Annotated in this window: 57 protein-coding genes and 1 tRNA gene (1 of these 58 only partly in view); 24 read left to right on the forward strand and 34 right to left on the reverse strand. The window is 34.3% G+C overall.

The window, feature by feature from the left end:
• The 8 genes from nuoF to aspS form a co-directional block, all read right to left on the reverse strand.
• A protein-coding gene (gene nuoF, locus ACEN2I_RS13855) for an NADH-quinone oxidoreductase subunit NuoF (RefSeq protein ID WP_441766690.1) crosses the window boundary here: on the reverse strand, positions 1–166 show its 5' portion. 1,205 nt of this gene lie to the left of the window's left edge; only the first 166 of its 1,371 coding nucleotides appear in the window; it begins with the start codon at positions 164–166; the stop codon falls past the left edge of the window.
• A gap of 1 nt (position 167) precedes the next feature.
• Positions 168–698, reverse strand: a complete 531-nt coding sequence (locus ACEN2I_RS13860) for a complex I 24 kDa subunit family protein (protein WP_441766691.1) — start codon at positions 696–698, stop codon at positions 168–170.
• A 79-nt stretch (positions 699–777) separates the two neighbouring features.
• Positions 778–2,016 (reverse strand): NADH-quinone oxidoreductase subunit D, encoded by a 1,239-nt coding sequence (locus tag ACEN2I_RS13865; protein WP_441766692.1) that lies wholly within the window; start codon positions 2,014–2,016, stop codon positions 778–780.
• Positions 2,017–2,106: 90 nt separating this feature from the next.
• Entirely contained in the window at positions 2,107–2,628 is a 522-nt protein-coding gene (locus ACEN2I_RS13870; protein ID WP_441766693.1) for an NADH-quinone oxidoreductase subunit C, read from the reverse strand.
• Between the two features lies 1 nt (position 2,629).
• Positions 2,630–3,178 (reverse strand): NADH-quinone oxidoreductase subunit B, encoded by a 549-nt coding sequence (locus tag ACEN2I_RS13875; RefSeq protein ID WP_441766694.1) that lies wholly within the window; start codon positions 3,176–3,178, stop codon positions 2,630–2,632.
• Between the two features lie 82 nt (positions 3,179–3,260).
• On the reverse strand, positions 3,261–3,626 hold the full coding sequence (locus ACEN2I_RS13880) for an NADH-quinone oxidoreductase subunit A (protein WP_441766695.1): 366 nt from the start codon (positions 3,624–3,626) through the stop codon (positions 3,261–3,263).
• A 241-nt stretch (positions 3,627–3,867) separates the two neighbouring features.
• A complete protein-coding gene (locus ACEN2I_RS13885) occupies positions 3,868–4,062 on the reverse strand; it encodes a cold-shock protein (protein ID WP_007137066.1) in 195 nt (64 codons plus the stop codon).
• A 315-nt stretch (positions 4,063–4,377) separates the two neighbouring features.
• A complete protein-coding gene (gene aspS, locus ACEN2I_RS13890) occupies positions 4,378–6,129 on the reverse strand; it encodes an aspartate--tRNA ligase (protein ID WP_441766696.1) in 1,752 nt (583 codons plus the stop codon).
• Between the two features lie 159 nt (positions 6,130–6,288).
• Here aspS and ACEN2I_RS13895 point away from each other — a divergent pair, with 159 nt between their 5' ends.
• Positions 6,289–7,284: a TlpA family protein disulfide reductase gene (locus tag ACEN2I_RS13895; RefSeq protein ID WP_441766697.1), complete on the forward strand. Its 996-nt coding sequence runs from the start codon at positions 6,289–6,291 to the stop codon at positions 7,282–7,284.
• Between the two features lie 208 nt (positions 7,285–7,492).
• The gene (locus ACEN2I_RS13900) at positions 7,493–7,840 is read left to right on the forward strand and encodes a toxin-antitoxin system YwqK family antitoxin (RefSeq protein WP_441766698.1); all 348 of its coding nucleotides are present in this window, start codon (positions 7,493–7,495) and stop codon (positions 7,838–7,840) included.
• Between the two features lie 72 nt (positions 7,841–7,912).
• Here ACEN2I_RS13900 and ACEN2I_RS13905 read toward each other — a convergent pair whose 3' ends face one another.
• The 8 genes from ACEN2I_RS13905 to ACEN2I_RS13940 all read right to left on the reverse strand — a co-directional run bounded on the left by ACEN2I_RS13905 (position 7,913) and on the right by ACEN2I_RS13940 (position 17,227).
• Positions 7,913–9,460 carry a PepSY-associated TM helix domain-containing protein gene (locus ACEN2I_RS13905; protein ID WP_441766699.1) on the reverse strand — a complete coding sequence of 516 codons (1,548 nt, stop codon included), beginning with the start codon at positions 9,458–9,460 and terminating at the stop codon, positions 7,913–7,915.
• Positions 9,461–9,466: 6 nt separating this feature from the next.
• Positions 9,467–9,766, reverse strand: a complete 300-nt coding sequence (locus tag ACEN2I_RS13910) for a hypothetical protein (RefSeq protein WP_441766700.1) — start codon at positions 9,764–9,766, stop codon at positions 9,467–9,469.
• 2 nt (positions 9,767–9,768) lie between these two features.
• Positions 9,769–10,101: a hypothetical protein gene (locus ACEN2I_RS13915; protein WP_441766701.1), complete on the reverse strand. Its 333-nt coding sequence runs from the start codon at positions 10,099–10,101 to the stop codon at positions 9,769–9,771.
• A 191-nt stretch (positions 10,102–10,292) separates the two neighbouring features.
• Positions 10,293–13,469 (reverse strand): efflux RND transporter permease subunit, encoded by a 3,177-nt coding sequence (locus ACEN2I_RS13920; protein WP_441766702.1) that lies wholly within the window; start codon positions 13,467–13,469, stop codon positions 10,293–10,295.
• Positions 13,470–13,573: 104 nt separating this feature from the next.
• Positions 13,574–14,641 (reverse strand): efflux RND transporter periplasmic adaptor subunit, encoded by a 1,068-nt coding sequence (locus ACEN2I_RS13925; RefSeq protein WP_441766703.1) that lies wholly within the window; start codon positions 14,639–14,641, stop codon positions 13,574–13,576.
• 8 nt (positions 14,642–14,649) lie between these two features.
• Positions 14,650–15,984, reverse strand: a complete 1,335-nt coding sequence (locus tag ACEN2I_RS13930) for a TolC family protein (RefSeq protein WP_441766704.1) — start codon at positions 15,982–15,984, stop codon at positions 14,650–14,652.
• A gap of 17 nt (positions 15,985–16,001) precedes the next feature.
• Entirely contained in the window at positions 16,002–16,601 is a 600-nt protein-coding gene (locus tag ACEN2I_RS13935) for a TetR/AcrR family transcriptional regulator (protein WP_441766705.1), read from the reverse strand.
• Positions 16,602–16,705: 104 nt separating this feature from the next.
• Entirely contained in the window at positions 16,706–17,227 is a 522-nt protein-coding gene (locus ACEN2I_RS13940; RefSeq protein WP_441766706.1) for a YceI family protein, read from the reverse strand.
• A 271-nt stretch (positions 17,228–17,498) separates the two neighbouring features.
• Between ACEN2I_RS13940 and ACEN2I_RS13945 the strand changes: the two genes are divergently transcribed.
• From ACEN2I_RS13945 to ACEN2I_RS13955, 3 genes are all read left to right on the forward strand, one after another.
• On the forward strand, positions 17,499–18,473 hold the full coding sequence (locus ACEN2I_RS13945) for a polyprenyl synthetase family protein (protein ID WP_441766707.1): 975 nt from the start codon (positions 17,499–17,501) through the stop codon (positions 18,471–18,473).
• Between the two features lie 12 nt (positions 18,474–18,485).
• Positions 18,486–19,223 (forward strand): hypothetical protein, encoded by a 738-nt coding sequence (locus tag ACEN2I_RS13950; RefSeq protein WP_441766708.1) that lies wholly within the window; start codon positions 18,486–18,488, stop codon positions 19,221–19,223.
• 115 nt (positions 19,224–19,338) lie between these two features.
• Positions 19,339–19,692, forward strand: a complete 354-nt coding sequence (locus ACEN2I_RS13955; protein WP_441766709.1) for a hypothetical protein — start codon at positions 19,339–19,341, stop codon at positions 19,690–19,692.
• Between the two features lie 12 nt (positions 19,693–19,704).
• Here the strand turns inward: ACEN2I_RS13955 and ACEN2I_RS13960 are convergent, their stop codons facing one another.
• Together ACEN2I_RS13960 and ACEN2I_RS13965 are read right to left on the reverse strand one after the other, a co-directional pair.
• Complete coding sequence (locus ACEN2I_RS13960) at positions 19,705–20,280, reverse strand: hypothetical protein (protein WP_441766710.1); 576 nt, start codon at positions 20,278–20,280, stop codon at positions 19,705–19,707.
• 54 nt (positions 20,281–20,334) lie between these two features.
• Positions 20,335–20,889, reverse strand: a complete 555-nt coding sequence (locus ACEN2I_RS13965; RefSeq protein ID WP_441766711.1) for a hypothetical protein — start codon at positions 20,887–20,889, stop codon at positions 20,335–20,337.
• 116 nt (positions 20,890–21,005) lie between these two features.
• Here ACEN2I_RS13965 and ACEN2I_RS13970 point away from each other — a divergent pair, with 116 nt between their 5' ends.
• From ACEN2I_RS13970 to odhB, 3 genes are all read left to right on the forward strand, one after another.
• Complete coding sequence (locus ACEN2I_RS13970) at positions 21,006–23,780, forward strand: 2-oxoglutarate dehydrogenase E1 component (protein WP_441766712.1); 2,775 nt, start codon at positions 21,006–21,008, stop codon at positions 23,778–23,780.
• Between the two features lie 3 nt (positions 23,781–23,783).
• Positions 23,784–24,356 carry a hypothetical protein gene (locus tag ACEN2I_RS13975; RefSeq protein ID WP_441766713.1) on the forward strand — a complete coding sequence of 191 codons (573 nt, stop codon included), beginning with the start codon at positions 23,784–23,786 and terminating at the stop codon, positions 24,354–24,356.
• Between the two features lie 82 nt (positions 24,357–24,438).
• Entirely contained in the window at positions 24,439–25,671 is a 1,233-nt protein-coding gene (gene odhB, locus ACEN2I_RS13980) for a 2-oxoglutarate dehydrogenase complex dihydrolipoyllysine-residue succinyltransferase (protein WP_441766714.1), read from the forward strand.
• Positions 25,672–26,030: 359 nt separating this feature from the next.
• Here odhB and ACEN2I_RS13985 read toward each other — a convergent pair whose 3' ends face one another.
• The 5 genes from ACEN2I_RS13985 to ACEN2I_RS14005 all read right to left on the reverse strand — a co-directional run bounded on the left by ACEN2I_RS13985 (position 26,031) and on the right by ACEN2I_RS14005 (position 32,807).
• The gene (locus ACEN2I_RS13985) at positions 26,031–26,468 is read right to left on the reverse strand and encodes a retropepsin-like aspartic protease (protein WP_441766715.1); all 438 of its coding nucleotides are present in this window, start codon (positions 26,466–26,468) and stop codon (positions 26,031–26,033) included.
• Positions 26,420–29,080 (reverse strand): CHAT domain-containing protein, encoded by a 2,661-nt coding sequence (locus tag ACEN2I_RS13990; RefSeq protein WP_441766716.1) that lies wholly within the window; start codon positions 29,078–29,080, stop codon positions 26,420–26,422. Before ACEN2I_RS13990 ends, ACEN2I_RS13985 begins: the two co-directional genes overlap by 49 nt.
• Positions 29,081–29,183: 103 nt before the next feature.
• Complete coding sequence (locus ACEN2I_RS13995; RefSeq protein ID WP_441766717.1) at positions 29,184–31,139, reverse strand: DUF7849 domain-containing protein; 1,956 nt, start codon at positions 31,137–31,139, stop codon at positions 29,184–29,186.
• 183 nt (positions 31,140–31,322) lie between these two features.
• Positions 31,323–32,306: a hypothetical protein gene (locus ACEN2I_RS14000; RefSeq protein ID WP_441766718.1), complete on the reverse strand. Its 984-nt coding sequence runs from the start codon at positions 32,304–32,306 to the stop codon at positions 31,323–31,325.
• A 201-nt stretch (positions 32,307–32,507) separates the two neighbouring features.
• Positions 32,508–32,807: a hypothetical protein gene (locus ACEN2I_RS14005; RefSeq protein WP_441766719.1), complete on the reverse strand. Its 300-nt coding sequence runs from the start codon at positions 32,805–32,807 to the stop codon at positions 32,508–32,510.
• A gap of 127 nt (positions 32,808–32,934) precedes the next feature.
• On the opposite strand from ACEN2I_RS14005, the gene ACEN2I_RS14010 reads away from it, so the two are divergent.
• The 5 genes from ACEN2I_RS14010 (at position 32,935) to ACEN2I_RS14030 (ending at position 37,450) form a co-directional block, all read left to right on the forward strand.
• The gene (locus ACEN2I_RS14010; RefSeq protein ID WP_441766720.1) at positions 32,935–33,519 is read left to right on the forward strand and encodes an RNA polymerase sigma factor; all 585 of its coding nucleotides are present in this window, start codon (positions 32,935–32,937) and stop codon (positions 33,517–33,519) included.
• Between the two features lie 2 nt (positions 33,520–33,521).
• The gene (locus ACEN2I_RS14015; protein ID WP_441766721.1) at positions 33,522–34,247 is read left to right on the forward strand and encodes a tetratricopeptide repeat protein; all 726 of its coding nucleotides are present in this window, start codon (positions 33,522–33,524) and stop codon (positions 34,245–34,247) included.
• Positions 34,248–34,443: 196 nt separating this feature from the next.
• Entirely contained in the window at positions 34,444–35,223 is a 780-nt protein-coding gene (locus ACEN2I_RS14020; protein WP_441766722.1) for a TatD family hydrolase, read from the forward strand.
• A gap of 63 nt (positions 35,224–35,286) precedes the next feature.
• A complete protein-coding gene (locus tag ACEN2I_RS14025; protein ID WP_441766723.1) occupies positions 35,287–36,423 on the forward strand; it encodes a 1-acyl-sn-glycerol-3-phosphate acyltransferase in 1,137 nt (378 codons plus the stop codon).
• Positions 36,413–37,450, forward strand: coding sequence for an asparaginase (locus ACEN2I_RS14030; RefSeq protein WP_441766724.1), 1,038 nt, complete (start codon positions 36,413–36,415; stop codon positions 37,448–37,450). The genes ACEN2I_RS14025 and ACEN2I_RS14030 overlap by 11 nt, the downstream gene beginning before the upstream one ends.
• 294 nt (positions 37,451–37,744) lie before the next feature.
• Here ACEN2I_RS14030 and ACEN2I_RS14035 read toward each other — a convergent pair whose 3' ends face one another.
• On the reverse strand, positions 37,745–38,974 hold the full coding sequence (locus ACEN2I_RS14035; protein ID WP_441766725.1) for an MFS transporter: 1,230 nt from the start codon (positions 38,972–38,974) through the stop codon (positions 37,745–37,747).
• 91 nt (positions 38,975–39,065) lie between these two features.
• Between ACEN2I_RS14035 and ACEN2I_RS14040 the strand changes: the two genes are divergently transcribed.
• The 9 genes from ACEN2I_RS14040 to ACEN2I_RS14080 all read left to right on the forward strand — a co-directional run bounded on the left by ACEN2I_RS14040 (position 39,066) and on the right by ACEN2I_RS14080 (position 46,344).
• The gene (locus tag ACEN2I_RS14040; protein ID WP_441766726.1) at positions 39,066–39,938 is read left to right on the forward strand and encodes a LysR substrate-binding domain-containing protein; all 873 of its coding nucleotides are present in this window, start codon (positions 39,066–39,068) and stop codon (positions 39,936–39,938) included.
• Between the two features lie 56 nt (positions 39,939–39,994).
• Positions 39,995–40,081 (forward strand) — tRNA-Ser (locus ACEN2I_RS14045).
• Between the two features lie 136 nt (positions 40,082–40,217).
• Complete coding sequence (locus ACEN2I_RS14050) at positions 40,218–40,580, forward strand: S-adenosylmethionine decarboxylase family protein (RefSeq protein ID WP_441766727.1); 363 nt, start codon at positions 40,218–40,220, stop codon at positions 40,578–40,580.
• Between the two features lie 3 nt (positions 40,581–40,583).
• On the forward strand, positions 40,584–41,813 hold the full coding sequence (locus ACEN2I_RS14055) for a DUF4178 domain-containing protein (protein ID WP_441766728.1): 1,230 nt from the start codon (positions 40,584–40,586) through the stop codon (positions 41,811–41,813).
• Positions 41,814–41,815: 2 nt separating this feature from the next.
• A complete protein-coding gene (locus tag ACEN2I_RS14060; protein WP_441766729.1) occupies positions 41,816–41,995 on the forward strand; it encodes a hypothetical protein in 180 nt (59 codons plus the stop codon).
• An 11-nt stretch (positions 41,996–42,006) separates the two neighbouring features.
• Complete coding sequence (locus tag ACEN2I_RS14065; protein ID WP_441766730.1) at positions 42,007–42,222, forward strand: DUF350 domain-containing protein; 216 nt, start codon at positions 42,007–42,009, stop codon at positions 42,220–42,222.
• Positions 42,215–43,735 carry a polyamine aminopropyltransferase gene (locus ACEN2I_RS14070; RefSeq protein ID WP_441766731.1) on the forward strand — a complete coding sequence of 507 codons (1,521 nt, stop codon included), beginning with the start codon at positions 42,215–42,217 and terminating at the stop codon, positions 43,733–43,735. The genes ACEN2I_RS14065 and ACEN2I_RS14070 overlap by 8 nt, the downstream gene beginning before the upstream one ends.
• Positions 43,710–45,338, forward strand: coding sequence for an FAD-dependent oxidoreductase (locus ACEN2I_RS14075; RefSeq protein WP_441766732.1), 1,629 nt, complete (start codon positions 43,710–43,712; stop codon positions 45,336–45,338). The genes ACEN2I_RS14070 and ACEN2I_RS14075 overlap by 26 nt, the downstream gene beginning before the upstream one ends.
• On the forward strand, positions 45,316–46,344 hold the full coding sequence (locus tag ACEN2I_RS14080) for a hypothetical protein (protein ID WP_441766733.1): 1,029 nt from the start codon (positions 45,316–45,318) through the stop codon (positions 46,342–46,344). Before ACEN2I_RS14075 ends, ACEN2I_RS14080 begins: the two co-directional genes overlap by 23 nt.
• A 142-nt stretch (positions 46,345–46,486) precedes the next feature.
• On the opposite strand, the gene ACEN2I_RS14085 is transcribed toward ACEN2I_RS14080, so the two are convergent.
• The 6 genes from ACEN2I_RS14085 to ACEN2I_RS14110 form a co-directional block, all read right to left on the reverse strand.
• Entirely contained in the window at positions 46,487–47,242 is a 756-nt protein-coding gene (locus tag ACEN2I_RS14085; RefSeq protein WP_441766734.1) for an SGNH/GDSL hydrolase family protein, read from the reverse strand.
• Positions 47,243–47,309: 67 nt separating this feature from the next.
• On the reverse strand, positions 47,310–48,092 hold the full coding sequence (locus tag ACEN2I_RS14090; RefSeq protein ID WP_441766747.1) for a DUF3050 domain-containing protein: 783 nt from the start codon (positions 48,090–48,092) through the stop codon (positions 47,310–47,312).
• A 90-nt stretch (positions 48,093–48,182) separates the two neighbouring features.
• The gene (locus ACEN2I_RS14095; RefSeq protein WP_441766735.1) at positions 48,183–49,361 is read right to left on the reverse strand and encodes an acyl-CoA dehydrogenase family protein; all 1,179 of its coding nucleotides are present in this window, start codon (positions 49,359–49,361) and stop codon (positions 48,183–48,185) included.
• Between the two features lie 155 nt (positions 49,362–49,516).
• Positions 49,517–50,224, reverse strand: coding sequence for a tRNA1(Val) (adenine(37)-N6)-methyltransferase (locus ACEN2I_RS14100; protein ID WP_441766736.1), 708 nt, complete (start codon positions 50,222–50,224; stop codon positions 49,517–49,519).
• A 72-nt stretch (positions 50,225–50,296) separates the two neighbouring features.
• Positions 50,297–50,821, reverse strand: coding sequence for a ribosome maturation factor RimM (rimM, locus tag ACEN2I_RS14105; protein ID WP_115844181.1), 525 nt, complete (start codon positions 50,819–50,821; stop codon positions 50,297–50,299).
• Between the two features lie 15 nt (positions 50,822–50,836).
• A complete protein-coding gene (locus tag ACEN2I_RS14110) occupies positions 50,837–51,403 on the reverse strand; it encodes a 30S ribosomal protein S16 (RefSeq protein WP_441766737.1) in 567 nt (188 codons plus the stop codon).
• Positions 51,404–51,652: 249 nt separating this feature from the next.
• Between ACEN2I_RS14110 and ACEN2I_RS14115 the strand changes: the two genes are divergently transcribed.
• Complete coding sequence (locus ACEN2I_RS14115) at positions 51,653–52,042, forward strand: DUF6252 family protein (protein ID WP_441766738.1); 390 nt, start codon at positions 51,653–51,655, stop codon at positions 52,040–52,042.
• Positions 52,043–52,176: 134 nt separating this feature from the next.
• Complete coding sequence (locus tag ACEN2I_RS14120) at positions 52,177–52,533, forward strand: RNA recognition motif domain-containing protein (protein ID WP_441766739.1); 357 nt, start codon at positions 52,177–52,179, stop codon at positions 52,531–52,533.
• 121 nt (positions 52,534–52,654) lie between these two features.
• Here ACEN2I_RS14120 and leuB read toward each other — a convergent pair whose 3' ends face one another.
• The 4 genes from leuB to leuC form a co-directional block, all read right to left on the reverse strand.
• Positions 52,655–53,710 carry a 3-isopropylmalate dehydrogenase gene (leuB, locus tag ACEN2I_RS14125; protein WP_441766740.1) on the reverse strand — a complete coding sequence of 352 codons (1,056 nt, stop codon included), beginning with the start codon at positions 53,708–53,710 and terminating at the stop codon, positions 52,655–52,657.
• Between the two features lie 73 nt (positions 53,711–53,783).
• Positions 53,784–55,307 carry an alpha-isopropylmalate synthase regulatory domain-containing protein gene (locus ACEN2I_RS14130; protein WP_441766741.1) on the reverse strand — a complete coding sequence of 508 codons (1,524 nt, stop codon included), beginning with the start codon at positions 55,305–55,307 and terminating at the stop codon, positions 53,784–53,786.
• Positions 55,308–55,433: 126 nt separating this feature from the next.
• Positions 55,434–56,030: a 3-isopropylmalate dehydratase small subunit gene (leuD, locus tag ACEN2I_RS14135; RefSeq protein ID WP_441766742.1), complete on the reverse strand. Its 597-nt coding sequence runs from the start codon at positions 56,028–56,030 to the stop codon at positions 55,434–55,436.
• A 140-nt stretch (positions 56,031–56,170) separates the two neighbouring features.
• Positions 56,171–57,565, reverse strand: a complete 1,395-nt coding sequence (leuC, locus tag ACEN2I_RS14140) for a 3-isopropylmalate dehydratase large subunit (RefSeq protein ID WP_441766743.1) — start codon at positions 57,563–57,565, stop codon at positions 56,171–56,173.
• Positions 57,566–57,671: the final 106 nt, after the last annotated feature.

Consider the following 57,671-nt stretch of genomic DNA (forward strand, 5'->3'; position numbering starts at 1 on the left):
CGCCACGACCTCTGATTCCTGATTTTTTTACCTCTTCAACAACTTCGTCAGGTGTTAGGGTTTTTAAAGCTTTTTCTACAGAAGCATACCCACCGTTTTGGCGATATATTTCATAAGTCTTAATACCCGGAATATTAATTTTGTCTAATAATATTTTTTTTGACATCTTATTTATCGTGTAATATTATTTTATCATCTCTGCAATCAGCGATTAACTGATCGATTTTTTCTTCTGTCAGTTTTTCTTTGTAGAAATCGCCCAATTGCATCATCGGAGCGTATCCACAGGCACCTAAACATTCTACACCGGCAATGGTAAACATTCCGTCGGGAGTGGTTTCGCCCATTTTAATGCCTAATTTTTCAGAAGTATAATCCATTAAATTTTCGGCACCATTTAAACAACAACAAGAAGTCTGGCAAAACTCGAACATGTATTTTCCAATTGGCTTTTGGTTGTACATGGTATAAAAAGTAACTACCTCGTACACCTCAATTGGCTTGATGTGCAAAATTTCAGCAACTTTATCCTGTAGTTCGATACTCAGCCAGTTGTCATGTGCGTCCTGAACTTCATGCAAAACTGGCAACAAAGCTGATTTTCTCTTGTCTTCCGGATAATGACTGATTAATACATTGATGCGGTTCATCAATGTTTCAGTCATGTTTATTTCTTGTTTGTAATGTTTACGTTCCATTTTTTATTATTTTGAACCTTAAATTTTAAACTTTAAATGTTTTGCATTTATAATTTATAACTCAAAATTTATAATTCATTTATGCGTCTAATTCTCCTGCAATAACATTTAAACTGGACAGAATAACAATTGCATCTGATAATAAGGCGCCTTTGATCATTTCCGGATACGCTTGATAATATATGAAGCATGGTCTTCTGAAATGTAATCTATATGGTGTTCTGCTTCCGTCAGTTACTAAATAAAATCCTAGTTCTCCGTTTCCGCCTTCTACAGGGTGATAAATTTCTGCAACCGGTACAGGAACTTCTCCCATCACAATCTTAAAATGGTAAATTAAAGATTCCATTGAAGTGTAAACATCTTCTTTTGGAGGAAGGTAGTAATCCGGAACTTCTGCATGATATTCATTTCCTGCAGGCATTTTAGCCAAAGCCTGACGAATGATGCTTAAACTTTCCCAAACTTCAGCATTACGAACACAGAAACGATCGTATGTATCGCCTGATTTTCCAACAGGAACAATAAAATCGAAATCTTCGTAAGAGGAGTAAGGTTGTGCCACACGAACATCGTAATCAACTCCGGCAGCACGCAGGTTTGGACCTGTAAATCCATAAGCCATTGCCTGTTCAGCTGAAATAGCACCAACATTTACAGTTCTGTCAATAAAAATTCTGTTTCTTTCAAATAAGTTTTCAAATTCTTTCCAGACAGGAGGAAATTCTTCAAGGAAAGCATCTAGTTTTTTGAAAGCTTCCGGAGACCAATCTCTTTCAAACCCACCGATTCTACCCATATTGGTTGTTAAACGGGCACCACAAATTTCTTCGTAGATTTCGTATATTTTTTCTCTAAATTGAAAAACGTACAAGAAACCGGTATAAGCTCCAGTATCGACACCTAAAATCGAATTACAGATTAAGTGATCTGTAATACGGGCTAATTCCATTACGATAACTCTTAAATATTGAGCTCTTTTTGGAACTTCAATTCCCAATAATTTTTCTAAGGTCATCCACCATCCCATATTGTTAATAGGAGAGGAGCAATAGTTCATACGGTCTGTAAGAGGAGTAATTTGGTAAAAAGGACGATTTTCGGCAATTTTCTCGAAAGCTCTGTGAATGTAACCAATTGTGGGTTCAGCCTCCAGAATTCTTTCTCCATCCATCAACAGGATATTCTGAAAAATACCGTGGGTCGCCGGGTGTGTAGGGCCTAAATTTAGTACTGAAAGTTCACTTCCGTCTTCGTTTAGTCTCTCTGTAATTATTTTAGCATATCGATGCTCTGGTGATAATAATAGTTCTGACATTTTTAATTAATTAAAAATTGATAATTGCCAATTGACAATTAACTATTTATTTTTTATTACAATTCATAATTAGCAATTATACATTGTTAATTAAGCATTGATTGTTGTTCTTCCAAAGAATCTATCATCCTTATCCGTTCTTCCGCTGTCTTCCAATGGAAATTCTTTACGCATCGGAAACGATATCATTTCATCCATATTTAAAATACGTTTCAATTGGGGATGGCCAATAAAGTTCACACCAAAAAAATCGTATGTTTCTCTTTCCATCCAGTTAGAACTCAGGAAAATATTTGAAATAGTTTTTATTTCTGGTTTTTCGCCATTAAGAAATACTTTGATTTTGATACGTTTGTTTTCGTACCAGTTGTGCAAATGATATACAATGGCAAACTGACGCTCAGTTTCGTTATCCGGATAATGTATTCCGCATAAATCTGTTAAAAAGTGAAAACGTAAATCGGCATCGTTTTTTAGAAAAAGAATTAAAGCTGTAATTTTGTCAGCAGAAGCTTCTAATGAAAAAATATCTCTTTCCTGTTGAAAGTTAAAAACATCTGTATTAAATGTTTCTATAAGTTTATCTTGAATTAGGGTGTTTTCTAAAGCCATCTTATGATATATTATAGGAAGCTAATAATTCTTGGTATTCCGGAGAGCTTCTTCTTCTCACAGATTCGCTTCGTACTAATTCTTGAAGTTTCATTACACCATCAACGATTTGTTCGGGTCTTGGTGGGCAGCCCGGTACGTAAACATCAACCGGAATTACTTTGTCTATTCCTTGTAAGACCGAATAAGTGTCAAAAATTCCACCTGAGGAAGCACAGGCCCCGACTGCAATAACCCATCGAGGCTCAGACATTTGTTCGTAAACCTGACGTAAAATAGGTGCCATTTTTTTAGAAATTGTTCCCATTACCATTAGCATATCTGCCTGACGGGGAGAAAAGCTCACGCGCTCAGAACCAAATCTTGCCAAATCGTAATGTGATGCCATAGTTGCCATAAATTCGATTCCGCAACATGAAGTTGCAAAAGGCAATGGCCAAAGAGAATTCGCGCGTGCCATACCTACAACGTCATTTAGTTTTGTAGCGAAGAAACCTTCACCAACAACACCATCAGGAGGGGCAACCATATTTACATTTGAATCACTCATTTTGTATTTTGTATTTTGAATTATAAAATTTTGAATGTTCAATATTTATAATTCAGCATTTATAATTTAAAACAAATATTATTTATTCCCAGTCTAATGCTTTCTTTTTGATAATATAGAAAAAACCAACTAAAAGCAAAGCCATAAAAACAATCATTTTTAACATTCCTTCTATTCCCAATTCCTTAAAGTTTACAGCCCAAGGATAAAGGAAAATTACCTCTACGTCAAACAGAACAAATAAAATAGCTACCAGGAAATATTTTACTGAAAATGGGATACGTGCATTACCAACTGATTCGATACCACATTCAAAGTTTTTATCCTTTGTTTCAGAAGTTCTTTTTGGACCTAATTTTCCGGAAATAATAATAGTTCCCACTACAAAACCAATAGCTAAAATGGCTTGCATTAAAATGGGAAGGTAGCTGTATTGATCAGATTGCATAGACTTAGGGTTTTTACTTAAAGAATAAGCCACAAAGATAACTTTCAACTCTGTAAATCACAAGTTAAAAAATGATTTAAGTTCGGTGCTTAATGAGGTTTGAGTGTAATTTTTATTGATTATAAATAATAATTTGCGCTTTCACATTTTTTTAACAAGTATGCAAAAAAAAACGTTTCGAACTAAATCGAAACGTTTTTAAACCATTCAGAGGCAAAAAAAATAAATTGCTATATTTTTCTTAGATAACTGCTACTTTAGCAGCAACTTTCCCTTTTCTTCCTTCTTCTTCTTCGTAGCTTACTCGGTCACCTTCGCGTAATTCTTCCGCGTTAATTCCTGAAGCGTGAACGAAGATGTCTTTTCCTGTTTCTTCGTCTGTAATGAATCCATAACCTTTAGACTCATTGAAAAATTTTACTGTACCTGTACGCATTGTAATTGTAATAATAATTTATAATAAAGCAAATGTAATATATAAATTCATACAAAAGACACTAAGGTGTTAATTTTTTGTAAAAATTATTGATTTACAGTGTTTTCTGTTTTTAAAATATATCAAATTTGATATTAATTTCGTTGAATTAGCAATCATTTATTAAGGATTAATCAATTCTAACAGTTATTTTATTGTAATAAATGGACTACTTATTAAAAATTCGCTTTTTGATATTATTACAATATTTTTTTAAAAAAAAGAGCAACAAATAAATTGCCGCTCTTTTTGTATTTTTCAATTTCTTCTATAAATTTATTTCAAATCCAATTTAATTGATAATTCTTTCAGTTGTGCATCATCAATTGCAGCAGGTGCATCGATCATGACATCGCGTCCTGAATTGTTTTTTGGGAACGCAATAAAGTCTCTAATGGTTTCCTGACCTCCTAAAATAGCAACAAGTCTGTCCAGACCAAATGCTAAACCTCCATGAGGCGGTGCTCCAAACTGAAAAGCATCCATTAAGAAACCGAATTGTGCTTTTGCTTCTTCTTCTGTAAATCCTAAATATTTAAACATTAATTGTTGAGTTGCTTTATCGTGAATACGAATAGAACCTCCGCCAATTTCATTTCCGTTTAATACCATGTCGTAGGCATTGGCACGAACTTTTCCGGGTTCAGTTTCCAGCAAAGCCATATCTTCCGGTTTTGGAGATGTAAACGGGTGATGCATTGCGTGGTAACGGCCGCTTTCTTCATCTAATTCCAATAAAGGAAAATCTACAACCCATAACGGAGCAAATTCTTCCGGTTTACGTAATCCCAAACGTGTTGCTAATTCCATACGAAGTGCTGAAAGCTGTGCGCGTGTTTTATTTGCAGGACCCGAAAGCACAAAAATCATATCGCCAGGTTTTGCACCTGTAATTTTTGACCATTGTACTAAATCGTCCTGATCGTAAAATTTATCTACAGATGATTTAAAAGTTCCATCGTCATTGCATTTTGCATATACCATTCCGGATGCGCCAACCTGCGGGCGTTTTACCCAGTCAATTAATGCGTCAATTTCTTTACGGGTATAATTTCCTGCTCCCGGAACTGCAATTCCTACAACCAATTCCGCAGTATTGAATACTGGAAAATCTTTATGTTTTGCAAATTCGTTCAATTCACCAAATTCCATTCCGAAACGAATATCCGGTTTGTCATTCCCGTATGTTTTCATGGCATAATCATAGGTAATTCTTGGGAATTTGTCTACATCAATACCTTTAATTTCTTTTAGTAAATGTCTTGTCAATCCTTCAAAGACATTTAAAATGTCTTCTTGCTCCACAAATGCCATTTCGCAGTCGATTTGTGTAAACTCAGGCTGACGGTCCGCACGTAAATCTTCGTCACGGAAACATTTTACAATTTGGAAATATTTATCCATTCCTCCCACCATCAACAATTGTTTAAAAGTTTGTGGTGATTGTGGCAACGCATAAAATTGTCCTTCGTTCATACGGCTTGGCACCACGAAATCTCTTGCGCCTTCCGGAGTCGATTTGATTAAGTAAGGAGTTTCAACTTCGCAGAAATCTAAATCGGATAGATATTTGCGAACTTCCATTGCTACTTTATGACGAAATAACAAACTGTTTTTTACAGGATTTCTTCTGATGTCTAAATAACGGTACTTCATTCTGATATCTTCTCCGCCATCTGTTTCATCTTCAATTGTAAATGGAGGAGTTAGGGCCGCATTTAGAATGTTCAGTTCAGAAACTAAAATTTCAATTTCACCAGTCGGAATATTTTTGTTTTTGGCTTCACGCTCAATAACAGTTCCTTTTACCTGAATTACAAATTCTCTGCCAAGCGTTTTTGCCAATTCAAAAACGGTCTTATCAGTACGGCTTTCGTCAAAAATAAGCTGCGTAATTCCATAACGGTCGCGTAAATCAACCCAATTCATAAATCCTTTATCGCGTGATTTTTGAACCCAACCAGCAAGTGTAACTTCGGTATTAATATTTGAGGCGTTTAATTCGCCACAATTATGACTTCTATACATTGATCAAAATTTTAGACTGCAAAAGTAAACACAAAATTCAAATTAATATAGTAAAGTAAGAACTTGATGCTTATAAAATTGAAATATTTTGTTAACAGGTAATTTTCTCATACAGAATTTCTTTAGATTTGGTCTACTCAAAATAAAATAATATTCATTATGAAAAAAGTCTTTCTTTTAGCTTTGATTATGCTTAGTGCATTCAGTGTGAATGCTCAAACTAAGAATCAAATAAAATTTACTGCTAAAATTGCGAATAGAAATAGCGATACGTTAGTCATCCGCGGAGCTAATAATTTTAAACAAGTAATTCCGATTAATAAAAAGGGATTTTTTGCGGCTACCTTTGAAGCTCCAAAAGGGTTTTATCAATTTGGTGACGGTCGTGAAGTTTCCAGTCTGTATTTAAAACCAAATTCCGAAGTAAACCTGACAATGGATGCTAAACAGTTTGACGAGACTATTGTATATAAAGGTAAAGGTGTTGACGAAAGTAATTTTTTGGCTCAGTATGCTTTGAAAACTGAAAAATTTCAAAATGAAGCTTTCACAAAAGAAGAGGCCGAATTTAATACGATGTTGGAAGCAATGAAAAAATCTGATTTAGAAAGTATTCAAAATGAAAAATTGGATCCAGAATTTCAAACTGCTTTAAAAAATTCAATGGAACAATTTAATCAATATGCTTTTCAGGCATATCAAAGCAATGTGAAGACTAATAAACTTAAAGGTAAACCTTCTCCTGAATTTGATTATGAGAATTACAAAGGAGGAAAAACAAAACTTTCTGATTTAAGAGGAAAATATGTGTACATAGATCTTTGGGCAACATGGTGTGGTCCTTGCAGGGCTGAAATTCCTTTTCTTCAAAAAATTGAAGAGAAATACCACGGAAAGAATATCGAGTTTGTAAGTATTTCGATTGATAAAGCAAAAGATAATGACAAATGGAAAAAATTTGTTGCGGATAAAAATTTAGGAGGAATTCAATTATTTGCTGATAAAGATTGGGAATCTGAATTTGTAATGAGTTATGGTGTAACCGGAATCCCGAGATTTATATTAATTGATCCAAACGGGAATATTGTAAATCCAGATGCAGATAGACCTTCATCTGCAGAATTACAGACACAATTAGATGCTTTATTGAAATAATTCTTGCAAAATTACATCGTTATCGTAATTTAAATATTTTTATAAAAACACCAGTAAAACCAATGCTTCAGCGTTGGTTTTTTTGTTTAATGAAAGTTTCCAATGTTAAGCTTTTATCCAATGTTACCAAATTGTTAACTAAAAGTTTTTTTAATGTAAACATTTTATTATATTTGATAAAGATTTGATAACATTAAACCCTAAAGATATGAAAAAGTGTGTAATTTTAGTTGCAATATTGTTCTCTGGAATTTTAGTTGCACAAGAAACAAAACCTGAATTAGAAGCTGTTGGAAATAAAGTAAGAGCAACTTATTATTATGAAAATGGCAACGTACAACAAGAAGGTTTTTTTAAAGAGGGTAAATTGGACGGTGTTTGGGTCTCTTATGACCAAAATGGAAATAAAACAGCTATCGCAGAATACGCTGACGGATTGAAAACTGGAAAATGGATTTTCTTTAACGAAAAAAATATTTGCCAGGTAGATTATTCAAACAGCAAAATTAATTCGGTTAAGAATTTAGAAGAAAAAATTGTAGCAAATAGAAATTAATATAATTTCAATCTTATAAAAAGGAGAAAGTTTCATTGAAATTTTCTCCTTTTTTTGTGTTTTTATAATTTCTTATTTATTTTCTTTTGGTTTTAATGACAAAACAGCATACAGGGTAATTGATGCTAAAACAATCCAGAAAACATCAATGAAGAAAATCTGATTTTTGTTTTGTATAAAAGAATTCCAAAACCAGTTTTCGCTAACAATTCCATTCGTAACCGGAATTAAAAATCCTAAAACGCTTCCCAAAATTAAACACCATTTGTTAGTAAAAGCATCATTTCTTTTAACGATAAAAAAGATTGCAAGCATTAACCATCCAATAAAATAAATACTGTACAAAGAAGACTGGCTCAATGGATAAAATAGTTTAGCTGCAATAAAAGCTGAGGCTGTAATAGGATACATACTTAAACAAATTGCCAGATAAATATGAACAACACCTTTGTTAAAGCGACGTTTCTTTTCGGGTATATTTTTCTTATCTCTTGCGATTAACCAAATCATGACTCCTGAAATAATTACAAAGCAGGTTATAATCCCTAAAATAAAGCTTACTATTTTTAAGGCATATCCTCCGTAATCACCAAAATGGATGCGATATAAAACATTTTTTACAACGTCTAAATAATTGTTTTGTGTTTCAGGATTTTTCTTTGCAATTTCTTTTCCATCAGAAATGCGATATACTACTTTTCCAATTCCGGTAAATTTTTTACTGTTTACTAATTCACCTTCGACCAAAACATGCATATTGGCATCTCCGTAATTTTGAATATAAACACGATTAATTTCAAAATCGTTCCAATTACTTTTTGCTTTTGAAACTAATTGATTGATGTTGAAAGGAGTTGCTAATTTTTTATTTTCAAACTTATACTCGGAGTCTGTATATTCCAGTTCCTTATATAATTTATTCTGATCTCCTTGATAGAGTGCCATTACAGCAGGAGCAACGATTAGAAGCTTGATCATGAAAAAAGCACCAGTTACTGCATATACAAACTGAAAAGGTAAGCCAATCATTCCTAATGCGGTGTGGGCATCAGTCCATAATGTTTTTAATTTTTCTTTTGGACGGAAAACATAAAAATTAGACACAATTTTTTTCCAGTGCAATAAAACTCCTGTTACTATTGCAAATAAAAAAAACAATGCGATAAAACCTGAAAGGTAATATCCGACAGGATACGGCACCTGAGCAAGAAAATGTAATCGGTATAAAAACTCACCAAGGGAATAAGACTCTTCGTAAGTTGTTGTTTTATAGTTTTTTGTATCTAAATAAAAAAAGCTTCCTTCTTTTTGTTTGGCAGGAGCCAAAGTATCTTTGGTTCCTTCTGCATAAATGTTAACTCTTCTTTCGTTACTGTGTTTAGAAATGGTGATATTTCTTCCGTAGAGAACATATTCTTTATTAAGCTTTTTTAAAGCAGTATCATAGTTTAAATCAATTTCTTTTGTAATGGAAACTGATTCATTTCTTTCCCAATTTATGATTTCATCCCTGAAAAAAGAAAACGATCCGGCAAAGAAAATTACAAAAAGAACGACACTGATAACAATTCCACTAACAGTATGTGTATGGAAATAAATATTATAATTACGATTACTCATAGTTTATTATGCGGTTGTATTATACGTTTGTCCTAAATATATTAGAATTGAGAAAATTAGAGATAGAATTATATAAACCATCCAGATTTTCCAGCCGTTTCTAGCTAAAAAAGCAACAACCATAAGCGCTACCCAAAGGATGAAACCACTAAAAGCCATTGTGATAAGAATGTTTGCACGGTTGAACCAGGAAGCTAAAGCCAAATGAAATGTAACAGAAACGAAATAGCCACCCAGAATGCCAGCTGTAATTTTGGCAAACCGTTGCCATTTTGACTTTGTTAAGTATTTAGGATTTGCTGGCATTTTTACGCGTAATAAAATTCTAATAAAGCGATTATTATAAAAATAATCAATAGTGTTGAACGGTTTATTTTTTTTAGCGGGGCTAATAATACAATTAAACTTCCTACTGCCATCAGCTGAATAAAAAACATCAAAGTGCCACAGCCCAAAGATTTTGAAAAAAGCCAGAAACCATAGGCAGATAAAAGCAAAAATAATCCTGTAATTTTTGTTTGTTTTGGATTCTTCTGCATCCATTTTTCAAAACCTAAATCATACGATAAAACAGCTCTTTTTGAAGTGTAATACAGTGTGTAAAAAGCTAAAAAAACGATAAGACTGGCTATTGTTATCATAATATGGATTTATTTAGGGAATAGCGGGTAATCATGTTGAAAATTTTATGAAGCAAATTTAAGGGTTGACAATCAAGAAAGCAAAATTATTTTTATTTATTCCAAATAAAATAGCATTAATGAAATTAAATTATAAAAAAAGCCTGTTCAAATTGATGAACAGGCTTTAGAATCTAAAATTAAATTATGTATTAATGGGTATGTTTCGGATTGAAACCATCTTCGCTTAGTTCGGTGTGTTCATAATCGGCAACCATTTCAGCTTCGTAATCAATTTTTTCTCCTTTAGATAATTTGGCAATTATTTTCTCCATAATGAGATAAATAACAGGAACCACAACCAAGGTGAGGAATAAAGACGAAATCAATCCTCCAATAATTACCCAAGCCAAACCATTTTTCCATTCAGCCCCTGCTCCAGATGCTAATGCAATCGGGAACATACCAAAAACCATCGCAATTGTGGTCATCAAAATAGGACGTAAACGAGCATGATTTGCCTGAATTAATGCATTTCTGATACTCTCACCCGCAGCTCTTCGCTGGTTCGTATAGTCGACCAGCATAATCGCGTTCTTACACACCAGACCTATCAACATAATAATACCCAAAATGGTAAAGATGTTCAAGGTGTTATTGGTTAAAGCTAAGGCTAAAAGTGCTCCAATAAACGAAAGCGGAATAGCAAACAAGACCACAAAAGGGTGAACGAAACTATCATACAAACCGACCATTACCAAGTAAACCAAGATAATTGCCGCCAATAAAGCGATTCCTAAAGTACCAAAACCTTCACTTTGGTTCTCTTGATCTCCACCCCAAATGTAGTTCACTCCAGTTGGTTTTTTAATTTTATCCAATTTAGCTTGCCATTCGGTCACTACGGTTCCCGAAGCCACCCCAACGTTCTGACCTTGTACGGTAACAGAAGCTGTTTTGTCACGACGCTCTAACTGACTTGGTCCAGAACCTTCAGTAATAGAAGCAAATTGAGAAAGTTTAATTTGTTGTCCGGCATTGTTTACGAAAATCAAATTTGCTACATCGGTAATGCTTTTTCTGTTAAATGCATTGTATTTTATGTTGATGTCGTATTCGTATTCACCAGCTCTAAATTTTCCATCGGTATTACCGCTATAAGCCGTTTGCATTGTCATACCCACCGTTTGAAGCGTTAATCCTAGAGCAGCCATTTTATCACGATCTACTTGTACATTGACTTCCGGATTTCCGTCTTCAACCGTTAACTTGATTTCGGTTGTTCCAGGAATCGTTCTTAAAAGTGCTTCTGCTTGTTTAGCAAATTTCATAGCTTCATCAACAGAAGGGCCTGTTACGATTAAGGCTAATGATGCATCTTCAGCAGTTCCCAAAATACCTACAGGAACTGTTTTCACTTTGGCTCCTACCAGAACTTTTTCTAATTTACGTTTAATTTTTGCAGCATAAACCGAAGCGTCATCAGATCGATCTGCCTGATCAATCATTTTTACATCAATCTCAGCTTTGTAAGCTGTTGCCTGAGAAGCTCCCATTCCTTCAGAAGTCTGACCTACTGTTGTAATTTGGCTTTCTACATATTCTTCATTTTTCAAATAAGCTTCTGCTTTTTGAGTCATAAAGTTGGTTTGTTCCAACGACGCATCTTTTGGCATTTCGATTTGAACTAAAAATTCCCCACTATCTGATTTTGCAAAGAACTCTCCTCCAATAAAACCACCGCCAAATAAACTGAATATGGTTCCGAAAAATAATACCAGTACTACTGCAATAGTTTTAAAATAATGATCTAAACACCAGTTTAGTAATCTGGTAACCCAGTTCGTAAAACGAGTTAAATACTCTTCAAAACCTAAAATAACTCTTTCGAATACGTTTTTACCTTCTAAATGTTCTAATTTCCCAAAACGAGAAGATAACCAAGGGATAATAGTAAAAGAAGCTAATAATGAGAATAAGGTAGAGATAATAACGGTTACACAGAATTGTGTAATAATGTTAGAAACCAATCCTGTACTCATCGCAATTGGTAAAAACACCACTACAATTACCAAAGTAATGGAAGTTACAGTCCCACCAATTTCGGCAGTTCCGTCATAGGACGCACGAATACGGCTTTTGCCCATTTCCATATGTCGGTAAATGTTCTCTAATACCACAATGGCATCATCAACTAAAATACCTACTACCAGAGATAATCCTAATAAACTCATTAAGTTTAAAGTGTATCCTAAAAGATAAATTCCGATAAAAGTTGCAATTAACGAAGCAGGAATCGAAACCATTACAATCAATGAGTTACGAATACTGTGAAGGAAAAATAACATTACAAAGGCAACCAGAATTACAGCAATTAATAAATCGTGTATAACAGAATCTGCCGCTTCTAAAGTATATTCGGTACTGTCTTTTGCAATTTTCAGTGATAATTCAGATGTTTTATAATCGACTTCAAGTTCAGCAATTTTGCTCTTCAGGTCTTCACTTACAGCAACCGCATTCGCATCTGATTGTTTGATTACTTGTAAAATAATGGCGCTTTTTTGATCTACACGAGATACTTTTTCGGCAATTTTCTGAGCATCCTGTACATCAGCAATATCCTTTAAACGAATTTCAATACCACCATTAGAAGAGACAACTAAATTTCTTAATTCCTCAACATTTTTGTATTTACCCGCTAAACGAATTAATATTTTTTGATCTCTAGTTTGAATATTTCCTGTTGGAAAATCCAGATTAGAACTTAAAATGATTTGTTGTACCTGAGGAACAGAAAGGTTGTACCCTTGCATTTTTACTGCATCCAGATTTACCTGAATTTCACGTTCCTGGCCTCCAATAATATTTACCTGAGCCACACCTTGAACACGAGACAGAATAGGAGCAATTTTTTTATCAATCAAATCATAAAAGGTAGCTTCATCCATTTTACCATTTGCACCAATGGTCATAATTGGTAAATCACTTAAAGAGAACTTAGTTAATGAAGGTGGATCTGCATCATCGGGCAAATCACTTAAAACCGCGTTAATTTTACGCTGAGCATCATTCATTGAAATATCGACATCAGCATTTGATGTTAAAGTAATCGATACTACAGACAGACTTTCGTAAGACTTTGAATCAATTTTTTTAATATTTTCAAGGGATGCAATTGCATCTTCGACTTTTTTGGTTACCGTGTTTTCTATTTCACTCGGGGATGCTCCTGGATAAACAGTCGAAATGGTAATTACATTGGTTTCGAATTTTGGAATCAATTCATAGCCTAATTGGCTATAACTGAATAGTCCACCAAGTGTTAGTATCGTAAAAAGAACGATAACTAACGAAGGACGTTTTATGGATATTTCGGCTAATTTCATATATTTTTTTAAATTTTATTAAGTACTTAGTTTTAAGGCCCTAGTCCTTTGGAGGTTATTAATTTGAGTATTTTAAGGGCTAATTACTCCGTACTAATTACTTTTTATTTAATAATTTCTACTGTATTTCCGTCTTGTAAGTTAATTTGCCCTGTAACAATTACAGTATCTCCATCGGATAATCCATTAATAATTTCAACCTGATCTCCTAAAATTTTTCCAGCCGTTACTTTTTTCAATTTTGCAATACCATTTTCCACAACAAAAATTTCGTTGCTGCTTACACTTCCAACAAATGCATTTCGGGGTACAACCATTAAATTTTGTTTTTGCTGGTTTGAACCAAATTTTGCACTACCATACATACCCGCTTTCAGGTCATTGTTTGCGTTGTTTGTAATTTCAATTTCAACAGGAAAACTCAAAGTTTCATCAGCTTTAGAAGCGATAAAAGTAATTTTTCCAGAAAAAGTTTTATCAGGATAGACACTTGCAGTAACAGTTACGTTGTTTCCTTTTTTCAAAGAGGCAACCTGAGATTCGTTTACAGTAACGACTAATTTTAGTTTCGAAACATTTACAATATCAAATAATGCAGTTGCCGGCATTCCTGTTAAAATAGACCCTGGCTCAATGTATTTTTTATTGATGAATCCGTTTATTGGCGCTTTTACTCTGGTATCGCCAACATTAATATTAGCTTGTTTTAGGTTTGTTTCAGCATTAGTTAAAGCTAATTTTGCCTGATCTAATTGTTGTTTGGTTACACCTCCAGATTTAAAAGCATTTTCATATCTGGCATAATCAGATTTTGCATTTTGATAAGATGCCTGAGCTTGCTGGGCACTTACATTAATTGCATCACCTCTCATAGTTAATAAAGTCTGACCAACTCTTACATAGTCTCCTTCTTTTGCTAAAACACTAATAACTTTTCCAGATTTCTCTGCAGAGAAAGTCAATTCCTGAATCGGTTCAAAGTTTCCGTTTGCGACGAAGTCCAATGAAACTTCTTCTGTTTTTACAGAAGCAACTTTAACAGAAACAGATGCATTTTTTTCTGCCACAATATCTGTTTTAGCTTTATTCTCCGCTTTATTTTTAGTTAATACGTATCCAATTACTGCCAATGCGGCAACTATGACTACAATCGTTATAATAATTTTTTTCATTTTCTTAGTTATTTAATAAGTGTTTTTAGTTCTCCTTTTGATTTGATTAATGCTACTTCGGCAATTTTATAATCTAAAATTGCTCTGGTATAGTTATTTTGGGCTTGAAGTGATTCATTTTCCGAATCTAATAAATCGGTTAATGAAGCTAATCCCTGAAGATAATTGTTTTTCGTATTGCTTAAAATTTCTTTAGCCAAACGCATATTTTCTTTTTGATTCTCTATAGTAATCAGATTATTTTCTATTTGAGCCATGGCATTTCTGTAATCCAGATCAAGAGAAAGTTTAGTGTCTTTAATATCTTCCTGAAGAGATCTGATTTCAACATCTGCTTGTCTTACTTTAGCGCGAGTTCCAAAACCTGTAAAAATTGGCACATGTAAATTCAATCCAATAGCGGAGTAATCTGACCAGTAAACACCGTCTTTTGGTTTTGCGAAAAGCGGCATTTCCGGCCCTTGTCCAATATAATTGTAATTCGCAATTAAAGATAATGTTGGATAATAACCTGCTTCAACTGCTTTTTTATTGAATACTAACAATTCTTCTTGTTTCTTCAAAAGCAAGTATTCTGTCCTGTTTTCAATATTAGGAACTTCGGTTAATGCAGCCGGTACCACTTCAAATTCTTCTTTTGGAATTTCTATTTGTGCTTCAATAGGCATTCCCATGTAAAACTTCAAAGCATTTTCCTGTAAAGTAATCTGATTTTTCATTTGTTGGCGTTCAGTATCAATGTTTGACATTTTTACGATAATTCGGTCTAAGTCAATTTTTTTAGCCAGACCGTTGTCAAATTGTCCCTTAACAATATCACGAACTTTAGTAGTATTAACGTAATTACTATCTAATAAAATTAATCTTTCACGTTGTACATATACTGCGTAATAATTATTAGCTACTCTTTCAATAACTTGTTCTTCAGTTAACTGATCGTTTATTTGATAAAATTCACGAGTTGATTTAGCTGCTTTTAATCCTGTAAAAACCGATTGATCAAATAAAGCCTGACTCAAAGAGACACCCGCTCCTGAAGTCCATTTTTGACCAAATGCCGCCTGTATAGTAGTTCCCGGCTGTCCAAATCCTGCTCCGTCAATAACGGTAGTTTGTATGATAGGATTATAAGTTAAGCTTGCGTTTCCGCTAATTTGTGGTAATGCTCTGGAGCGAATTTCCTGAATTTGATATTCGCTGTTTTCAACCTGTAATTTCGATTTCTTAGCATCGGCTTTGTTTTGAAGCGCATATGTAAGGGCATCTTTTAAGGTTAAAGTTTTGACTTGTGCGTTGGCAGACAAGCCAATTGAACACAAAAATATAAGAATTATTCTTTTCATAAATTATAGATTGATGATTAAATACTAATTTTTTTAAGTTGTTTTTCTAATTCCAGTATTCCTTTTGCTGTTGCCATTGCTCTGGTATGGTATTCTAATGCTTCTAATTCTACCTGTTGAGCTTCTTTTTCAGAAACAGTAGTTTCATTAATGTGAAAGATCAGGGTATAATAAAATTTCACATAAATATCAATATTTAAATCTTTACGATATAATTCCTGATTAATTCCTTTTACTATATTTTCTCTAAAATAGAGGCTGCATTGATCAATCTCATGGGATAGCACATTCTGGTAAATCTCCGGATAATGTTTTTTGAGTTGATAAATAGGAGAAGTATCTGTATTATTTTTGAACATATCACGAAACATCTCCCTGATTTCAAAATTTTCATGAATTGCATTAAAGTTTTTAGCCACAATGGTGTCAATAATATTATGAACTTGTCTGTGAACCAATGAGGTACTTTCTTCAATTAAAACCTCCTTGTTGCAGAAATATTTATAAATGGTTTTTTTAGAAATACACATTTCGCCGGCAATATCATCCATAGTAACACTTTTAAAACCAAGTTTTAAAAACAGATCACTTGCTTTGGCTATTATTTTTTCTTTCATTTTAATTTTCAAATTGGATTACAAATATAAGCCGGAAACTTTTATTGAAAAAATAGTTTCCGTTGTTTTGTAATAATTTTACATTAATTTATCAAGTCGAAAACTCATATACTAAACTCAAGATTGGCTATAAGTTTAATATCTTTTCCTAATGCCAGTCCTCCATTATGATTGTATGAGTTGTAATCTAAGCCGAAATCCTGACGTTTAATATCTCCTTTAATTTCAAAAGCTACTTTTTTCTCCCCATTATAGGTATTAACCCCAATAAATTCAGCATCAAGTTCAACAACTCTGGTAACATCTTTTATGGTTAAATCACCTTTAAAGAAATTGATGTTGTTATTTACTTTTTGAAAAGAAGTCGATTTGAAACTAATAATCGGATGTTCATTTACATTAAATAAGTCATTCAATTGTATGTGTGTGTCGATTTGCTGAAAACTATCAGCCTTATTATTTATATCTAATGAAAACTCAACCGAAGCATCTTCAATTTCATTATTCTCAATATCTACATAACCGCCAAATTTGTTTACAGTTCCTCCTAAATAGGCAATTATCGAATGTCTCATTTTTATTAAAACGTCTGATTGGCTAGAATTTATAGTCCATTTTGTTTTCATAAATATTCAGTTTTGTTGAGATTGTTAATTATTCAAATCTCTCTCGGAAACTTTTCGAGTATTCAAAGTTTCCAATTAAGAGCGCAAATATAGACAGGAAACTTTAGAAACCAAAAAAGTTTCCGAGTTTTTTTTAAAAATAATTTAACAGATTAATAACGAGCATCTTTAAAGTTACTTTTTGGAGAAACTAAGAGCCTTTTTAAATTTTAGAAACTTTAATTAACATTTGAATTGTATCTTTGGAGCTCGTTAATCAGATTTTCATTTTATGCACCTTATTAGTCAGTATCAGGATTTTTTTATTAGTTATTTAAAAGAACAAAGGATTACTAAAGAACCCAAAAATCTTTACGAACCAATTGAGTATATTTTAGGTCTTGGCGGAAAACGCATGCGTCCGGTATTAACTCTAATGGCGGCAGAAGTTTTTGATGCCGATTATAAAATAGCGCTTCCTGCTGCAATGGCTGTAGAGGTTTTTCATAATTTCTCATTGGTTCATGATGATATTATGGATGATGCACCTTTGCGCAGAGGAAAAGAAACCGTACATGAAAAATGGAATCTGAATACCGGAATTTTATCCGGAGATGCAATGCTTATTCTGGCTTATCAATATTTTGAACAATATGAACCAGCCGTTTTTATGGATTTAGCAAAATTATTCAGCAAAACGGCATTAGAAGTTTGCGAAGGCCAGCAATGGGATGTCGATTTTGAAACCCGTACCAATGTTACAATTCCGGAATACCTGAAAATGATCGAATATAAAACAGCTGTTTTGGTTGCTGCAGCCATGAAAATGGGCGCAATTGTAGCTAAAACTTCTCAAAAAGAAGCCGATTTAATTTATGATTTCGGACTTAATTTGGGATTGGCGTTTCAATTACAGGATGATTATTTAGATGCTTTTGGAGATCCAGAAACTTTCGGGAAACAAGTTGGCGGTGATATTATAGAAAACAAAAAAACTTATTTGTACTTAAAAGCGATGGAGTTTTCGGTTGTAGAAAAAGCTTCTGAACTGCAAAAATTATTCAGCGAAGAATTAGAAGATAACACCAGTAAAATAGAAACTGTAAAGACAATTTTTAATGAATCTGGTGCCTCAGATGCGACTCAGAAAGCTATAGAAACATACACTTTTAAAGCTTTTGAAACTCTTAAAAAAATGGATATTAATGCAGAAAAGAAAAACATCCTGAAAACTTTTGGCAAAAATCTAATGGGTAGAAAAGTTTAATACATAAGATTTATGAATGCCCAAATAAAATCAGTTTTCTTTAATGACAAAAATTATAATGCCAAAAAGCAATTGTTCTTTGCAATTTGCTTTCCTTTTTTTACAATTCTCGCATTGGGAATTGACAGTGTGACTTTTAATGAAAATTATTTTGATGGCCGCCAAATCACGAATTTTTTAGCCATACTTTATTTCTTCTTTTTCTTTTGGTTTTCAGCATCTTATTTAAGGAAATTAATGTTTGTGATGGTTTTTTTGTCTTATATAGGGGAACTGATTTTTTGCACATTACTCGGAATGTACAATTACAGAACAATAGTTATTCCTTTATATGTTCCTTTTGGTCATGCAATTGTGTACGCTTCGGGTTATGTGTATGCGCGTACAGATTGGGCAGTTAAAAACGATCTTTCTCTTAAAAAATATTTTGCGGTTGGATTCCTCATGTTGTTTTTATGTGTTGGAATTTTTCTGAAAGATGTTTTTTCACTGATTTTCGGAATCTTTTTCTTTTTGCTTTTGAAGAGAAAAAAATGGCAGAACTTATATTATTTCATTGCCATTTGTGTTATATTTATTGAGCTTGTGGGGACCTATTTTCAATGCTGGAAATGGATACCAAAAACGTTCGGATTAATTCCGGCCGCCAACCCGCCAATGGGTGCCGTTTTTTTTTACGCAGGAGGCGATGTGCTTTTGTCTAAAATTGTGGATTACTGGAAATCGAAAACCATAAAAAATCAGTTTTAATTGTCATTAATTTGTGAAGTTAGTTTTTACATTGAAATTTGATTTTGCGATCAAGATTGCGATTGATTTTTGACATTGCCATTGAAATTTGCCATTGAACATGAATATTAAAAATATGTATATCAAACCATTAAATACTGATTTGTTATTCGAAGAAGCCCAAAAGGAATCTTTGTACCTAAAACTGATCGAACAAATCAACAAGGATTTTAATCTGGCAAACGAAGGAATTGATTTTCCCTTAAGCATATCTCCTGACGAATTGAAAATCCAGCTTCACGAAAAAATCTACCGAATGATTCAGTATAAGTTTGCTGAATACCTGAATCTCCTTTATATAATCGATGTTGCGGAAAACGAAATCAAACAGCTCGACGGATCTGATTTGGTTGCTCTGGCTGAACAGGTTTCTTTTTTGATATTAAAAAGAGAATGGCAGAAGGTTTGGTTTCGGAATTTCTATAAGTAAGGTTTTCAGAGTCTATGGTTCTAAGCTGCTAAGTTTTTCTTCTTTGTGAACAATTCTTTTTAATTTATCTAATTCTGTCCAAAGTCCAAATCCTTCAGTATCCAATTTACTTCCAATAATCTGAAAACGGCCACATTTAAAACATATTTTTGCTATACCAATTGTTTTTTCTTTCTTTTTAAAAATAAAAATATCACGATATTCTGCAACACATGCATATGCACTCATTTGTAAAGAGTCTTTTTGGCGGAATACATCTTCAACTTTTTTTTGCTGCTTAATCGAGAGTGGTTCTTTTTTATACTTATGTTTTTGTAATGTTTTTTCAAAATCATCTTTTGGAATACTATCCGGATAATATCCCATAAATATTGTAGAAAATTCTTTTTGATCTTCGGATTCTGTCTTATCTGTAGCTGCTATATAATCATTAAGAGTATAATCTATATGATAATAATCGATTTTATCAGAATCAAAAAAAGGTCTCATTACTTTTTTTGAAGTCTTTTCATTTTCAGCTTTTTTTTTCGCAGAATGATTGCAACTTAAAATTAAAATAGAAGTAATTATAAAAATATTTTTTTTCAAATTTCAGTATTTAAAAATCTTAGAATCTTAGTGTGTTTACCCTTAAAGCTTAGATCAAAAATAAACCCTCACAAAAGGCATAAAAGCAGATCCGTACAAGCTTCTGTCGTCATTAAATAAAACATCATATCGTGCACCAATGGTAACATTTCCGGTTCTGTAACCGGCTCCTAGATATAGTGCGGTATTCCAATAATTATCAGTAAAGCCGGGAAAATTATTTGTGCTTTCATATTCTGTATTTACACGAACCTGTTCCAATTCGACAGACAATTGAATTTCCGGAATAGGGTTTACTAATCCAACAAGACTTCCTCCATATACATAAGAATGATATTGGTTTTTTGATGATAAATAACCAAATTGCAGACCAACACCAACAGCTACAATTTCGTTTACATTATAAATGGCACTTGGCATTACCGAAATGTCAGTATAACCAGAACCAATTCCTAAACCTAATCCGCCTCCAAACTGGACTTTGTCCCAAAATGGAGGATTGTTATCGATTACATTATTTTGGCCCTGTGCTATTATAAGATTTGAAAAAAGGCTGAACATAATCACAAAAAATGATCTGAAAACGATTGATGGATGAATTTTCTTCATTGTATAGTCTATTTTTAACAAATTTTTACGTGAAAGTACGTAAAAAAATCATTTAAATAATATCGATTGTTGTACTTTTGCCATTCGATTTAACAAAAAGTATATTCACACATATTATGGATAGGTTTTCATTTTTAAATGCAGCGCATACAGAGTTTTTCGCACAATTATATGATCAGTATTTAGTAAACCCAGATAGCGTTGAGCCAAGCTGGAGAAGTTTTTTTCAGGGTTTCGATTTTGGAATGACAACTTATAATGACGAAAATCCTGTTCAACAGATTGTTGAATATGTGACTAGCGATAATGCAGATTGCAGTTCAGTTTCAGAAAAACTGCAAAAAGAATTCAATGTTCTAAAACTAATTGAAGGATACCGTACACGCGGACATTTATTTACCAAAACAAATCCGGTTCGCGATCGCAGAACATCATCACCAACTTTGGATATCGAGAATTTCGGATTAACAACAGAAGACCTTTCTACTGTTTTTGATGCTGCTAAGGTTATAGGTGTTGCACCTTGTTCTTTACAGGACATTGTTACGCGCTTAAAAGCAATTTACTGCCAGCATATTGGTGTTGAATATATGTACATCAGAAACCCTGGTGTTGTAAAATGGATTCAGGATAAATTAGGGGTAAATGATAATCAGCCAAATTTCTCTACAGAAGAAAAACAAAATATCCTTAATAAATTAAATCAGGCCGTTTCTTTCGAGAACTTTTTGCATACTAAATATGTTGGTCAAAAACGATTTTCATTAGAAGGTGGAGAAACTATCATTCCTGCTTTGGATGCTTTGATTGAAAAAGCTGCCGAAAAAGGAGTAGAACAATTCGTAATGGGAATGGCTCACCGTGGTCGTTTGAACGTTTTGGCAAATATCTTCGGAAAATCAACTCAGGATATCTTTAGCGAATTTGATGGTAAAGATTACGATCAGGAATATTTTGATGGGGATGTAAAATACCACTTAGGTCTTACAGCCGACAAAAAAACAAGAACAGGAAAAAGTATCAATATCAATTTAGCACCAAACCCTTCGCACTTAGAAACGGTTGGAGCAGTAATTGAAGGAATTACAAGAGCGAAACAAGACAAATATTTTCCAAATGATTTCTCAAAAGTATTACCTATTGCCGTTCACGGAGACGCTGCAATCGCAGGTCAGGGTATTTTGTATGAAATCATCCAAATGGCACAATTAGACGGTTACAAAACCGGAGGTACCATTCATATCGTAATCAACAATCAGGTTGGTTTCACCACAAACTATTTAGATGCCCGTTCATCTACTTATTGTACAGACGTTGCCAAGGTAACCCTTTCACCAGTATTACACGTAAATGCTGATGATGCCGAAGCGGTTGTACATGCAGTATCTTTTGCATTAGATTACAGAATGCAATTTGGACGTGACGTATTTATTGACTTATTAGGATATAGAAAATACGGTCATAACGAAGGTGATGAGCCTCGTTTTACACAACCTGTTTTATACAAAATCATCGCAAAACATAAAAATCCAAGAGATATTTACGCTGAGAAATTATTGTCAGATGGCGTAATCGATGCAACTTATGTTAATGCTTTAGAAAAAGAATACAAGTCTGATATGGAGGAGAACCTTGAGGCTTCCCGTAAAAAAGATTTGACCATCATTACACCATTCATGCAAAATGAGTGGAAAGGTTTTGAACAAGTTTCAGACAATGTAATGTTGCAAAAAGTAGATACCACTTTTGATAAAAAAGGATTGGATTCTATTATCAATACCATTTCTACTTTACCATCAGACAAAAAGTTCATCAATAAAATAACTAAAATTGTTACCGACAGAAAAACAGGATACGATAACAACACTATTGATTGGGGAACTGCAGAAGCACTAGCTTACGGTTCACTTTTAACAGAAGGATTTGATATTCGTATTTCTGGTCAGGACGTTGAGCGTGGTACATTCTCTCACCGTCATGCTGTTGTAAAAGTGGAAGATTCTGAAGAAGAAGTAATTCTTTTAGATGCAATCGAAAACAAAAAAGGAAAATTCGGCGTATTCAACTCTCTTTTATCAGAGTATGGCGTTCTTGGTTTTGATTACGGATATGCTTTGGCAAACCCAAAAGCTTTAACGATTTGGGAAGCACAATTTGGAGATTTCTCTAACGGAGCTCAAATTATGATTGACCAGTATATTTCTTGTGGTGAAGACAAATGGAACAACCAAAATGGTATCGTTTTATTATTGCCTCACGGATACGAAGGTCAGGGTGCTGAACACTCTTCTGCAAGAATGGAACGTTACTTACAGCTTTGTGCAAGACATAATATGTATGTTGCCGATTGTACCACTCCGGCTAACTTCTTTCACTTGTTGAGAAGACAGATGAAAACCAACTTCCGTAAACCTTTAGTGGTTTTTTCTCCAAAAAGTTTATTGCGTGATCCAAGATGTGTGTCTACAGTTGAGGAATTAGCAAGCGGAAGTTTCCAGGAAACAATAGACGATAATACAGTAGATAAAAAAGCAGTAAAAACTTTAGTTTTTGTTACTGGTAAATTCTACTACGACATTGTTGCAGAAAGAGAAAACAACGGAAGAAATGATGTTGCAGTTGTTCGTATCGAGCAATTATTCCCATTACCTGTTGAACAATTAAAAGCAATAATTGCACAATATCCAAATGCAGATGATTATGTTTGGGCTCAGGAGGAACCTAAAAACATGGGAGCTTACAGCTTTATGTTAATGAACTTTGATCTTGTAAAATGGAGATTGGCTTCATTAAAAGCATACGCTGCTCCGGCATCTGGAAGTTACACACGTGCAAAACGTCGTCATGCAGATGCAATTAGAATGGTATTCGATAAAGATTTATTTAGATAATATATGAAAAAAATACTTGTTCTTGCTTTAGCAATATTATCTATAACCGTTTATTCGCAGGAATTAAAAAAACCAAGTGAAGGAAAATCAATAGTTTATTTTGTCAGATCTTCTGGAATGGGAGCTTTGATAAATTTTAAATACTTTGACGGAGAAAAATATTTAGGCAAATTCAATTATGGTAAATATCTGGTTTACGAATGCGAGCCAGGTAAACATATTTTTTGGTCAAGATCAGAAAACACCGATTTTATTGAAGCAGATCTTGAGGCAGGAAAAATTTATATAGTAGACTCTGAAGCGCAAATGGGTGCCATCAAAGCTGGTGTCGAATTAGTTCCTTTTAATCCTAAACCGGAAAGTTATAAAACGCCTAAGAAGTTCGAAAGAAAGAAGGCCGCTATCTTAAAATCAATTTCAGAAAAAAAAGAATATGTTGCAACTGATGTAGATTTAAAAGAAGGCTTTCAAGAATATGAAAGCATAATTAAAAAGTCTACAGAGAAATACAATAAATTAAAACAAAAAGGAGAAGAATTTGCAAAAGTGCTTCCTGAAATGTCATACAACAATTAGATAAAAAGAATGTTTCAAGTTTCAAGTTTCAAGTTCAACAACACGAAACCTGAAACAATAAAAACCTTAAACAAAAACAAAGATGATTTTAGAAATGAAAGTCCCATCACCAGGGGAGTCAATAAAAGAAGTTGAAATTGCAACTTGGTTAGTAAAAGACGGAGATTATGTAGAAAAAGATCAAGCTATTGCTGAAGTAGATTCAGATAAAGCTACTCTTGAATTGCCTGCTGAAATGAGCGGTGTAATTACACTAAAAGCTGAAGAAGGTGATACAGTTGCAGTAGGTGCTGTAGTTTGTTTAATTGATACTGATGCTGCAAAACCAGCAGGTGATGCACCAGCAGCTCCAGCGGCTGAAGCTCCAAAAGCTGAAGCTCCAAAGGCTGAAGCTCCAAAAGCTGCTCCAGCTCAGGCTCCGGCGGCAACAAGTTATGCAGCTGGAACTCCATCTCCTGCAGCAAGAAAAATATTAGACGAAAAAAATATTGCTCCGGCAGCAGTTTCCGGAACTGGTAAAGGTGGACGAATCACTAAAGATGATGCTGTAAATGCAGTACCTTCTATGGGAACTCCAACTGGTGGAAGCCGTGGAACTGAGCGTACAAAATTATCAATGTTACGTCGTAAAGTAGCAGAAAGATTAGTTTCAGCTAAAAATGAAACTGCTATGCTTACTACTTTCAACGAAGTAAACATGACGCCAATCAATCAGATTCGTAATGAATACAAAGATGCTTTCAAAGCAAAACATGGTGGTTTAGGTTTAGGTTTCATGTCATTCTTTACAAAGGCAGTTACAAGAGCTTTACAATTATATCCCGATGTGAACTCCATGATGGATGGTGATTATAAAATAGCTTACGATTTTGCAGATATCTCAATCGCGGTTTCAGGACCAAAAGGATTGATGGTTCCTGTAGTTCGTAACGCAGAACTTTTAACTTTCCGAGGAATTGAAGCAGAAATCAAAAGATTGGCTTTAAGAGCTCGTGATGGACAAATTACAGTTGATGATATGACTGGTGGAACATTCACAATCACAAATGGTGGTGTTTTCGGAAGTATGTTATCTACACCAATCATCAACCCTCCACAATCTGGAATCTTAGGAATGCACAACATTATCGAGCGTCCAATCGCTGTAAACGGTAAAGTGGAGATTCACCCAATGATGTACGTAGCACTTTCTTATGACCACAGAATTATTGACGGACGCGAGTCAGTTGGTTTCTTAGTTGCTGTTAAAGAAGCATTAGAAAACCCGGTAGAATTATTGATGAACGGAGATGCTAAAAGAGCATTGGAGTTGTAGTTTTAAATAATTTATTATGAGTTGTCCTGAAAAAGGTTGACTCGATTATTAATATAAAATTAGTTAAATCGGAACAGAATTAGTTTTGTTCCGATTTATTTTTTTCCATCTTTTTAGTTTTATTTGATTTTGTAAATTAGTATTATGAAATATGGAGACTAAAATTCTAAAAGTTTTAGAAACCAACAAATTTAATCCTAATAAATTAGGAGAAAGAAAATGCTACAATTATTTTATCTCATTGAATAAGCTAGTTTGGTCTAGAAATCTTTGAGATGGTTATGAAATTCATTTTTATTCGGATCAATATAAAACTTCACATCTGGACATTCAAAATTTAATGATTTGGAGTTTAAAAGCTACTTCAAATACAAATAATGGTTATAATAATCAATTATGCCTTTTCCTTCCATCAGCACATCAGCTCCAATAATGCCATGAACGGGTTTTGCCTTATATTGTCTTAAAGCTTCATTGACATGCGAAAGATCAAAAATCACTAAGCTAAAGTCCTGATTTTTCCAGGAACCAATTTGCAGTGCATTTTGTTTGGAGATTTGTGTTTTCATTCCGGTTCCGCCTGCGCCTGCAGCTTTGGTTTTGGATTTTTTTGAAGTCAGTTCAAATCGTTCAATGCTTTCATAACCTACGCAGGAATTCGAAGCGCCAGTATCCAGAATAAAATTCCCCAAAACACCGTTGATTTTTACCTTAATCAACAAATGCTGTGTTTTGATGATTTTAAATTTTATCTTTTTATACTTTTCTTTTTTAAGAACCAGGTGAAGATTTTCCATTTTAGATAATGATTGAAAACCAAAAATAAACCAATTATAGCCAATAAACTAACGATGTAAAAGATATAATTGGTTGAATTTGTTCCGGTAGAAATCGAGCCATAATAAACAAAAGAACTCCAGTAATAGGGAGATTTCTTAGCATTCGGAATCGATTTGTCGTTTAAGAAAGCAAGTTTTGCATTTGTATTGGCTTCAAAATAAGGCTGATTTTTTTTGATATTTTTATAAAAATCAGTCATAAAAACCGATGTTGTATAATCATTGACTTTCCATAGCGAGAATAATAAATTTTGTGCTCCTGCAAACTGAAAACCTCTTGCAACACTCATGGCTCCTTCTGCTTTATAGAGTTTTCCAATTCCGGTTTCACAGGCACTTAAAACTACTAAATCTGGATTTATATTGAGATTGTATAATTCTGAATATAAAATTTCCTGATCATAAAATTTGATGCTTGCCGGAGTTTCAATATCGCCCGAAGAAGCATGCGTGCTGAGATGCAAAATCGAAAAATTGGAAGCATTATTTTTAAAATTTGAAAAACTGGCTTCCGAGTTTTCCAGATATTTTCCTTTGAAATTATTGCGGATAGATTCTAATTCTTTTTTCGAATAACTTAATTCAAAACCCGTTTTTTCGAAAACAGGAAAAACGCCCAAAACGGTTTTATCAGCACTTGAGATTGGTTTAGAATTTAGATAAAAACTAGCTGAATTATTATACGCAATTTTAAAATCATTCAGCAAATAATGCATTTTGGCAAAATTGGTTGTAGCAGATTTTTGCGTAATCAAAGCTTCAAAAGGCAGGAAATTTAAAATGCCGTCAGGAACGATGACAAGGTTTTTATAGATTGTGTTTGAAGGTAATTGTAATAAATCATACACTTTTTTTCCGGAGTAATTGTATCCTGATATATTATTAACAATAGCATCTGCAGTATTGAAATAATCTATAAAATGAACAACGTCAATCATAGCTCTATGACTGGTATCGGTATGATTTAAACGTATTTGGTTATTTTGTAAAGTGAAATAAAACAAATTTTCAGAACCCATAAAATAATGAATCATTACAGCTTTGTCTTTTTTTAATTTAAAAAAAAGAGCCTTTAAATCGGTTTTTTCAGGAGTGGAATTGACGTTTTTAGATCGAATTTCTTTTAGCGAAAGCATCAATTGATTTTGTTTTTTGATTGCTGCATTAATCGTTGAAATAGTAGCCAGATTCCCTTTTTGCTGTTCTTTAAGTATGGCATTATTTAAGTTTTGAAGCTGCTGTAAAATGGCCTTTTCTTCTGCAGAAGCACTTTTAATGGTCGATCGGTAATCTTTTAAAATTCCGGATTTGGTTTTTTCTGATAATTGAAAAGCTTCTTCTAAATATTGAATTTTATTTTCTTGTTTATACAAAAGATCATAAATCGAAAGGCATTTTTCAGTTCGGTTACGTGTTCGAATTTGGGTAATGATTTTAGAATTTTCGTAAACCAGCGAATTCATCAATAAATCTTCAATGTAGAACGAAAGTTCAAAAATTTTTAATGCTTTTTTGGGTTGTTTGAATCGTAGAATTTCGGCATATAAATCAAACGCATCCATTAAAACGGTTTCGGCATACAATTGGTTTTCGTTTGGCAGTATGTTTAGTGGATTATAATTCGGAATTAAAATTTTAAAAATGGCCGATATCTGTTTCTCGCTTTCCTCTACTTTTCCTTCTTCAAAAAGCAATAACGCTTTCTCATAATAGAGTTTTGCAACTTTTCTGGGTTGTTGATCTGGTGTTGCGAAAAAGAGTTTTCCTGCCTTTTTTAAATAAGAATCAGCTGCTTTAAACTGATGTCTTTGACGATTAAGATTGGCTAAATTTCGATAAGAATTTGATAAAGTCTCCGATTGTTCTTTTTCGTTTTTGAGATAATTTATCGCCAACATCAAGGCATTTTCTGTTTTTTGATAGTCTTCCGGCATCAGTAAATTTTCTCTGGAACTTAATAAATAACTGTTTCCTAAATTATTAAGCAAAATTCCTTTTTGAGCATTCGATAATTTTTCTGTTTTTAAGGTGTTTTTCAATAATGCTATAGCCAGATAAATTTTGCCAGAACTCTGATACACATTCGATAAATTCAGAATCGCTGCGAATTTTTGTCTCTCTGCTTCAGGATAATTTTTAGCTGTATTGACAATAAAAAAGTACTGTTTAATGGTGTTTTCGGCGCTGTCATAATCACCTAAAACAGTATACAAATTGCCTAAAGGCTTCAGACAATATTCGATAATATCGTACTCTTTTAATTTGTATTTCTGATAGATTTGCCAGGCTTTCTCATAGCTTGAAATTGCATTTTGAGATTGCCCGAATTGATTTTCATAATAAGCTTTGTTGCAGTTTAAAACCACAATGGAAAGCAATTCGTCTTTGGTTTTTGGCTGTGGATTTTTCCAGAAATCAGTTTCTGTTTCGGAGAGTTTTTGTAAAGCCTTCGCGGAAGGATGAGCTACAAAAATATCAATTGCATTATATATTTTATCTTCCTGATGCTGCCCAAGAATATTCAGGCTTATAAAAAGAAATATTAAACTATATAAGTAATGTAAGTTCATATAATAGTTGTTGGGATACTAAAATTAAATCATTATAAGCTATATGTATCTTGTTGAATTTTAAAACTTAAATTTACTTATATGACTTATATGGTGGAAATATTTAAAACTTCCAAATTCCATACACTTGAATATAATTAAAATTTTCTTGAAAGTTCATGACATAACGTGCACCTAAACTTGGTCCGATTCTGGCAAAACCGGCTGTTAAGTCAAATAAAAGGCCTGTTTTAAAATCAGCAAAGGAGTTTTTAACGGTATTATTTGTTCTTTCTGTACCAATCAAAAGGTTTTCTTTATCTCCTTCAAAAGTTTCGGTTTTTATATCCTGAGTCTGCTTTGATAAAACATTGATGTTGGCCTGAATTCCGGCTCCGATTCCGATATAATTATTAATGTTGTAACGAATCAAAACAGGAATTTCCCAATTAATATTTTTGTTTTCTGTTACTGTGGTGGTACGTATTAATTGTCTGGTTCCATTTGCATTGGTGTTTATTGCATCAACAACAGTCACATCGCTGTCATATTTATTTAAGGCATTTACCCATTCTGCCTGCCAGTAAAAGCGATACGATTTAAAAGGCGAAATGGTAGCACCCACAAAATAACTGGTTGATTTTTCCAGATCCGGATAAATGTTATAACCCGCTTTTGCACTAATCGAAATTCCGGGTAAGAATCGGGTTGTAGCGTAATTGGTAATAATAGGTTCGTTTTTGTCAAAAATAATGGCGGTTCGGCTTTTGGTTTTTACTTTATGAAAGTCTTCGTTAAATTTCATCGAGTAGCGTACAAAACCTTTTGTACTGTCTTTTTCGTGTACGTTTTTTTGTTCGCTTCCCGGTAAATAAATGTTTTTGAAGGTAAAGAAAATTTGTTTTTGACTGATAATCGTATCCAGACAGCTTACAGTTGGTTCTTCGCCTTTTGGACAAATGGGACATTCGGGATACATACTTTCGATTTGGAATGTTTTTTTATCGAACATATCCGGAATATCTGTTTCCAAACGAATCATTCTGGCTGGTCCTTCACCGTTGTTTTGAAAACGGGTTTTAAATTTTACTCTTTTAAACCGTACCAGTCTGTAATTGATTAGACTTCCGTTTGAACCCATTTTGTTAGGGTCGTGCGAAGTGACGATTTCCATTTCTAGGTTTTTGATTTTATGGTTTTTAAAACTTCTGTTCGGAACAAATATCCCACGCATGGTAACGGTTGCGCTGGTATCTTTTATCATTTTGGGAGTGGTTTTGAAGGTAAAAAAAACATTATGGGTTTCGCCTGGATTGGCATCGTCAAATTCCAGAATTGATACATTATTATAAATTGTGTGTGCTTCTTTTAAGCTCGCATCTAAATCTTCTTCGGTTGTTGTATTTTTATATTTTTTGAATTTTAAATTGTTTTCGGCAGAAGCCAGATATGATTTTGTATCATCAAGATCATCAACAGAAGCTACTGTATTTTCTAGTACTTCGCGCTCGCCAGCATACTTCCTGAAATCGACCAGATCGAAATTATTATGTTTGAATTGCTTTTCGTTGTAAAAAAGATAAAGTTTACCATTTGCAACGTAATTCTGCAGATTTTGATAACTGAGTATGACTACCATTTCCTGTTCCGGAATGGGGTCACAGTTTTTCAGGATCGCAAATCCATTTTGGTCAGCGATGGAGGCAATATCCTTATAATCGGTATCGGTAATGTCGTTTACGACTACTTTTTTTGGTCGTGTTGCCGGAGGTTTTCCGTTGTCGTAATTGTTGGTCACGGCTAATCTGGCTGTATAATTTCCTTTATTTTTATAAACGTGTTTGGGTTCTGCCTGTTTGCTGTAATGACCGTCGCCAAGTTCCCATAAATACGAATAACTTGGTTTTGGAGCACCTGCAATCGGAATTAATGGTGGTGTTTCTGGTTTAAAAATTACCGTATTTCCTTTTTGATTGTAGCTGATATTTGCTCGTCGGGTTATAGTGTCTTTTACTTTGGTTTGCGAGAAGGATACAATTGAAAACAACGCAAATAAAACTGTTAGTAGTGGTGGTTTCATAACTAGAGAGGGTTTTTAGCCCTGATGGTAGTGGCATCCTTTTGTGCCGGGGTTCGGCATAAAAGATACAACGTACAGCAGGATTAGCTTCTGAAAATCATTAAAATGAGTTCAAATAATTTTTAAATGTAAAAAAAAGTGATGAGCAAATCACCACTTTTTCTTAAAAAAGAATTTTGTAAGTTACTGAATAGCATTGATTGCGGCTACCAGTTGTGCTTCTGAACCCACTGTTGTTTCAGCTAGAGTAAAAGTATAAGTTTGGTTTGCAGCTATTGTTACACCTTTGATAGCATAACGCCATTGGCCATTATCTTCGGTTGCAAAAATGATGTGACAAGCTAAACCAACCGGAATTTGTCCGTAGTGTTCGCTGAATAATCCGGCAGCTGTATAAGTGTCTAATTTTGCTAAAGCGTTTTGCCCTTCGCCATCATACGATAGATAAATCGCACAATTATTGTTGTCATAACCTTCTGGAGCATCTGCCAAAATAGTGGTTTTAGGTCTTGGATCGCTGTAAAATTTATCCACATTTGTCCATCCGAAGTTTCCAAATGTTACATAATAATTGTTTCCTTCGCCCTGAACGCCTCCTTTTCCTCCGGCTCCGTCTGCACCATCTTTGGCTTCTCTCCAAACTAAGTTTTCCTCATCTTCCGTATTTCCAATCCACAATGTCATTTCGTTATCTAAACCTCCTGTTAAATTAGTCGGTACAATTAGATTTATAGTGCATGAAGTGGCTAATTCTTGCCCCCCTTGTGTCGCTCTAATGAAAAACTCACCACCTGAGATTAATAAATTTTTCTTTCCATCAGCCGTTAAACCCATTGTTGGTTTGTTGGTCACCAGCATGTTTCCTTTATCAAAAAGCTCCACAAAATCAATGTCAATAGTCCCGGTAACAGCGTTTCCTGCTTTTGTAAGGCAGTTTCCGTTGATGTTGATTTTTACTCCTTTTGCAGAAGTCAGCGTAATTGCTCCTGCTCCGGCTGTTGCTGTAAAATGCTGTGTTTTTCCTGCCAGAGCCTCATCTCTTACAGCTGCAAACTCTGATGGTGATGGCGGTATAATTTTTTCATCTTCACTGTTGCTGTCATCGCAGCTTGCAAATGTGGCTAATGCTAAAAATAAAAGTCCGATTTTTTTAAAATTTGTGTTCATGATTTCTAATTTTTATAAATCTGAGCTGATCCTTGTCAGTTGGTTTTCAGATTCGGTTGTTAATTTAATTTTATATCCTTATATCAATTAGGGTTTGATATTGTTACCCCTGTTTTCAAAAATTCTTTTTTAATTCGTTTTTATAGTGTTATATCAATTTGCCTTTAAAATTGTTACCCCTGATTTTTTATTTTTTTAAATTTATTTAGAGAGGCATTTTTCTTCAAAAACATTTCCGTCCTCATCGACTGCAACCAGAATTTGTTTTTTCTTAGAAAGATTAATGATTAAATACAGCCAGACGATTGACCAAAGTCCCAATGTTGCAAAAACCAAGACCAGCTGTAGAGAAGAATCGATTTGTTTTTTTTCTTTGTATAAAACCACATAAGGAAGTTTGTCGTTTTTTTCAATTACAATAAATCCATTGCGAATTTTGTTCGACAGTATTTGCTGGAACTTAGCAAAATCCTTTTCGTTTGTTAATTGGCAGCTTCCCATATTTATCTGATTTATAATTTTCAATAACCTTTTTATTGCTATATATCAATTTGTTTTTAGGATTGTTACCCCCTTTTCTGTAATTTTTTCCAGATTCTTTTTTTACTTTAGCTAATAATTTTCGATTATGAAAAAAAGTAAAATTCATCCTGACCAAAAGTATATTGAAGGAATTGCGGCAAATGATTCCGCCATAATCCGTTCGATCTATAAAAATTATGTTCCTAAAGTGGTTTTCTATATAATGAATAATTCCGGAGACAGGGATCAGGCACAGGATGTAGTTCAGGAAATCATGATTTTGCTTTTTAATCAGGCCAAAGCCAATACATTGCTATTGACCTGTCCGTTTGATGCTTACTTTTTTTTGTTGTGCAAAAGGAAATGGCTTAACGAATTAAAAAAAACTTCGAATAAAGGGGTAACAATTAGTGAAGATTTTGCATCTATCAATGAATCTGCTCTTGAATTGGTTCAGGAAGCCGAACAATTTGATGAAAAACAGCAGCTTTTTGATATGATGTTCCAAAAATTAGGAGATAAATGCCAGGAGGTTTTAAAACTGAGTTTCACCATTAAATCGATGGAAGAAGTTGCCGAAAAACTAAACGTAACGTACGGCTATGTCCGTAAAAAGAAATCGTTATGTATTGGGCAGCTGACGCAGTGGATTCAGGAAGCAAAAAATTTTAAATCTCTTAAAAATAATTAGCCATGAATGAAGAACGTTATCTATTATTTGATCAATATCTTCAGGGTGAAATGACTCTTGAGGAAAGAAATCGTTTTGAAAAAGAGTTTTCAGAAAATCCTGAATTTGCCACTGAATTCAGAACTTTCAAAGAAGTTCAGGTGCAATTGGAAAATAAATTCGGACATGTACAGGAAAGAGAAGCATTCAAAGAAAATCTATCAAATATTTCAGATAAACATTTCAATAAAGAAAAGCCAAAAGTGATATTGATGCGTCCTTGGTATTATGCGGCGGCGGCATCTGTGGCTATTTTATTCGGGTTGTTCTTTTTTGACTACAATCAGAATCCATCTTTTAATGATTATAACCATCCAGGCGAAGCTCATCTTACAGAAAGAAGTAATACAAATGTAAACCTGATACAGGCCGAAAAAGCTTTTAATAGCAGAAAATTCAAAGAAGCGATTCCGTTTTTTAAGGCAGTTTTGAAAGAAAATAAAACATCAGAAATTCAATATTATTATGGAGTTTCTTTATTACAAATCAGTGATTATAAAAAAGCAGAAGGAGTTTTTAATGAATTGAAATCGGAAAATTCTATTTATAAAGAAAAATCACTTTGGAATCTGGCTTTAATAAAATTGAAACAAAAAGATTATAAAGGCTGTAAGCAAATCCTGCAGACCATTTCTCAGGATTATGAAGACTATGATGAAGTTCAGGAGCTTTTGGATGCTTTGGACTAATTATCTCACAGAGATTCAGAGAGAATTAAACAGAGAGATTCGCAGCGTTGTAAAGTGCTTTGCGAATCTTTTTTCGTTAGGACAACAAGATTGGTTTGATTTACCTTAAAAAATCCTCCAAATCCGCGTCCCAAGCACACATAATTGCTATTCTTTTAATATTGTCGTAATTTTGACAGCTTTAAAAAATAAACAATTGAATTCAACATACATTATTACCGATACACACACCCATTTATATTCTGAAGAGTTTGATCAGGATCGTGACGAAATGATTCAGAGGGCCATAAATGCAGGAGTTACCCGTTTTTTTATTCCTGCAATAGATGCTGCTGTTACACAGTCTATGTACGATTTAGAGCAAAATTATCCTGAGAATGTGTTTTTAATGATGGGTTTGCATCCCACTTACGTGAAAGATAATTATCTTGATGAGCTGCAACATGTTGAAACAGAACTTTCGAAACGAAAATTTTATGCTATTGGCGAAATCGGGATCGATTTGTATTGGGATAAAACGTATTTGAAAGAACAGCAAATTGCTTTCAGAAGACAAATTCAGTTAGCCAAACAATATAAATTACCCATCGTAATTCACTGCCGTGAAGCTTTTGATGAGGTTTTTGAAATTCTGGAAGAAGAAAAATCAGCTGATTTATTCGGGATTTTTCATTGTTTTACCGGAACGTATGAGCAGGCACTTCAGGCAATTTCGTACAATATGAAGCTGGGAATTGGCGGTGTTGTGACGTTTAAAAACGGAAAAATAGACCAATTTTTAAACCAGATCAATTTGAAGCATATCGTTTTAGAAACCGATTCGCCATATCTGGCACCTATTCCATACAGAGGTAAACGCAACGAAAGCAGTTATTTAGTAAATGTAATTGTAAAACTGGCAGAAATTTACGACCTTTCAGATGCTGAAATTGCAACATTAACAACACAGAACTCTAAAGACGTTTTTGGGATTTAATATGCAAATTACAATTGTTTAATTTTTTTTTTGTTCTTTTGCCCACCTAAATTGATATTTATAATGCAGAAATTTGACGCTATTCGACCATTTTATGATTCCGAAGTAAATGAAGCCCTGAAAGGAGTAGTCAATCATCCGATGATGAAAACCATGATGAATTTTACTTTCCCGGAATCAAAAGATGAAGTTTGGAAAGAACAACTTACGAAAACACACTCTATTCGTGATTTTCAATGCAATTTTATTTATCAGACGATTCAAAAAGTACTCGAAAAAAGTTCGGAAGGACTTACCACTTCGGGTTTTGAAAAGTTAGAAAAAAACACATCCTATTTATTTATTTCCAATCACAGGGATATTCTTTTAGATACTACTTTACTGAATGTTTGCTTATTCGAACACGGTTTAGTGATGACGGCTTCGGCCATTGGAGACAATCTGGTTAAAAAAGCATTCCTGAGTACACTGGCAAAACTAAACCGAAACTTTTTGGTTTTAAGAGGTTTAACGCCAAGAGAAATGCTGCAGAGTTCTAAATTACTGGCCGAATATATGGGACAGTTACTGCTTCGTGAAAACCGTTCGGTTTGGATTGCACAACGAGAAGGCCGAACTAAGGACGGAAATGACGAAACCAATCCCGGAGTTTTAAAAATGATTGCAATGGGTTCTGATGAAGCCAATCCGATGGATTATTTCAAAAAGTTAAAGATTGTTCCAGTATCCATTTCATACGAATATGATCCTACAGATGTTTTGAAAATGCCGCAATTAATGGCAGAAGCCAATAATGAAGTATATATTAAGGATAAAAATGAAGATTTCATGACCATTTTAAGCGGTATCATGGGAACTAAAAAAAGAATACACATTTCGGTAGGAGATGTTTTAGATACCGAAATTGACCAGATTGTGGCTGAGAATGATAATTCTAATAAACAGATTCAGGCTTTGGCACAAACAATTGATGATTCTATTTTGCAGAATTACCAATTGTGGCCAACCAACTTTATTGCCTATGACATCTTACATAAAACAGATAAATACGCTCATTTATATAAGGAAAACGAAAAAATGCTTTTTGAGCGTCGTTTAGAAATGCGAATAGGAGCTGATGATGGTGTAGCCAGACAAGGTTTTTTAGCCATGTATGCCAATCCTGTAGTGAGTAAATTAAAATACCAGGATGTCATCTAAAGCCAAAATACTCTTAATCTACACCGGTGGAACGATCGGAATGAGCAAGGATTTTGAAACAGGAGCACTCAAAGCTTTTGATTTTGGAAAATTGCTGAAAAATATTCCAGAAATCAAACAATTGGACTGCGAAATCGAAACGGTTTCTTTTGAAAATCCAATCGATTCCTCGAATATGAATCCCGAAATGTGGGCTAAAATTGCCACGATTATCGAGGAAAATTATATCACTTTTGATGGATTTGTCGTGCTGCACGGTTCAGATACCATGTCCTATTCGGCATCAGCGTTGAGTTTTATGCTCGAAAATTTAGCCAAACCGGTTGTGTTTACGGGGTCTCAATTGCCAATTGGAGACTTGCGTACTGATGCCAAAGAAAACCTGATTACTGCCATTCAGATTGCTTCGCTTCAGGAAAATGGAAAGCCTGTAATTACGGAAGTTTGCCTGTATTTCGAATATAAATTATACCGCGGCAACCGAACTTCAAAAGTAAATGCAGAACATTTTAAAGCGTTTACAGCACCGAATTATCCGGAACTGGTAGAATCAGGAGTGCATCTGAAACTAAACCGTCATTTATTTCTTCCTTTAAATACAGACGCGAAACTGATTGTGCATAAAAACCTAAACAATCACGTAGCCATCATCAAAATGTTTCCGGGAATGAGCGAAGTTGTTTTGGCTTCGATTTTGGCCATTAAAGATTTAAAAGGGATTGTTCTCGAAACCTACGGATCCGGAAATGCCCCTACCGAAGACTGGTTTTTAAACTTAATTAAAAAAGCCATTGATTCCGGATTGCATATCGTAAATGTGACACAATGTTCTGGTGGAAGTGTCAATATGGGACAATATGAAACCAGTACGGTTTTGAAATCTCTAGGTGTTATTTCCGGAAAAGACATCACGACAGAAGCGGCTATTACTAAATTAATGTATCTGTTGGGACATTCGGTTACCATTCCGCAAACTGAGTTTAAAACAATTTTCGAAACTGCTTTGCGCGGTGAAATTTCACTGTAATTTTTTTCACCATATAAGGAATATAAGTTAGTTAAGTATTAAAAAAATAGTATCATCCTGAGCGGAGTCGAATCCTTTTTAACTGAAACGGCTTCAGCTCCGCTCAGCCTGACAGAATTGGTTGCTATTATTTGAATCAGTTTGTCAATTTCGACGAAAGGCCAAATCACACAATAACTCCGCAATCAGAATCGCCAATCTTTGTAGAATTCCAATTGTTATTTTTGGTTATTCGAAATGAACAAGTTTGCCATAATTGGAATTTGGATTTTTTTTATTGGAATTTACTTAACCTTAATCTTTATATCTAACTGGGCAAGTATCTACTTTCTCAGCTTGTTTATGGTTGTAATACACATAAACAATAACCGAAACAATACAAATTACACCCTGTAAAGCAACGGTATTTCTGGTTCCTATGGCGTGCGATACATATCCGATAAGCAAACTTCCCACCGGAATCATTCCCTGATACGCCATCATGTAATAACTAATACTTCTGGATCGCATGTTTACGGTACTTTGCGTATGAATGTAAATATTGATTGATGAGGTTTGTGCCATCATACCCACGCCGCTCAAAGTCATGCAAAACAGCGCAATGATTAAATTGTCTGAATACGATAAGATAATAATGCTGCAGCCTAATAAAAGACTTGCCGAGACCATTATTTTATTGATGTTTACTGCCGATTTTAGATTGGCCAGATAAATAGCCGAAACAATAGATCCAATACCTGCAGCGCTTTCAAACCAACTGAAAGTCTGTGCATTTCCGCTAAAAATATCTTTCGCAAAAACAGGCATCAGGGTATTAAAAGAAATGACGAACAAACTGCTGCACATTAACATCAAAAGCATTTTTGCCATCTCAGTTTCTTTTTTTACATATTCCAGACCTTCTATAAAATCATCCAGCATTTTGAGTTTGTTGGTTGCTTTGATATGTGGCTCAATTTTCATCAATAATAAAGAGACCAAAACCGGAATATAACTTAAGAAATTCCCAATGAAACAAATGTCTTCGCCGTATTGATGTAAAATAATTCCAGCCAGAGCAGGACCAGCGATTCGGGCGAAATTAGTCAGTGTGGAGTTTAGTGCCACAGCATTGGGTAAATCCTCTTTGCTGTCGACAATATCAACCATCATGGTTTGTCTGCAGGTCATATCAAAAGAGTTTATGATTCCCTGAATAAGGCTTAAAGCCAAAATATAGTTGATGTTGTATATTTTTAGATAAATCAGCAAAGCCAAAGCACCTGCCTGAAGCATCGCCAGAGATTGCAAAATAATCATGCTTTTATGACGGTCATAATGCCCAATAATACTTCCGGCCAAAGGGGCCAAAAATAAGGACGGAATCATACTTAAAAAAGTGGCTAATCCTAATAAAAAAACAGAACCGGTTATGCTGTAAACCATCCAACTTACTGCTGTTTTTTGAAGCCAGGTTCCGATTACTGAAACGGATTGTCCGTAAAAAAATAATTTGAAGTTTCTTGATTTTAGCGCTTTAAACATAATTCTGAAATATTTGTTACAAAGGTCGGGATTATGATTTCATTAGAAAAATTAATAATTTTACTGATAATGAGTAGTTAAACTTATCAATATGGAAATTTATCAATTGCAATATTTCATTAAAACGGCTGAAGTATTGCACTTTACAAAAGCAGCCGAATTGTGTTTCGTAACCCAATCTGGATTATCGCAGCAGATAAAAAAACTCGAAGAAGAACTCGGAATGCCTTTGTTTATCAGGATGGGTAAAAAAGTCCAGCTTACCGAAGCGGGTGCTGTGTTTTTGATTCACGCCAAACAAATCATCGAAAATGTAGAAAATGGCAAACAGGCCATTGAGGATTTAAATGAAATGATTGGCGGTGAACTGCGAATAGGCGTAACGTATATCTTTGGACTTCTGGTTTTGCCGGTGGTCAATTCGTTTGCCAAAACCTATCCGAATCTGAAAATTGTGGTGGAATATGGTACCACCGAACCTTTGGAACAAAAATTATTAAACAACGAACTGGATTTGGTTTTAGTAATTTCTTCTAATGAAATTAAACTTCCTTTTGAGAAAATTCCATTGTTTACTTCCAAGTTGGTGATGGCGGTTTCAAAAAAACATCCCTTAGCCGATTTGGATAAAATTGCCTTTAAAAAAATAGAAGAGGTTCCGCTTATTTTACCTGTACGTGGATTTAATTCCAGGGAATTTTTGGATGAATTGTTTTTAAAGAACAATATGAAACCTAAAGTTTCCATAGAATTAAATGCAGTCCATGCTTTATTGCGTTTGGTAGCCGATAGCGATTGGGCGACCATCGTTACCGAAAAGGCTTTGAAAGATTGGGATCACTTAAAAGCAATTCAGATTACGGGCGTACGAACACAGCGGGATTCGTTTATTTTGACGATTCAGGGCGCTTATCAAAAGAAAGCAGTAAAATTATTTATAGAAGAATTCAGAAAAAGCATTTAAAAAGCACAAATTACTTTTCTAACTCATTTTTTTTTGTGTTATTTGCAAACCAAAATAGAGAGGTGTCCGAGTGGTTGAAGGAGCTAGCCTGGAAAGCTAGTATATGGGTAACTGTATCGAGGGTTCGAATCCCTTCCTCTCTGCGAGATAAAATCCCGCAATTTCATTTATTGAGATTGCGGGATTTTTTATTAAAGGGGTTATTTTGAATTATTCTTTTACATTATTTTATTAAATAAATTATTATATATTTGGCGCCTGAGTTATATAAATAATTGAATGGATTTACCTCCTTATTCGCCAGGTCTTCATAAACTGGTTACCCTGCATGTCGATAAAATTTTAGCACTAACTGATAGTCAGGGTTTTGTTGCTGTTACCGATTCCATTTTAGAGAAATACGAATTAGAAAAGGTAGGAATGGTGGTTCATAATTTTGATAACGATAGTTTTACCATTTCAGTTTGCTTAAAAGAGTCTCATATTTGCATTCACACCTGGCCGGAATATAATCAGCTCACGATTGATGTTTATTTGTGTAATTATCTTCAGGATAATTCGGATAAGGTAAGACAAGTTATGGCCGATTATATCGCTTATTTTGAAGGAACAATTATCAAAGATTTTGAAATTAATCGTTAATATATGAAAGTTCCCTGTTACCATTGTAATACAGTTACAGAACTGAAGGTTGGTTTTGAAGTCGTAAATTTTGTTTGCCCTCATTGTCAGAGTTTATATTTTGCAGATAGTGAAGGCCAGCTTCGTTTAAAATCTAAATTTAAATCCAGAGAGGATATTTTTTTTCTTAAAATTGGAGATAAAGGAACTATTAAGGGAGATGAATATACTGTTACGGGTGCTTTACTCAAAAAAGTGTATGGTGGGTATAACTGGACAGAATATATTCTTCAAAATGCTTCAAACGAATTTGCTTACCTTTCAGAAACAGATGGACATTGGATTTTCTTAATTGAAATTGAGGAAAAATTCGATGTAAAACAACATCCAAAAACGATTACTTATGATGGAGATATTTTTGATCTCTATGAATATTGTGATTCAGATATCGAAAATGCTCAGGGATATTTTGATTTTTCATTGCCGGTTAAGAAGGTTCATATGGTTGAATATATTCAGCCTCCCTTTATGATTTCTATTGAAAAAATCAATAATGTAGAAACTGCTTTTTTTGGCGAGTACATCAGTAAAAAAGAAATTAAAAAAGGATTTTCTAAAGCTTATTTGCCTTATCAAACGGGTGTAAATATTGCCCAGCCTTTTTATTTTGATTTAAAAAATACAGCTGTCATATTCTGTATTTTTGCTTTGTTAATTATAGGGTCAAACTGGTATATTTATAAGGATCAGACCAAACAGGATGTGTTCTATAAAGTAGTTACTTTTGACGAGTTTAATAACAAAGAAATTACAAGTGATTCATTTTATTTGCGTGGGGGATCAGCTCCGATGTCTATTTATATTGGTACTGATGTAGACAATTCATGGGCAAATGTTGATGTGGCATTAGTTAATGAAAAAACTAACGATGAAATTCATGCCAACAAGGATATTGAGTTTTATCATGGCTATTCAGATGGTGAGAGCTGGAACGAAGGAAGTTCTTCGGAAGAGTTTAATATCTGCGGAGTTAAAGAAGGAAAGTACCATCTCTTGATCACGCCAATGAAAGCACCGGAAGATATGAACAATAACTCGATGAAAATTAAGGTGGTTTGGAACGAGCCTTCAAATCGAAATGTCTGGCTTGTTATTATTTTTATGATTGTTGTTTTTATATTGATACGATTTTTAAAAATTAATTTTGAGAAAAAAAGATGGTCAGACAGCTCATATTCTCCTTATAGTGAATAAATATGAAAAGAATTTCGGACTTAATTTACAATAATGCCGCTTCGATAGCAATCGGGCTCTTTTGTTTTGGAGTTTACCTTTATTTTGCAATGGCAGGAAACCGCATTTGCGATTGTGAATCTACAGAAAGTTACAAGTCAACAGGAAGCCGTACATCATATAACCGTTTTTATCATAAGTAAAATTTAACAATATGGAATTTATACACACACAGCCAATAATTAATTCAATCATTTATTCTTTTTTAGGGATCGTTATTCTGTTAATAGGATATTTTATCGTCGAAAAGCTTACTCCTGAAAGCACATGGAAAGAAGTTGTGGAAAAAAATAATGTTGCCGTAGCGATTGTTCTGGCAGCTTTCATCATTGGACTTTCAATGATTATTAGTGCCGCAATTCATGGGTAAAAAGTTTCTCAGGTTTGAATTTCTTTTGCTGTTTGCTGTATTTATAATTGCGACCTGCGGGCTTGTTTATGAGCTTGTTGCAGGTACTTTGGCCAGTTATTTATTAGGGGATTCAGTAAAACAATTTTCATTTATTATTGGAGTTTACCTGTTCTCAATGGGTATTGGCTCTTTTTTTTCTAAGTTTTTCAATAAAAATTTACTCAATACTTTTGTCGAAATCGAAATCCTGGTCGGATTGATTGGGGGCTTAAGTTCGGTAGTTTTGTTTTTATTGTTCGAAAGTGTTGGCAGCTTTCAATTCATTTTGTATTTATTAGTTTTCATCACCGGGTTTTTAGTTGGACTGGAAATTCCGTTATTAATGAATATTCTTAAGGATAAAGTCGAATTTAAAGATTTGGTTTCAAACGTGTTTACTTTCGATTATATTGGAGCTTTATTGGCATCCATACTCTTTCCTTTAATTTTAGTTCCGAAACTTGGCATAATGGGAACCTCGTTATTCTTCGGAATGATAAACGTAAGTATTGCAATTGCATTATGTTTTCTGCTGAAAAAAGAATTAAAAAAGCCTTATTTTTTAAGAGTAAAAGCTGTCTTTTCATTCTTAATTTTGTTGGGTGTTTTTATTTTTTCAGATTCTATTTTGGCATATTCTGAAGGAAAATTGTACGGAGAAAATATCATTTACACGAATTCAACCCAATATCAGCGAATTGTTTTAACGCATAACAAAAGCGACTATCGCCTGTATCTAAACAATAATCTTCAGTTTAGTTCTGCTGATGAATATCGTTATCATGAAGCTTTGGTTCATCCGGCAATGTCGATTGCCAAGAACTTAAAAAATGTTCTGGTTTTAGGAGGAGGAGATGGTTTTGCGGTTCGTGAAATCCTAAAGTATAAAGAAGTTCAAAAAGTGACTTTAGTTGATCTGGATGAAGGTATGACGAAGCTTTTTAAAAGCAATAAAGTATTAACAGGATTCAATCAAAATTCTTTAAACAGCAAAAAAGTTACCGTTATAAATACGGATGCTTACATTTGGTCAAAAAGCTGTAAAGATAAGTTTGATGTTATGATTATAGATTTTCCCGATCCGTCAAATTATAGTTTAGGGAAATTGTATTCTCTGAATTTTTATCAGACCATCAAAACTATTTTACAGCCTGATGCAGTAGTAGTAATTCAGACTACGTCGCCTTATTTTGCGCCAAAATCATTTTGGTGTATTAATAAAACGGTCATGCAGGTTTTTCCTCAGGTCGATGCTTATCACGCTTATGTTCCTTCTTTTGGAGAATGGGGTTATACCATCGCCATTAATGGTTTTGGAACTACTTTTAATGAAGTAAACAGAAAAGCTTCAGGTTTAAAATTTTATAATTATCAATTTGACCGATATAATTATTTTACCAAAGATATGATCTCAAATGAAATTGAAATCAATCGTTTAGACAACCAAATTTTAGTACGCTATTTTGATGAAGAATGGGGAAAATTGCAATAAATCAAGACGAAATTTTGTAAAAGGAATTGGTGCTTCTTTGCTTTTAATTCCTTTTTTACAGTTTTGTTCTGATAAAATAGCCGTTCTGATGATTCGCTTATCGGGTACTAGCCATCTTTTGGGGCACCGCCTTTGGATTAAAGATTTTCCTAAACCGTCAACTCAAATTCACATCCCGTATCTAATCGTGGGTGGCGGAATTTCAGGTTTAAGCGCTGCAAGACAATTTCAAAAAAAAGGAATTTCTGATTTTTTATTAATTGAATTAGAAGGTCATTTAGGAGGAAATTCTTCTAATGGAGAGAATCAATATTCTAAGTTTCCGCTAGGGGCACATTATTTACCATTGCCTAATTTCAAAGATAAGGAGTTACTGCAGTTTCTTGCAGAGGAGAAAATTATAGTTGGATATGATCAAAAAGGGCTGCCTGTTTTTGATGAACTGCAATTGTCTTTTGCACCTGACGAACGTTTGTTTTACAAAAATAAATGGCAGGACGGAGTTGTTCCTAAACAAGGTAATTCGAAAGAGGAAGATTTAGAATTTCAAAGTTTCTTTAAATTGATGGATGCTTTCCGAGAAGGAAAAGGCGAAGATGGAAAGTATTTATTTGATATTCCGCTTCACCTTTCTTCAAGCGATCTTTCAACCCGAAGTTTAGATAAAATAACAATGAAAGAATGGTTTGAAGCCAATAATTTTAAAGCGGAGCCATTGTTTAATTATATTGATTATTGCTGTAAAGATGATTTTGGACTCGGAATTCATTTTGTTTCAGCTTGGGCCGGAATTCATTATTTTGCCGGAAGAAAACAAGATGCAACTTCTGATAAAAAAGAAAGTGTTTTAACCTGGCCTGAAGGAAATGCCAGATTAACTACCCATCTTAAAAAATATACCGATCAAAAAACACTGAAAAACCATTTGGTTTACGAAGTGAAAACAGAAAATGATAAAGTTGTTGTCAAGGTATTTGATGACCTTAAAAAGATTTCGGTAGAAATTATTGCAGACAAAGTAATTATGGCAACGCCTCAGTTTGTAAATCAATATTTAATTCAGGACAGGAAAGAGTTTACAAAACAATTTCATTATACACCATGGCTTTTGGCAACTTTGACAGTAACTGATTTGTCTGATAATTTTAGTTTTCCGCTTTCGTGGGACAATGTTATATATGATGCAAAAGGGTTAGGCTATGTATACGACCAGCATCAGTCTTTGAAACAGATCCAGACAAAAAAAGTAATTACATATTACTACAGTTTTTCATCTTCGGATCTAAAAAAATCAAGGAAAGAATTATACAAAAAAAATCAAGAATATTGGAAACAATTTGTTTTTGATGATTTAAAAATTGCACATCCTGATATTGAGAATTGTACAGAACAAATGGAAGTTTTTCTATTAGGTCACGGAATGATAAGTCCGGCGCCTGGATTTATTTTTGGGAAAGCTAAAAAACAGGCATCAAAAACCATAAAGGACCGAATCTATTTTGCACATACTGATTTGTCCGGAATATCCATTTTTGAAGAAGCTTTTCATCACGGAATTAATGTCGTAAACCAAATTTTAGATGAGACAACCCTGGATTCATAAGGAAAGAACAGATCTGATTTTTATCATTGGACCGTCCTTTTTTGTGTTGGCAATTATATTTCTATTTCAGGATTATATTATAGAAATTGAAAGTGATTATTCGTTTTATACCTGGCTTTTTTTAATAGTTTTTATAGATGTGGCACACGTTTATGCTACTTTGTTTAAAACCTATTTTGTAGCTGATGAATTCAAAAAGAATAAAAAAAGATTACTGCTTTTGCCTGCAATCTGCTTTGTTATTGGTTTGATACTTTTTGCCTTTGGAAGTTTGATCTTCTGGTCTTTTCTGGCTTATGTGGCGGTCTTTCATTTTATAAGACAGCAATACGGTTTTATGCGGTTGTATGCCCGTATGGAAGAAAAAACAACGGTTTCTGTTTTAATTAATAATCTGGTGATTTATGCAGCAACCGTTTACCCGATGTTGTTCTGGTTTTTGTCTCCCAATAGAAAATTTAACTGGTTTGTTGAGGATGAGTTTTTTCATTTTGAGAATCAAACATTATTAGAAATTCTGTTTTGGATTTACATCGGTATTTTGTTTTTGTATGTGATTCGTACTGCAATTATTTCAGTTAAAAACCACTTTTTTAATGTCCCAAAAAACAGTATTATTTTAGGAGCGGCACTTTCCTGGTATTTCGGAATTGTCTATTTTAATGATGATCTTATTTTTACTTTGCTGAATGTGGTTTCACATGGGATTCCGTATATGGCGTTGGTTTATTTTAGAGAAGTTGAAAATAGAATAGATAGCACGTCAGGAATTTTTAATTATTTAAAAAGTTACAATGCAGTGTTTATTTATGCAGTGATTTTATTGGTAATTGCTTTTTCAGAAGAATTTCTTTGGGAGTTTTTTGTGTGGAATGAAAATATTTCCATCAATGATCATGATTTCTCCAGCTGGCAGTTTTTATTAGTTCCGCTGTTTAGTGTCCCTCAATTTACGCATTATTTACTCGATGGCTTTATTTGGAAGTCGAAGAAATCAGGTTCATGACTTCATGAAAACAAAAACCTCTAATCTAGCCCCGATAGAAATGATATCCTTTTGTGGCGGGGTTCGCTACAAAAGATAAAATGGATAGCGGGACAAATGGTGTTTTGAAAATGAGATATTTTGCTACTTAAAAATAAAATAACTAATCCTGTAACACCGCTTTAGCTTTAGGCAAAATACGCTCGACAAACAACGCATAAGCAGATTCAGAAGGATGCAGCCCATCTGAAGCGACTAAATTAGGATTGCTGAGTCCTTGTCTGGTAATGTCGGTAATGCCAACAAAAACGATGTTATTGGTTTTACAGTAATTTTCAGCAAAAGTGTTGTATTGATCAATTTCTTCTGAAATTTTAGTTCGTCCGGCAGTTCCGTACATCATTCCGTAAGGGGTATAAGCATAATCCGGAATAGAAACTACAATTACATTTTTTTTATCGCCTTTGGCCAGCATTATTGCTTTTGTGACTACCTCAGGAAATTCTTTTTCATACAGCGAAAAACCTCTTTCCTGAAACTGATTGTTTACACCAATTAATAAAGTTACCAAATCATAATTGGGTTCTGGGTTTTGCTGGCTTATGGCGGAAATTAAATTGGTGGTTGTCCAGCCGGTTGTTGCAATAACTTTTAATGAAAAAGAAGTCTGGGTATATTTTTTTTTAAGGCTTGATTTAAGCTGCTCCGGAAATCTGCAGGTTTCACACACGCTTTGCCCAATGGTATAACTGTCGCCCAAAGCCAGATAATTAACTGAAGAAGAAATAGGAGTGACAGGAATTTGTATTACCGGAGGTGTATTTGGTGTTACGGTTTCTAAAGCTGTTTCATCAGAACTACAGCTCAAAAGAAATATAGAAAGTAAAACAATAACTATTTGTCTGAATTGTGGTTTCATAATTTGAATAAATTAGATTTAGCATCATTTTCAAACAAATAGTTACGTTAAAAAAGTAATTATGGTTTTAAACCATTTCAGCTTTTATTGAAATTTCTTCTTCGATGGCATTCCAAAGACCAATACGTTTTTCTAAGGCCAAAATCGAAATTTCTTCGACATCTGACCATTTTTGAGCATCATCTTCGCATAAATCGGTAATCATTTGCATTGCCATTGGCCCATGCTCATCGGCATCTAGCTCAATATGTCTTTCAAAATAATAAAGCAATTTGCTTAAATCGGTTTCAGGCAGGTTCTTTTGAAAGTTTTTAAGGATAGCAGTAAACATACTTGGAATTAGATCTTCTCTTCCAAAAGTAAAAGCAGCTGCAATCTCATGTGGTTTTCCCTGTTCAATAACTCTAAAGGTAAAATCTAAAAAGGATTTGATATCCGGATGCAATGAACTTTGTTTTATAGCAACAAAAATATTTTGTAGCGAATTTACTTCGGCTAAAAATTTATTGATCCCGGTTGTATCAGCACCACAATCTTCCATGGCCTCAAGATACATTTCGTAATGACTTTGTCTTCTTCCGTCGATAGTAAGATCTGTTTCTTCGGCAAGAACAATTTCGTTTATTAAATATCGGGTTTCCGGATTTTTTGTAGCAAACCACGGTGTAGTTGTACAGGTAAGTTTGGCCTGTAATGCCTTCAATAATGACATAAAGTCCCAAACTGCAAAAACATGACTTTCTAAAAAGCTGTGTAAGTCATCAATGCTTTGAATTTTATTGTATAAAGAATGCTGCAAAAGCACATCCTTTTGAGGCTGAATGCGATTGTTGATGGTTTCAATATTCATAAAAGGTGGTATTTTTGGTAAATATAAAAAAGCTTCCCGATTAGAAGAAGCTTTTTGCATTGATTTTCAATATATTTTAATAGAAAGTTACTATTTAAAAGCAGAAATTCCGGTTACATCCATTCCGGTTATCAATAAGTGAATGTCGTGTGTGCCTTCATAAGTAATTACACTTTCGAGGTTCATCATATGTCGCATGATCGAATATTCGCCTGTAATTCCCATTCCGCCTAACATTTGTCTTGCTTCTCGGGCTATGTGAATGGCCATGTCAACATTATTTCGTTTTGCCATTGAGATTTGTGCTGTGGTTGCCTTTCCTTCATTTCTTAAAACGCCTAAGCGCCAGGTTAAAAGCTGAGCTTTTGTAATTTCGGTAATCATTTCGGCTAATTTTTTTTGTTGCAACTGAGTTCCTCCAATAGGTTTTCCAAACTGAATTCTTTCCTTAGCATAACGTAAAGCCGTATCGTAACAATCCATAGCGGCACCAATAGCTCCCCAGGCAATTCCGTAACGAGCCGAATCCAAACAGCCAAGCGGAGCACCTAAACCGGATTTATTGGGTAATAAGTTTTCTTTAGGAACTTTTACGTTGTCAAAAATTAATTCACCGGTTGATGAGGCACGAAGTGACCATTTATTATGTGTTTCGGGAGTTGTAAAACCTTCCATGCCACGTTCTACAATTAATCCGTGAATTCTTCCTTCTTCATTTTTCGCCCAGACTACTGCAATGTCTGCAAAAGGGGCGTTTGAAATCCACATTTTGGCTCCATTTAAAAGATAATGATCTCCCATATCCTTAAAATTGGTAATCATACTTCCCGGATCAGAACCGTGGTCAGGTTCAGTCAATCCAAAACAGCCCATAAATTCTCCAGTTGCCAATTTTGGCAGATATTTCATTCTTTGTTCTTCGTTTCCGTATTTCCAAATCGGATACATGACTAAAGATGACTGAACGGATGAGGTAGATCGTACGCCTGAATCGCCACGTTCAATTTCCTGCATAATCAGACCGTATGAAATTTGGTCTAAACCTGCTCCGCCATATTCAACAGGAATATAAGGACCGAAACCGCCAATTTCTCCAAGTCCTTTTATGATTTGCTTTGGAAATTCTGCTTTTTGGGCATATTCTTCAATAATAGGAGAAATTTCTCTTTTTACCCATGCACGTGCCGACTCGCGAACCAATTTGTGTTCTTCTGTCAAGAGATCGTCTAAATTGTAATAATCCGGGGCTTGAAATAGGTCTGATTTCATTTTTTGTAGTTTTACAAAACAAATTTACGTAATAAAAATATAACAAATAGAATTGTTTTTGTTATATTTTTTTGAATTATTAAGGCTTAGTATATAGAATAAGGGTAATTATTAGATGATTAATGTAGATACGGCAGAGTTTATTAAGAGGTAAATTACATTTTTAAATAAAAATCTTTAGTCAATGCAATATATTCAGAAGTATAAATATGTCTGTCGATTTCTATAATCAATTCATCGATTTCAATATCGCTGTTTTCATGTCGGCTAAAAGCCAATAAACTTCTTTTGATCCCTGAAGTTGGGTTTCCTTTTACACGCGTTATTTTCGTTGGGTATAGTTCTGATTCTTTCGCTAAAGCAATAAATTTTTTTTCTTCTTTGAATGGAATTATAACAGCAAAAATTCCATTTTCAGAAAGTAATAAATCAGCAGCTTCAACTAACTCTTCAAAAGGCATGGCATCCTGAAAACGTGCCAAATCACGTTGTTCGCTTTCTGTTTTATAATCTTCAGAATAAAAAGGAGGATTTGAAACAATCAAATCATATTCATCCTCGGGTTCATCAATAAATTCATCTAAACCGGCATGGAAACAAAACAATCGATCACTCCAGGGAGAATTTTCAAAATTCTCAACGGCTTGTTCATAAGCATCTTCGTCAATTTCTAGCGCATCAATTTGTTCTGCATGAGTTCGCTGGGCCAGCATTAAAGCGATGATTCCGGTTCCTGCACCAATATCTAATATACTAAACGGATTGTGATTTACAGGAGCCCATGCACCCAATAAAACACCGTCTGTTCCGACTTTCATCGCACAGCGATCTTGATTAACAGCAAATTGTTTGAACTGAAACATTTGTAGAAAATTAATGTTTTTTAAATATCAGATGAAAAACTGAATACTAAAAACTGCAAACTGAATACTTTTTTAAAGGTACATTTCAACTAGCCCTTCGGGCAAGTTCATAATGACTTTTTTATTCTCACGATCAATTTTTACAAGGAAATGATCGATCATTGGAATTAACATTTCTACTTCACCGTTTAAAACTTCAAAAAGTGGTTGAGCGGTAGTGTCGTTAACGGCAACAATTTTACCGAAAACACCCAAACGCTGGTCTTCGATTTCAAAACCAATAACTTCGTGGAAATAAAATTTGTTACCGGAAAGTTTTGGTAACATGCTTAGAGGAAGATAAATAGCATTTCCCATAATGGCATCTGCATCTTCTTCGGTGTTCATGTCTTCAAAACGAATTCTAAGAAAATCGTTTTTGTGTAATGAACTTTTTTCAATAAAAAAAGGAACCAGATGTTTATTGCATTCAATAAACACTGATTCCAGATTTTCGTATAACTCAGGTTCGTCTGTGTCTAAATAAGCCAGGACTTCACCTTTGAAACTAAATTTTTTAGCGATTTTACCTAAATAAAAACATTCTTCTTTACGCATTATCGCTACCTAAAATTATGCTTCAGTTGTTTCGTTATTTTCTTCAGCAGCAGGAGCTTCTTCAGTAGATGCTTCTACTTCAGCAACTTCTTCTTCAACTGCAGGAGTTGCAGCAGCGATAGCGTCAGCTTCAGCCTGAGCTGCAGCAGCTAAACGTTTAGCATTAACTTCTTGTTCTGCTTTAAAAGCTTTAGCTTTAGCATCAGCTTGCGCTTTTGTTAAACCGTCTTTTTTAGCGTCAACTTTTCCAGATTTAGCTTCTAACCAGGCAGCTAATTTTGCATCAGCTTGCTCTTGCGTTAAAGCACCTTTACGAATACCTCCATCAAGGTGGTGTTTCAATAAAGCTCCTTTGTATGAAAGGATCGCTCTAGCCGTATCAGTAGGTTGAGCACCATTGTGCAACCATTTTACAGCACTATCAATGTTTAGTTCGATAGTTGCAGGGTTTGTGTTTGGATTGTAAGTACCGATTTTCTCTAAGTATTTACCATCTCTTTTTGAGCGTGCATCTGCAGCTACAACCCAGTAAAAAGGTTTTTGTTTTTTACCGTGTCTTTGTAATCTAATTTTTACTGACATAATCGTATGATTAAATTTTGAGGTACTCGACCTCTGTTAATTAAGGGCGCAAAGATATAATTTATTTCTGAATTGTACGTTCAAAAATATATTAAATCTGAGAGGAATAAAATTTATCAGGTTTTTGTTTTACTGTAAATTATTCTATATGAAAAAATGCATCTATTTATTTTTGGTTTTTTTTTACCATTTTATCTTGTACAGAAGATGTGAAATTCAATAACCCTGCATTTCAAACCATGAAAAATAATGTTTTTTTGGAGGGGGCAAAGTTATCAGGCATATGTAAATACAGACGGATCTATTATTATAGAAGCTACTTTAGGTTTTGAGAAAGTAATTTTGCAAACAGTGTCTTCAAATGAAAAAACGTATGTTCTTGGTCTTGATGATGTTTCGAAAGCATCCTATTCAAATACATTTTTGGAACAGTTTTCTATTTTTTCGACAGACACAAATAAAGGGAATGGGCAAATTATGATTACTGATTTTGATGTTGAAAAGAAAATTATTACCGGAACGTTTAAATTTAACGCCAGAGATTCTGATGAAAGCGATACAGAAAATCCAAGTGTTAGTTTTATAGAAGGTGTTTTTTATAAAGTTCCTGTTTCGTATACTTCGGAGGCTTTTGAATAATATTTTCTTTTGTAAATGATTGATTTTTGCGAATTCTGAGTTTTTAAATCAAAATAAAAACATAAATAAGCTAATATATAGTAGATTAGAGAAAAATAAGACTACATTTGCTATATTATTATAAATAAGTATATATGAACATTTTTGTTGGAAGCCTTCCATTCAGTATTGAGGAAGCAGATTTAAGAGAGTCTTTCGAGGCTTACGGAGCAGTTGATTCAGTTAAGATCATTACTGATAAATTTACTGGAAGAAGTAAAGGATTTGGTTTTGTTGAAATGACAAACGATGATGAAGCTCAAAAAGCAATTGACGAATTGAACGGAGCTACTGTTCAAGGACGTGCAATTGTGGTTAATAAATCTGAACCGAAACCAGAAGGCGAAAGAAGAAGCTTCAACAATAACAGTCGTGGTGGAGATTCACGCGGAGGTTATGGTGGAGGAAACAGCCGTGGTGGAAATGACCGTGGTGGTAGAGGAGGATATTAATATTTTTTTCTAAATATATAAAGGCGTCAATGAAAATTGACGCCTTTTTTTGTTTAAAGTTTTATTTTGTTTTCGGTTTCACCTTTCAACACCCTGAAATTTATACCCAAAACAAAACAAATTATATGTTAGCAGCTAACCAGTCACCTACTTCTTTGGTGCCGTATGCTTTGCCTCCATCTGCTAAATCTTCAGTAACCACTCCGGCTTCTAATGCTTTGTTTACAGCATCTCTCATTGCTTTTCCTTCTTCCACCAATCCGAAGTTTTCGAACATCATAGCAGCAGATAAAACAGTAGCCATTGGGTTAGCGATGTTTAATCCAGTCGCTTGTGGGTAAGAACCGTGAATAGGTTCAAACAAAGATACTTCAGCTCCCATAGAAGCAGAAGGCATTAATCCCATTGAACCAGAAATTACAGAAGCCTCATCCGTTAAAATATCTCCAAATAAATTTTCAGTAATCAATACATCATAAGAGTTTGGCCATTGAACCAAACGCATAGCAACCGCATCAACAAATTCGTAAGAAACCGTAACTTCAGGATAATCTTTTTCCATTGCCTGAACTGTTTCTCTCCATAAACGGGATGTTTCCATAACGTTTGCTTTGTCTACGCAACACAATTTTTTAGAACGTGTCATGGCTAATTCAAAACCCTTTTTAGCTAAACGCTGTACTTCGGCTCTGGTATAAACGCAGTTGTCGAAAGCGGTATCTCCGTTATCTTTTCTTCCTTTTTCACCAAAGTAAATTCCACCTGTTAATTCTCTTAAGAAAACTAAGTCAGTACCTTCGATTCTTTCTCTTTTTAATGGAGATTTATCCAATAAAGACGGGAATGTAAAAGTGGGTCTTACGTTTGCGAACAAGCCTAATGCCTTACGCATTTTTAACAAACCTTGTTCTGGTCTTACCGGAGCAGATGGATCGTTATCGTATTTAGGATGACCAATTGCACCAAAAAGAACCGCATCAGCATTTTTACAAATTTCATGTGTTGCATCAGGATATGGTTCACCTACTGCATCAATTGCGGCAGCTCCGGTTAAAGCTGGTTTCCACGTAATTTCATGTCCAAATTTTTGTGCAATAGCATCTGATACTTTTACTGCCTGATCAATTACTTCTGGTCCGATTCCGTCTCCGGCTAAAAGGGCTATGTTCAATTTCATTTGTTTGATATTATAATTAATTATTTATTTTTAGGTTCAAAGTGGCAAAGCTAATTTAGTTCTTTGTGTCTTTTTATTGTGTAATTACATTCAGCATTTTTTGAGTTGCAATAATGGCAGCAACGGTTTGATCTGAATCCAATCCTCTGGTTTTAAATTCTTTACTGTTATTTACCCAGGTGATAATGGTTTCACATAACGCATCCGAGCTGCTTCCCGGCGGAATTCTCACAGCATAATCAATTAATTTTGGAAGCGTTAATTTTTTGCTTTTATAAATTTTAGTTAATGCATTCATGAAAGCATCAAACTGACCATCGCCCTGAGCATGCTCTTCAATGATTTCACCATCAATTTTTAAACATAAAGTTGTTGATGGACGCATTCCTTTTGAATGTACTAATATATAGGACTCGATTGTAATTTTATCTTCATAGGTATGACTGTCCAAAACATCTGAAATGATATATGGAAGGTCTTCTTTGGTAACGGTTTCTTTTTTATCGCCTAATTCGATGATTCTTTGGGTAACCAATTTCAAATCTTCCTGATTTAATTTTAAACCTAATTCCTGAAGATTTTTTTCAATATTGGCTTTTCCCGAAGTTTTTCCAAGGGCATATTTTCGTTTTCTTCCAAATCGTTCCGGAAGTAAATCATTAAAATATAAATTGTTTTTATTGTCTCCATCAGCATGAATTCCGGCAGTTTGCGTAAATACATTATCGCCTACAATGGGTTTGTTGGCAGGAATTCTATATCCGGTAAACGTTTCTACCAGTTTGCTAACCGTATATAAAGAAGTTTCTTTGATATTGATGCTTACTTCCGGTAAATAATCATTGATTACCGCAACAGTGCTTTCAAGCGGTGCGTTTCCGGCACGTTCTCCCATTCCGTTTACCGTTACGTGTAGCCCTTTTATGCCTGCTTTTATCGCTTCCATAACATTGGCCACGCTTAAATCATAATCATTGTGCGCATGAAAATCAAAATGAATTTGCGGATATTTTGCCGTGATTTTCGATATGAATTCGAAAGTTTTATTCGGAATTAAAACACCTAAAGTATCCGGAAGCAAAACCCTTTTTACAGGCTGAGTCGCCAAGAAATCCAAAAATTGAAAAACATATTCTGGCGAATTTCGCATACCGTTGCTCCAGTCTTCCAGATATATATTGGTTTCAATATCGTTGTCTTTTGCTAAAGCTATAATTTCTGCAATTTCAGAAAAGTGTTGTTCCGGTGTTTTTTTTAGTTGATGTGTCAAATGATTCATCGAACCTTTGGTCAATAAATTTTGCACTTTTGCACCTGCTTTTTTCATCCATGCAATTGAAATCCCTCCATCTACGAAAGAAAGTACTTCAATTCTATTTGTATATCCTTTTTCGGCAGCCCAGGAAGTAATGCCTTTTACGGCTTGAAATTCCCCCTCACTTACACGGGCAGAGGCAATTTCGATTCTATCAATATTTAATTCTTCTAACAACAATTGTGCAATGGTTAATTTTTCTGCAGCAGAAAAAGATACTCCCGAGGTTTGTTCACCATCGCGGAGTGTTGTATCCATTATTTCAATTTTTCTTTTTTCCATTCTAAATATGATATGACTTTTTTTCGATTTGATACTTATCGAATCGAATTATAAAATTGTAAAAAGCAGTTACAAAGTTCAACTTTGAGGTTGAAACTTATGTAACTGCATTTAAGTTGGTTGTGTTTAGTAAGGCAGTTTGTCAGCAAAAGCTACAATATCTTCCTTAATATTTTGTAAATAATCAATGTCGTCAAAACCATTAATCATGTTGTTCTTTTTGTAACCGTTGATAGCAAAAGATTCAGATTGACCTGTTGCTAATAAAGTAATCGTTTGATTTGGTAAGTTGATTTCCAATTCTGTTTTTGGATCAGCTTCAATTGCTTTAAAAATAGTATCGGCAAATTCAGGGCTAACCTGAACTGGCAAAACACCAATGTTCAAACAGTTTCCTTTGAAGATATCAGCAAAGAAACTCGAAACTACAGCTCTGAAACCGTAATCGTAAACTGCCCACGCAGCATGCTCTCTTGAAGATCCTGAACCGAAGTTTTTTCCTCCAACCAGGATTTTTCCGCTATAAGTCGAATTGTTTAAAACGAAATCAGCTTTTGGAGTATCATCTCCGTTATATCTCCAGTCTCTAAAAAGGTTGTCTCCAAAACCTTCACGTTTTGTAGCTTTCAGGAAACGAGCCGGAATAATTTGATCTGTATCTACGTTTTCTATCGGTAGTGGCACTGCACTGCTTGTCAATATATTAAATTTATCGTATGCCATTTTTGTTTTTGCTTTAGGCTGTAGGTTGTAAGCTTTAGGCTTTCCCTACAGGGTATTATTTTTTTTTGCTTTAGGCGGTAAGCTATATGCTGTAAGCCTTTTTTAAGATTCTGTAATAAGCTTAAAGCTTATAGCGAGAATTAGAACAACTCTCTCGGATCAGTCAATTTTCCGGTAACTGCTGCTGCTGCTGCCATAATTGGAGAAGCTAACAAAGTTCTTGAACCAGGACCCTGACGGCCTTCGAAGTTTCTGTTTGATGTACTTACCGCATATTTTCCGGCTGGAACTTTATCATCATTCATTGCTAAACATGCTGAACATCCAGGCTGACGTAATACGAAACCAGCTTCTGTCAAAACATCTAAAATGCCTTCTTCTTTAATCTGAGCTTCAACAACGTGGGAACCCGGAACTAACCAAGCGGTAACATTATCTGCTTTTTTTCTTCCTTTTACAATTTCAGCAAAAGCTCTAAAGTCTTCAATACGTCCGTTTGTACAGCTTCCTAAGAAAACATAATCAATTGGTTTTCCAATCATTACATCATCTTCCTGAAAGCCCATGTAAGCAAGCGATTTTTTATACGTTTCGGCACCGCCTTCAACCTGATTGGCGTTCGGAATATGTTTTGAGATACCAATTCCCATTCCAGGGTTAGTACCATACGTAATCATTGGTTCGATGTCTGCAGCGTTGATGTTCAATTCAGCATCAAAAACAGCATCAGCATCAGTTTTTAAAGTTTTCCAGTATTCAACTGCTTTAGTCCAGGCTTCACCTTTTGGAGCATATAATCTTCCTTCAAGGAAATCAAAAGTAGTCTGGTCAGGAGCAATCATTCCGCCACGAGCACCCATTTCGATACTTAAGTTACAAACGGTCATACGACCTTCCATAGTCATGTTTTCGAAAACGTCTCCGGCGTACTCAACAAAATAACCTGTACCTCCAGAAGTAGTTAATTGTGCAATAATATAAAGTGCAACGTCTTTTGGACCAACACCTTTGCTCAATTGGCCGTTTACGTTGATACGCATCTTCTTTGGTTTTGGCTGCATGATACATTGCGTAGAAAGCACCATTTCAACCTCAGAAGTTCCGATACCAAAAGCAATAGCGCCAAAAGCACCATGAGTAGATGTATGTGAATCTCCACAAACAATAGTAGCACCTGGCAAAGTAATTCCGTTTTCAGGACCAACTACGTGTACAATTCCATTTTTAATGTGACCTAACCCCCAGTGCGAAATTCCATATTCGTTGGCATTGTCTTCAAGTGCTTTAAGCTGGTTTGCAGATAAAGCATCTTCAACTGGTAAATGTTGGTTTATGGTTGGTGTATTGTGATCTGCAGTTGCAAAAGTACGCTCAGGGTATAAAACTGAAACGCCTCTTGCTTTTAATCCTAAAAAAGCAACAGGACTCGTAACTTCGTGAATGAAATGGCGGTCAATAAAAAACACATCTGGTCCATCTTCAATTTTACGCACTACATGTGAATCCCATACTTTGTCAAATAATGTCTTACTCATTTTTTATTTTTTTTTTAATTGTAATTCCTATAATCACAGCAATTCCTGATGATAGCCAAACAAAAGTAAAAAAAGATACAAAGTGGTCAATTTCATTATTTCATTA

This window comes from Flavobacterium sp. W22_SRS_FK3, assembly GCF_052113665.1.
In the GTDB taxonomy this organism is placed as follows: Bacteria; Bacteroidota; Bacteroidia; order Flavobacteriales; family Flavobacteriaceae; genus Flavobacterium.

What these genes read in the sequence shown, in the direction of transcription:
- ACEN2I_RS13860 (WP_441766691.1), bottom strand. Translation starts at nt 698, where the DNA reads ATGGAACGTAAACATTACAAACAAGAAATAAACATGACTGAAACATTG.
- ACEN2I_RS13865 (WP_441766692.1), bottom strand. Translation starts at nt 2,016, where the DNA reads ATGTCAGAACTATTATTATCACCAGAGCATCGATATGCTAAAATAATT.
- ACEN2I_RS13870 (WP_441766693.1), bottom strand. Translation starts at nt 2,628, where the DNA reads ATGGCTTTAGAAAACACCCTAATTCAAGATAAACTTATAGAAACATTT.
- ACEN2I_RS13875 (WP_441766694.1), bottom strand. Translation starts at nt 3,178, where the DNA reads ATGAGTGATTCAAATGTAAATATGGTTGCCCCTCCTGATGGTGTTGTT.
- ACEN2I_RS13880 (WP_441766695.1), bottom strand. Translation starts at nt 3,626, where the DNA reads ATGCAATCTGATCAATACAGCTACCTTCCCATTTTAATGCAAGCCATT.
- ACEN2I_RS13885 (WP_007137066.1), bottom strand. Translation starts at nt 4,062, where the DNA reads ATGCGTACAGGTACAGTAAAATTTTTCAATGAGTCTAAAGGTTATGGA.
- aspS (WP_441766696.1), bottom strand. Translation starts at nt 6,129, where the DNA reads ATGTATAGAAGTCATAATTGTGGCGAATTAAACGCCTCAAATATTAAT.
- ACEN2I_RS13895 (WP_441766697.1), top strand. Translation starts at nt 6,289, where the DNA reads ATGAAAAAAGTCTTTCTTTTAGCTTTGATTATGCTTAGTGCATTCAGT.
- ACEN2I_RS13900 (WP_441766698.1), top strand. Translation starts at nt 7,493, where the DNA reads ATGAAAAAGTGTGTAATTTTAGTTGCAATATTGTTCTCTGGAATTTTA.
- ACEN2I_RS13905 (WP_441766699.1), bottom strand. Translation starts at nt 9,460, where the DNA reads ATGAGTAATCGTAATTATAATATTTATTTCCATACACATACTGTTAGT.
- ACEN2I_RS13910 (WP_441766700.1), bottom strand. Translation starts at nt 9,766, where the DNA reads ATGCCAGCAAATCCTAAATACTTAACAAAGTCAAAATGGCAACGGTTT.
- ACEN2I_RS13915 (WP_441766701.1), bottom strand. Translation starts at nt 10,101, where the DNA reads ATGATAACAATAGCCAGTCTTATCGTTTTTTTAGCTTTTTACACACTG.
- ACEN2I_RS13920 (WP_441766702.1), bottom strand. Translation starts at nt 13,469, where the DNA reads ATGAAATTAGCCGAAATATCCATAAAACGTCCTTCGTTAGTTATCGTT.
- ACEN2I_RS13925 (WP_441766703.1), bottom strand. Translation starts at nt 14,641, where the DNA reads ATGAAAAAAATTATTATAACGATTGTAGTCATAGTTGCCGCATTGGCA.
- ACEN2I_RS13930 (WP_441766704.1), bottom strand. Translation starts at nt 15,984, where the DNA reads ATGAAAAGAATAATTCTTATATTTTTGTGTTCAATTGGCTTGTCTGCC.
- ACEN2I_RS13935 (WP_441766705.1), bottom strand. Translation starts at nt 16,601, where the DNA reads ATGAAAGAAAAAATAATAGCCAAAGCAAGTGATCTGTTTTTAAAACTT.
- ACEN2I_RS13940 (WP_441766706.1), bottom strand. Translation starts at nt 17,227, where the DNA reads ATGAAAACAAAATGGACTATAAATTCTAGCCAATCAGACGTTTTAATA.
- ACEN2I_RS13945 (WP_441766707.1), top strand. Translation starts at nt 17,499, where the DNA reads ATGCACCTTATTAGTCAGTATCAGGATTTTTTTATTAGTTATTTAAAA.
- ACEN2I_RS13950 (WP_441766708.1), top strand. Translation starts at nt 18,486, where the DNA reads ATGAATGCCCAAATAAAATCAGTTTTCTTTAATGACAAAAATTATAAT.
- ACEN2I_RS13955 (WP_441766709.1), top strand. Translation starts at nt 19,339, where the DNA reads ATGTATATCAAACCATTAAATACTGATTTGTTATTCGAAGAAGCCCAA.
- ACEN2I_RS13965 (WP_441766711.1), bottom strand. Translation starts at nt 20,889, where the DNA reads ATGAAGAAAATTCATCCATCAATCGTTTTCAGATCATTTTTTGTGATT.
- ACEN2I_RS13970 (WP_441766712.1), top strand. Translation starts at nt 21,006, where the DNA reads ATGGATAGGTTTTCATTTTTAAATGCAGCGCATACAGAGTTTTTCGCA.
- ACEN2I_RS13975 (WP_441766713.1), top strand. Translation starts at nt 23,784, where the DNA reads ATGAAAAAAATACTTGTTCTTGCTTTAGCAATATTATCTATAACCGTT.
- odhB (WP_441766714.1), top strand. Translation starts at nt 24,439, where the DNA reads ATGATTTTAGAAATGAAAGTCCCATCACCAGGGGAGTCAATAAAAGAA.
- ACEN2I_RS13985 (WP_441766715.1), bottom strand. Translation starts at nt 26,468, where the DNA reads ATGGAAAATCTTCACCTGGTTCTTAAAAAAGAAAAGTATAAAAAGATA.
- ACEN2I_RS13990 (WP_441766716.1), bottom strand. Translation starts at nt 29,080, where the DNA reads ATGAACTTACATTACTTATATAGTTTAATATTTCTTTTTATAAGCCTG.
- ACEN2I_RS13995 (WP_441766717.1), bottom strand. Translation starts at nt 31,139, where the DNA reads ATGAAACCACCACTACTAACAGTTTTATTTGCGTTGTTTTCAATTGTA.
- ACEN2I_RS14000 (WP_441766718.1), bottom strand. Translation starts at nt 32,306, where the DNA reads ATGAACACAAATTTTAAAAAAATCGGACTTTTATTTTTAGCATTAGCC.
- ACEN2I_RS14005 (WP_441766719.1), bottom strand. Translation starts at nt 32,807, where the DNA reads ATGGGAAGCTGCCAATTAACAAACGAAAAGGATTTTGCTAAGTTCCAG.
- ACEN2I_RS14010 (WP_441766720.1), top strand. Translation starts at nt 32,935, where the DNA reads ATGAAAAAAAGTAAAATTCATCCTGACCAAAAGTATATTGAAGGAATT.
- ACEN2I_RS14015 (WP_441766721.1), top strand. Translation starts at nt 33,522, where the DNA reads ATGAATGAAGAACGTTATCTATTATTTGATCAATATCTTCAGGGTGAA.
- ACEN2I_RS14025 (WP_441766723.1), top strand. Translation starts at nt 35,287, where the DNA reads ATGCAGAAATTTGACGCTATTCGACCATTTTATGATTCCGAAGTAAAT.
- ACEN2I_RS14030 (WP_441766724.1), top strand. Translation starts at nt 36,413, where the DNA reads ATGTCATCTAAAGCCAAAATACTCTTAATCTACACCGGTGGAACGATC.
- ACEN2I_RS14035 (WP_441766725.1), bottom strand. Translation starts at nt 38,974, where the DNA reads ATGTTTAAAGCGCTAAAATCAAGAAACTTCAAATTATTTTTTTACGGA.
- ACEN2I_RS14040 (WP_441766726.1), top strand. Translation starts at nt 39,066, where the DNA reads ATGGAAATTTATCAATTGCAATATTTCATTAAAACGGCTGAAGTATTG.
- ACEN2I_RS14050 (WP_441766727.1), top strand. Translation starts at nt 40,218, where the DNA reads ATGGATTTACCTCCTTATTCGCCAGGTCTTCATAAACTGGTTACCCTG.
- ACEN2I_RS14055 (WP_441766728.1), top strand. Translation starts at nt 40,584, where the DNA reads ATGAAAGTTCCCTGTTACCATTGTAATACAGTTACAGAACTGAAGGTT.
- ACEN2I_RS14060 (WP_441766729.1), top strand. Translation starts at nt 41,816, where the DNA reads ATGAAAAGAATTTCGGACTTAATTTACAATAATGCCGCTTCGATAGCA.
- ACEN2I_RS14065 (WP_441766730.1), top strand. Translation starts at nt 42,007, where the DNA reads ATGGAATTTATACACACACAGCCAATAATTAATTCAATCATTTATTCT.
- ACEN2I_RS14070 (WP_441766731.1), top strand. Translation starts at nt 42,215, where the DNA reads ATGGGTAAAAAGTTTCTCAGGTTTGAATTTCTTTTGCTGTTTGCTGTA.
- ACEN2I_RS14075 (WP_441766732.1), top strand. Translation starts at nt 43,710, where the DNA reads ATGAAGAATGGGGAAAATTGCAATAAATCAAGACGAAATTTTGTAAAA.
- ACEN2I_RS14080 (WP_441766733.1), top strand. Translation starts at nt 45,316, where the DNA reads ATGAGACAACCCTGGATTCATAAGGAAAGAACAGATCTGATTTTTATC.
- ACEN2I_RS14085 (WP_441766734.1), bottom strand. Translation starts at nt 47,242, where the DNA reads ATGAAACCACAATTCAGACAAATAGTTATTGTTTTACTTTCTATATTT.
- ACEN2I_RS14090 (WP_441766747.1), bottom strand. Translation starts at nt 48,092, where the DNA reads ATGAATATTGAAACCATCAACAATCGCATTCAGCCTCAAAAGGATGTG.
- ACEN2I_RS14095 (WP_441766735.1), bottom strand. Translation starts at nt 49,361, where the DNA reads ATGAAATCAGACCTATTTCAAGCCCCGGATTATTACAATTTAGACGAT.
- ACEN2I_RS14100 (WP_441766736.1), bottom strand. Translation starts at nt 50,224, where the DNA reads ATGTTTCAGTTCAAACAATTTGCTGTTAATCAAGATCGCTGTGCGATG.
- rimM (WP_115844181.1), bottom strand. Translation starts at nt 50,821, where the DNA reads ATGCGTAAAGAAGAATGTTTTTATTTAGGTAAAATCGCTAAAAAATTT.
- ACEN2I_RS14110 (WP_441766737.1), bottom strand. Translation starts at nt 51,403, where the DNA reads ATGTCAGTAAAAATTAGATTACAAAGACACGGTAAAAAACAAAAACCT.
- ACEN2I_RS14115 (WP_441766738.1), top strand. Translation starts at nt 51,653, where the DNA reads ATGTTTTTTTGGAGGGGGCAAAGTTATCAGGCATATGTAAATACAGAC.
- ACEN2I_RS14120 (WP_441766739.1), top strand. Translation starts at nt 52,177, where the DNA reads ATGAACATTTTTGTTGGAAGCCTTCCATTCAGTATTGAGGAAGCAGAT.
- leuB (WP_441766740.1), bottom strand. Translation starts at nt 53,710, where the DNA reads ATGAAATTGAACATAGCCCTTTTAGCCGGAGACGGAATCGGACCAGAA.
- ACEN2I_RS14130 (WP_441766741.1), bottom strand. Translation starts at nt 55,307, where the DNA reads ATGGAAAAAAGAAAAATTGAAATAATGGATACAACACTCCGCGATGGT.
- leuD (WP_441766742.1), bottom strand. Translation starts at nt 56,030, where the DNA reads ATGGCATACGATAAATTTAATATATTGACAAGCAGTGCAGTGCCACTA.
- leuC (WP_441766743.1), bottom strand. Translation starts at nt 57,565, where the DNA reads ATGAGTAAGACATTATTTGACAAAGTATGGGATTCACATGTAGTGCGT.